Annotated in this window: 45 protein-coding genes, 1 tRNA gene and 1 pseudogene (1 of these 47 running past the window's edge); 21 read left to right on the top strand and 26 right to left on the bottom strand. The window is 66.4% G+C overall.

Going from position 1 to position 57671, the window contains the following annotated elements:
• The 9 genes and pseudogenes from VGD28_RS10970 to VGD28_RS10930 form a co-directional block, all read left to right on the top strand.
• On the top strand, positions 1–297 hold the end of the coding sequence (locus VGD28_RS10970) for a glycoside hydrolase family 28 protein (protein WP_331028382.1). Its footprint begins 852 nt before the window's first position; the window shows 297 of its 1149 coding nt (coding positions 853–1149); its start codon lies beyond the left edge, outside the window; its stop codon occupies positions 295–297.
• A complete protein-coding gene (locus VGD28_RS10965; RefSeq protein ID WP_331028381.1) occupies positions 294–1259 on the top strand; it encodes a pectinesterase family protein in 966 nt (321 codons plus the stop codon). The genes VGD28_RS10970 and VGD28_RS10965 overlap by 4 nt, the downstream gene beginning before the upstream one ends.
• Before the next feature lie 11 nt (positions 1260–1270).
• A pseudogene (locus tag VGD28_RS10960) lies at positions 1271–1955 on the top strand (UdgX family uracil-DNA binding protein); the annotation flags it as partial.
• 408 nt (positions 1956–2363) lie between these two features.
• On the top strand, positions 2364–5216 hold the full coding sequence (locus tag VGD28_RS10955) for a TonB-dependent receptor (protein ID WP_331028380.1): 2853 nt from the start codon (positions 2364–2366) through the stop codon (positions 5214–5216).
• 111 nt (positions 5217–5327) lie between these two features.
• Positions 5328–6674, top strand: a complete 1347-nt coding sequence (locus VGD28_RS10950; RefSeq protein WP_331028379.1) for a glycosyl hydrolase family 28 protein — start codon at positions 5328–5330, stop codon at positions 6672–6674.
• 379 nt (positions 6675–7053) lie between these two features.
• Positions 7054–9969: a TonB-dependent receptor domain-containing protein gene (locus tag VGD28_RS10945; RefSeq protein WP_331028378.1), complete on the top strand. Its 2916-nt coding sequence runs from the start codon at positions 7054–7056 to the stop codon at positions 9967–9969.
• Positions 9970–10044: 75 nt separating this feature from the next.
• Positions 10045–10707, top strand: coding sequence for a putative 2OG-Fe(II) oxygenase (locus VGD28_RS10940; protein WP_331028377.1), 663 nt, complete (start codon positions 10045–10047; stop codon positions 10705–10707).
• Positions 10708–10728: 21 nt separating this feature from the next.
• Positions 10729–12225 (top strand): glycosyl hydrolase family 28 protein, encoded by a 1497-nt coding sequence (locus VGD28_RS10935; protein WP_331028376.1) that lies wholly within the window; start codon positions 10729–10731, stop codon positions 12223–12225.
• Between the two features lie 68 nt (positions 12226–12293).
• Positions 12294–14033 carry a glycoside hydrolase 43 family protein gene (locus VGD28_RS10930; protein ID WP_331028375.1) on the top strand — a complete coding sequence of 580 codons (1740 nt, stop codon included), beginning with the start codon at positions 12294–12296 and terminating at the stop codon, positions 14031–14033.
• A gap of 11 nt (positions 14034–14044) precedes the next feature.
• On the opposite strand, the gene VGD28_RS10925 is transcribed toward VGD28_RS10930, so the two are convergent.
• Positions 14045–14878, bottom strand: coding sequence for a class I mannose-6-phosphate isomerase (locus VGD28_RS10925; protein ID WP_331028374.1), 834 nt, complete (start codon positions 14876–14878; stop codon positions 14045–14047).
• Between the two features lie 207 nt (positions 14879–15085).
• On the opposite strand from VGD28_RS10925, the gene VGD28_RS10920 reads away from it, so the two are divergent.
• On the top strand, positions 15086–17350 hold the full coding sequence (locus VGD28_RS10920) for a heparinase II/III domain-containing protein (RefSeq protein WP_331028373.1): 2265 nt from the start codon (positions 15086–15088) through the stop codon (positions 17348–17350).
• Positions 17351–17375: 25 nt separating this feature from the next.
• On the top strand, positions 17376–17927 hold the full coding sequence (locus tag VGD28_RS10915) for a hypothetical protein (protein ID WP_331028372.1): 552 nt from the start codon (positions 17376–17378) through the stop codon (positions 17925–17927).
• An 83-nt stretch (positions 17928–18010) separates the two neighbouring features.
• On the opposite strand, the gene VGD28_RS10910 is transcribed toward VGD28_RS10915, so the two are convergent.
• The 4 genes from VGD28_RS10910 to VGD28_RS10895 all read right to left on the bottom strand — a co-directional run bounded on the left by VGD28_RS10910 (position 18011) and on the right by VGD28_RS10895 (position 23326).
• Positions 18011–18913 (bottom strand): ROK family protein, encoded by a 903-nt coding sequence (locus VGD28_RS10910; RefSeq protein ID WP_331028371.1) that lies wholly within the window; start codon positions 18911–18913, stop codon positions 18011–18013.
• Positions 18910–20847, bottom strand: coding sequence for a glycoside hydrolase family 97 protein (locus tag VGD28_RS10905; protein ID WP_331028370.1), 1938 nt, complete (start codon positions 20845–20847; stop codon positions 18910–18912). The genes VGD28_RS10910 and VGD28_RS10905 overlap by 4 nt, the downstream gene beginning before the upstream one ends.
• Positions 20829–21959: a glycoside hydrolase family 88 protein gene (locus VGD28_RS10900; protein ID WP_331028369.1), complete on the bottom strand. Its 1131-nt coding sequence runs from the start codon at positions 21957–21959 to the stop codon at positions 20829–20831. The genes VGD28_RS10905 and VGD28_RS10900 overlap by 19 nt, the downstream gene beginning before the upstream one ends.
• A gap of 74 nt (positions 21960–22033) precedes the next feature.
• Positions 22034–23326, bottom strand: a complete 1293-nt coding sequence (locus VGD28_RS10895; RefSeq protein WP_331028368.1) for an oligosaccharide MFS transporter — start codon at positions 23324–23326, stop codon at positions 22034–22036.
• Between the two features lie 190 nt (positions 23327–23516).
• On the opposite strand from VGD28_RS10895, the gene VGD28_RS10890 reads away from it, so the two are divergent.
• Entirely contained in the window at positions 23517–24626 is a 1110-nt protein-coding gene (locus tag VGD28_RS10890) for a LacI family DNA-binding transcriptional regulator (RefSeq protein ID WP_414714495.1), read from the top strand.
• Between the two features lie 47 nt (positions 24627–24673).
• Here VGD28_RS10890 and VGD28_RS10885 read toward each other — a convergent pair whose 3' ends face one another.
• The 12 genes from VGD28_RS10885 to VGD28_RS10830 form a co-directional block, all read right to left on the bottom strand.
• On the bottom strand, positions 24674–27637 hold the full coding sequence (locus VGD28_RS10885) for a TonB-dependent receptor (protein ID WP_331028366.1): 2964 nt from the start codon (positions 27635–27637) through the stop codon (positions 24674–24676).
• Between the two features lie 93 nt (positions 27638–27730).
• The gene (locus tag VGD28_RS10880) at positions 27731–28666 is read right to left on the bottom strand and encodes a FecR family protein (RefSeq protein ID WP_331028365.1); all 936 of its coding nucleotides are present in this window, start codon (positions 28664–28666) and stop codon (positions 27731–27733) included.
• Positions 28660–29133, bottom strand: a complete 474-nt coding sequence (locus VGD28_RS10875; protein ID WP_331028364.1) for a sigma-70 family RNA polymerase sigma factor — start codon at positions 29131–29133, stop codon at positions 28660–28662. The genes VGD28_RS10880 and VGD28_RS10875 overlap by 7 nt, the downstream gene beginning before the upstream one ends.
• Before the next feature lie 68 nt (positions 29134–29201).
• Positions 29202–30182 (bottom strand): amidohydrolase, encoded by a 981-nt coding sequence (locus VGD28_RS10870; protein ID WP_331028363.1) that lies wholly within the window; start codon positions 30180–30182, stop codon positions 29202–29204.
• Positions 30183–30187: 5 nt separating this feature from the next.
• On the bottom strand, positions 30188–32134 hold the full coding sequence (locus VGD28_RS10865) for a prolyl oligopeptidase family serine peptidase (RefSeq protein WP_331028362.1): 1947 nt from the start codon (positions 32132–32134) through the stop codon (positions 30188–30190).
• Positions 32135–32195: 61 nt separating this feature from the next.
• Entirely contained in the window at positions 32196–34796 is a 2601-nt protein-coding gene (locus VGD28_RS10860; RefSeq protein ID WP_331028361.1) for a TonB-dependent receptor domain-containing protein, read from the bottom strand.
• A 589-nt stretch (positions 34797–35385) separates the two neighbouring features.
• Positions 35386–35461: transfer RNA gene (locus VGD28_RS10855), tRNA-Lys, on the bottom strand.
• A gap of 102 nt (positions 35462–35563) precedes the next feature.
• Positions 35564–36685, bottom strand: coding sequence for a rod shape-determining protein RodA (rodA, locus tag VGD28_RS10850; RefSeq protein ID WP_331028360.1), 1122 nt, complete (start codon positions 36683–36685; stop codon positions 35564–35566).
• The gene (gene mrdA / locus VGD28_RS10845) at positions 36682–38700 is read right to left on the bottom strand and encodes a penicillin-binding protein 2 (RefSeq protein ID WP_331028359.1); all 2019 of its coding nucleotides are present in this window, start codon (positions 38698–38700) and stop codon (positions 36682–36684) included. The genes rodA and mrdA overlap by 4 nt, the downstream gene beginning before the upstream one ends.
• A complete protein-coding gene (locus VGD28_RS10840) occupies positions 38697–39209 on the bottom strand; it encodes a rod shape-determining protein MreD (protein ID WP_331028358.1) in 513 nt (170 codons plus the stop codon). Before VGD28_RS10840 ends, mrdA begins: the two co-directional genes overlap by 4 nt.
• Positions 39206–40099: a rod shape-determining protein MreC gene (mreC, locus tag VGD28_RS10835; RefSeq protein ID WP_331028357.1), complete on the bottom strand. Its 894-nt coding sequence runs from the start codon at positions 40097–40099 to the stop codon at positions 39206–39208. Before mreC ends, VGD28_RS10840 begins: the two co-directional genes overlap by 4 nt.
• 15 nt (positions 40100–40114) lie before the next feature.
• Complete coding sequence (locus tag VGD28_RS10830; RefSeq protein WP_331028356.1) at positions 40115–41158, bottom strand: rod shape-determining protein; 1044 nt, start codon at positions 41156–41158, stop codon at positions 40115–40117.
• Positions 41159–41318: 160 nt separating this feature from the next.
• Between VGD28_RS10830 and mutL the strand changes: the two genes are divergently transcribed.
• Positions 41319–43160 carry a DNA mismatch repair endonuclease MutL gene (gene mutL / locus VGD28_RS10825; RefSeq protein WP_331028355.1) on the top strand — a complete coding sequence of 614 codons (1842 nt, stop codon included), beginning with the start codon at positions 41319–41321 and terminating at the stop codon, positions 43158–43160.
• 396 nt (positions 43161–43556) lie between these two features.
• Here the strand turns inward: mutL and rplI are convergent, their stop codons facing one another.
• The 4 genes from rplI to VGD28_RS10805 form a co-directional block, all read right to left on the bottom strand.
• Positions 43557–44156, bottom strand: coding sequence for a 50S ribosomal protein L9 (gene rplI, locus VGD28_RS10820; protein WP_331028354.1), 600 nt, complete (start codon positions 44154–44156; stop codon positions 43557–43559).
• A gap of 12 nt (positions 44157–44168) precedes the next feature.
• Entirely contained in the window at positions 44169–44393 is a 225-nt protein-coding gene (rpsR, locus tag VGD28_RS10815; protein ID WP_066575653.1) for a 30S ribosomal protein S18, read from the bottom strand.
• An 11-nt stretch (positions 44394–44404) separates the two neighbouring features.
• Entirely contained in the window at positions 44405–44803 is a 399-nt protein-coding gene (gene rpsF / locus VGD28_RS10810; RefSeq protein ID WP_331028353.1) for a 30S ribosomal protein S6, read from the bottom strand.
• A 318-nt stretch (positions 44804–45121) separates the two neighbouring features.
• Entirely contained in the window at positions 45122–45487 is a 366-nt protein-coding gene (locus tag VGD28_RS10805; protein ID WP_331028352.1) for an RcnB family protein, read from the bottom strand.
• Between the two features lie 192 nt (positions 45488–45679).
• Between VGD28_RS10805 and fabD the strand changes: the two genes are divergently transcribed.
• From fabD to mltG, 6 genes are all read left to right on the top strand, one after another.
• Positions 45680–46615, top strand: a complete 936-nt coding sequence (gene fabD / locus VGD28_RS10800; RefSeq protein ID WP_331028351.1) for an ACP S-malonyltransferase — start codon at positions 45680–45682, stop codon at positions 46613–46615.
• Positions 46616–46645: 30 nt separating this feature from the next.
• The gene (locus VGD28_RS10795; RefSeq protein ID WP_331028350.1) at positions 46646–47032 is read left to right on the top strand and encodes a GxxExxY protein; all 387 of its coding nucleotides are present in this window, start codon (positions 46646–46648) and stop codon (positions 47030–47032) included.
• Positions 47033–47071: 39 nt separating this feature from the next.
• Positions 47072–47809 carry a 3-oxoacyl-[acyl-carrier-protein] reductase gene (gene fabG, locus VGD28_RS10790; protein ID WP_331028349.1) on the top strand — a complete coding sequence of 246 codons (738 nt, stop codon included), beginning with the start codon at positions 47072–47074 and terminating at the stop codon, positions 47807–47809.
• 232 nt (positions 47810–48041) lie between these two features.
• Entirely contained in the window at positions 48042–48278 is a 237-nt protein-coding gene (locus VGD28_RS10785; RefSeq protein WP_066575645.1) for an acyl carrier protein, read from the top strand.
• Positions 48279–48383: 105 nt separating this feature from the next.
• Entirely contained in the window at positions 48384–49643 is a 1260-nt protein-coding gene (gene fabF, locus VGD28_RS10780; protein WP_331028348.1) for a beta-ketoacyl-ACP synthase II, read from the top strand.
• 109 nt (positions 49644–49752) lie between these two features.
• Positions 49753–50721 (top strand): endolytic transglycosylase MltG, encoded by a 969-nt coding sequence (mltG, locus tag VGD28_RS10775; protein ID WP_331028613.1) that lies wholly within the window; start codon positions 49753–49755, stop codon positions 50719–50721.
• Positions 50722–50754: 33 nt separating this feature from the next.
• On the opposite strand, the gene VGD28_RS10770 is transcribed toward mltG, so the two are convergent.
• Entirely contained in the window at positions 50755–51363 is a 609-nt protein-coding gene (locus VGD28_RS10770) for an NAD(P)-dependent oxidoreductase (protein ID WP_331028347.1), read from the bottom strand.
• A 55-nt stretch (positions 51364–51418) separates the two neighbouring features.
• Between VGD28_RS10770 and VGD28_RS10765 the strand changes: the two genes are divergently transcribed.
• Positions 51419–51829, top strand: coding sequence for a helix-turn-helix domain-containing protein (locus VGD28_RS10765; protein WP_331028346.1), 411 nt, complete (start codon positions 51419–51421; stop codon positions 51827–51829).
• A 77-nt stretch (positions 51830–51906) separates the two neighbouring features.
• Complete coding sequence (locus tag VGD28_RS10760) at positions 51907–52974, top strand: alpha/beta hydrolase family protein (RefSeq protein WP_331028345.1); 1068 nt, start codon at positions 51907–51909, stop codon at positions 52972–52974.
• A 167-nt stretch (positions 52975–53141) separates the two neighbouring features.
• On the opposite strand, the gene eda is transcribed toward VGD28_RS10760, so the two are convergent.
• From eda to pgl, 4 genes are all read right to left on the bottom strand, one after another.
• Positions 53142–53750, bottom strand: a complete 609-nt coding sequence (gene eda, locus VGD28_RS10755) for a bifunctional 4-hydroxy-2-oxoglutarate aldolase/2-dehydro-3-deoxy-phosphogluconate aldolase (RefSeq protein ID WP_331028344.1) — start codon at positions 53748–53750, stop codon at positions 53142–53144.
• The gene (gene glk / locus VGD28_RS10750; protein WP_331028343.1) at positions 53747–54718 is read right to left on the bottom strand and encodes a glucokinase; all 972 of its coding nucleotides are present in this window, start codon (positions 54716–54718) and stop codon (positions 53747–53749) included. Before glk ends, eda begins: the two co-directional genes overlap by 4 nt.
• Before the next feature lie 145 nt (positions 54719–54863).
• Positions 54864–56690 (bottom strand): phosphogluconate dehydratase, encoded by a 1827-nt coding sequence (gene edd, locus VGD28_RS10745; RefSeq protein WP_331028342.1) that lies wholly within the window; start codon positions 56688–56690, stop codon positions 54864–54866.
• Between the two features lie 112 nt (positions 56691–56802).
• Complete coding sequence (pgl, locus tag VGD28_RS10740; RefSeq protein WP_331028341.1) at positions 56803–57513, bottom strand: 6-phosphogluconolactonase; 711 nt, start codon at positions 57511–57513, stop codon at positions 56803–56805.
• Between the last annotated feature and the right edge of the window lie 158 nt (positions 57514–57671).

Below are 57671 nucleotides of genomic sequence, written 5' to 3'. Positions count from 1 at the left end.
GTCGACAGCGTGGGGGAGGGCGTGCTGGAGATCAGCCTACTCTACAGCGAATCCGGCAAGAAGGGCACGCGGGGCAATTTTCTGCCCCGGCGTGTGGGCGGGGTGACGATGCGCAACGTGCGCAGCAAGGGGAGCCTCTATGCTCTCGATATCCAGAGCTATCCCGAACTGCCGGTCGACGCGATCCGGGTCGAGGATTGCCGGTTCGAGAATGTGAAGCAGGGCAACCGGCTGGTGAACGTGCAGGTCACCGCCGCGCGCGTCACGATCAACGGCAAGCCGTGGGTGCCGGCATGAGGTGGTTGCTTGCGCTGCTGCTGATCGGCTGGCCATTGATCGCCTTCTCCGAGACCGTGCGCGTGTCGCCGAGCGGAAAGGCCTATTGCACCGTCGGCGCGGCGATCGCGGCACTGCCGGAGTCGGGTGGAGAAGTGCGGATCGCGCCCGGCACCTATCGCGAGAAGCTGTGGATCGGGAAGGCGAACGTCCATTTGATCGGAACCGGCAAGAGGCCCGAGGAGGTCGTTCTGGTCTATGCCGACAGCTCGATCACCGTGGGCAACACCTACAAGACGCCGAGCGTCCATGTCGCGGGGGACGGCTTCCGCGCCGACAATCTGACGATCGCCAATGACTGGGGCAGTGATCCCTCGCGCAAGAACTCGCAGGCGGTCGCGCTCGCGTTGTCCGGCGACAGCGCGGTGCTTACGCGCGTCCGCATCCTCAGCACGCAGGACACGCTTTATCTGGTCAAGCCCGAGGGCAAGCAGGCCCGCCACCTATTCCGCGACTGCTATGTCGAGGGGCATGTCGACTTCGTGTTCGGCAACGCCAACGCCTATTTCGAGCGCTGCCACCTGCACGGGGTCGAGCGGTCCAACATCTTCTACACCGCGCAGAGCCGCAACAGTCCGAACGAGGAGAGCGCCTTCGTTTTCAGCGACTGCCGGCTGACGTCCTATGCCGCGCCGGACGGTGTATTCCTGGGGCGGGCGTGGCGGCCCTATGCGCGGGTGATCTGGCTGAACACGCAGATGGATGCGCCGATCGCGCCCGCCGGCTGGCGCGAATGGTATCCCGATCGGTCGAAGACGCTGGATACGGCCTATTATGCCGAATATCGATCGCGCGGGCCGGGCGCGTCGCCAGCCACGCGCGACCCCCGCTCGCATCGGTTGAGCGACGCGGAAGCGGCGCAGTGGACGCTGCCCAATTTCTTCAAGGGCGATATCGACTGGATCGATCCACCCGCACGGTAGCGATCCGCGCTCCTCCTACGCGATGGAGAAACATGCCCGAGACCGCGTTGGTGCAAGGCCTGATCGCAGGTGCACAGCGGCGTGAGAGGGATGATCGGCGGCAACTTAACCAACAGCTGGAAAGCGCTGCGCGCAGAGGCGATGCATTGCACCCGCTGCGACCTTCACAAATGCGCCACCCAGACGGTGTTCGGCGAAGGGTCGCTCGCAACGGAGCTTGTCTTCGTCGGAGAGCAGCCTGGAGATCAGGAGGATCTCGCCGGCCGGCCCTTTGTCGGCCCGGCGGGCCAACTCTTCGACCGGGCGCTGGCGGATGCCGGGATCGATCGCGCGCACAGCTACGTGACCAATGCGGTGAAGCATTTCAAGTTCGAGCGGCGCGGCAAACGGCGCATTCATGACAAGCCCAATGGCGGTGAGGTCGCCGCCTGCCGCTGGTGGCTGGAGCGGGAGCTGGCGCTGATCCGTCCGCGGATCACGGTGGCGCTCGGTGCGACGGCGGCCCGATCATTGTTTGGAAAGGTTGTGACGATTTCGGCGTTGCGCGGTGAGGTGCAGCGAATGCCGGACGGCGGCGAGGCGTGGGTTACGGTCCACCCCAGCTATCTCCTGCGCGTCCGCGACCATCGGGATGAGGCGTATGAGAAGTTCGTCGAGGATCTCCGCCAGGTCGGCAAGCGCATCGCACAAGTCTGACAGCCGAGCGCCCGTTATTGCCGTCGCGCAAGAAGTACTCCGTGTTCTTAAATGATCGGCTTCGGCATGGATCCCTATCCGCAACAGGGGGCCGGCGGCCGCTGTGTATGCCGCGGATTCGGAAGAGAAGATCGTGCTTGGGCCGCGTGGTGGCCTCGCGCTCGGAACGGCACCCTTCGGCGGCCCGGCCGCACGTAAGATCCTGCCCTCGCTGGCGCGTGTGGGGAACGATAACCGATACGCTCTCCATAATCGAACTCCCATTGACACCTCGTCCCTTCAGTGTATTTAGGTAACGATAACAGAAAATGTAGCGGACCGGCTCTTTGGGAGCCTGTAGCTAGGGGAGAGGAAATGAGGCGAGTTCAGCTTATTGCCGGTTTGTTGTGTGCCACGGCGTGGCCCGCGTTGGCGCAGACGGCCACGGAGGGGGCGGATACGAGCGCGTCGCGTACCGCCGATGCGCCGCAGGACGCGAGCGGCGAGATCGTGGTCACCGGCATGCGCGAGAGCCTCGCCAGCGCGGTGTCGATCAAGCGCAATGCTGCCGAGATCGTAGAATCGATAACTGCCACCGACATCGGCAAGCTTCCCGACCCCAACGTCGCCGAGACGCTCACCCGGGTTCCCGGCGTGCAGGCCTATCGCTTCGGCGGCGAGGCGGCGTCGCCGGTCGGGCAAGGAAGCGGAATTACGATCCGCGGCCTGAGCGGGCAGACGGCGTCGCGCACCAATGGGCGTGCCTATTTCAGCGCGGGCCAGCGCGAGTTCAACATCGAGGGTACCAGCCCCGCGATGGTGGCCGGTGTCGATGTCTACAAGAACCCGTCTGCCGAGCATATCGAGGGCGGGATCGGGGGACTCGTCAACGTGCGCACCCGGCGACCGCTCGATTTCCGCGGCTTCACGGTGGCTGCATCCGCCGGCGTCAAGTATAATGATTTCGCGGGCGAAGTGACGCCGGATCTGTTTGCTTTGGTCTCGAACCGCTGGAGCGTTGGCGAGGGCGAACTCGGCATCATGCTGGCCGGCAGCTATCTGAGAACGGTCAACCGAGGTGACAATACGCCTGCGCCGGCTGGCCTAAACTTCCGGCGCGCGATTGCCGCAAACAGCGCTGAATATGCCGCCGGGGCGGCCAGCGGTCTCTATAACCCGGCCTATGTCGGGCGCGCCGACATCAATTTCCTGGCGACCGTCGATCCCACGACCGTGCCGCTGGCGGACCGGGCCAATCTGATCTCGGCGGTGGCCGAGCAGCCGACGGTCGGCGACGAGATATATGTCCGCACGCGCAAGGGGCTGAACGGCGTCATCCAGTATCGCCCGCGGCCCGGCCTCGAATTCTATGTCGAGGGCGTGTACAATTATTACCTGTACGACCAGGACTATAAGTTCCTCGCCCCCGTCGACAGCCGCTACGTCCAGAACCTGACCACGGCAGCGTTCAACGCGACCGAAGGGCTCGCCAACCGCAACTTCAACGGCGGCGCCGACGACCTGCTGTCGGGGAAGCGCATCACCGGCGGCACGTTCCTGGGCTCGACCTTCACCTCCACCGGCGGCGACGAGCATCGCGTCTACGAGACAGGCGTGGTCTCGGCCGGCGTCAAATGGGAGGTGACGCCGCAGTTCGACGCCAATTTCGACTTCACCTATGTGAAGGCCTATCAGAAGCAGGACAATCGCAACGTCACGCTGACGCCGCGCGCAGGGCTGACCTGGGACATCGCCCGCGACCTCACCCGCCGGCCCTCCTATTTCACGATCAGCGGGCCCGATCTGAGCGCACCCGGCAACTGGGTGTTCAACCAATATGCCAATGGCACCAACCAGACCTTCAGCGACGACGGCATCGCGGCCGCGCTGGACCTTCAATATCGCTTCGACGGGGACATCCTGAAGCGCATCAAGTTCGGCGCGCGCTATGCGACGCAGAACGATTCGTATCGCAGCTATCAGTTCGCCGGCAAGAACCTCACCACCAACGGCGCGGCGCTCGCGGCGAACCAGGCGAACGCGATTCCCGCGTCGAGCCTGACCAGGCTGGTGACGACGGCGGACGACGATTTCTTCCAGGGCCAGGCGGGTTATGCGGGCGGGTTCCTGATCTACGCGCCGCGCATGCTGCTGGGCGATATCGTGCGCAACAACTTCCCGCTGGCGGGCATCCAGCCCGAGGACGCGCTCAGCGAGAATCTCGTCAACCGGCGCGAGTTCCGCGAAAAGACCTATGCCGGTTATGCCGTCGCCGATTTCGGTTTCCTGGGCGATCGCATCACCGGCAACGCCGGGGTTCGCGTGGTGAAGACCGACACTTTCGTCGAGGCCCAGGTCAGCACGGCGGGCGGTATCGTCCCGCGCAATGCGAGCAATTCATACACCGATGTGCTGCCCACGGTGAACCTCACCGGCAAGCTGACCGAAAACACGCTGCTGCGCTTCGGTTACGGCAAGGGCATCACCCGGCCGGACCCGGCGGCGCTCAATCCGTCGGTGGTGGTCAACCTCACCAGCGGCACCGCGCAGGTCGGCAACGCCGATCTCCAGCCGCAGCGCGCCGACAGCTACGATTTGTCGCTGGAACATTATTTCTCGCGCTCGAACTATGTGTCGGCGGGATTCTTCTACAAGAAGATCGACGGCTTCTTCAGCGCAGTCGGCTCATGCCAGACGGTGGCCGGCTTCACCTATAACGGCGTGACGCCGAACGGGTGCTCGGGCGGTCAGTTCTTCGTCAACCAGACCGTCAATGCCCAGCGCGGAACGGCCAAGGGCGTCGAGCTCGCCGCGCAGACCTTCTTCGATTACGCCTTCCTGCCCGACTTCCTGCACAAGTTCGGCGCCTCGGCATCGTTCACCTATGTCGATACGAAGAACCCGATCCTGCTTTCAAACGGTGTGCTGGTGAACTCGGTCCAGCCGTTCACCTCCAAGTACAATTACTCGATCGCGGGCATGTATGAGGATTCCTTCCTGTCGGCGCGGATCGTCTATACGCACCGGTCGTCTGCGCTGTTCACCTCGATCGCGCTGAACCCGATCGACAGCCGCTATGCGCAGGGCTTCGGGCTGCTCGACGCGTCGCTCAACTTCAACCTGCCCCATAATCTGCAACTGTCGCTCACGGCATCGAACCTGACCAACGCCGCGCCGCACCGTTTCTATGGCGAGCCCGGCTATGCGACGGGGATCGAACGGCAGCACTATCGCAACGGTCGCGTCTTCGGCGCGGCCCTGCGCTACCGCTTCGGGAGCTAGCCATCCCCCTGGGCAGCTCGATCGGCGAGCCGCCCACCCTTTCCAGTCTCGGTGGAGGACCAGGTGATGAATAGGGCAGGGTTCCTCTGTGCCGCTGCGATGATGTCGCCGATGCCGTCCGCCGCACAGGCTCCGGACGCCGGGCTGCACATCCACGCGCCGCCGCAGGGCGGCGCCTTCTATTCGCACCTCAACGACGATTTCACGGTGCGGGTGCGCGTGCCCGGCGGCGCGTGGCGGGACCTCTACGAATATAATGTCCGGATCGACTCCGATCAGAAGCAAAACGCATCGATGGTGTCGTTCGACATCGGCGGGCCGGTCGAGGTTGCCGTCAAGAAGAACAATGGCGACGTGCGCCGGGTGCAGGTGCGGCCCGACTCCGCCGGCGTCCGTGCGCGGCTGGTCGGCAACACCGCTTATTTCAGGCTCGACAGGCCGACCAAGGTCTCCGTCGAATTCGACGGAGACCGGCTGCATAATTTACATCTCTTCGCCAATCCGATTGAGTCCGATCTGCCGACCTCAGGCCCCGACGTGATCTACTTCGGACCCGGCGTCCACAAGCTGCCGGCGGGCCAGGAGAGCTTCCGGATTCCCTCCAACAAGACGGTCGTGATTTCGGGCGACGCCCTGGTGCAGGGAATGATCGAGATTCGCGATGCGGAGAATGTGCGGATCGTCGGACATGGCATCATCGAGGAGAAGGGCCTCCTTATCGTTCGTGCTCGCAACGTCACGATCGATGGACCGATCATCCTCAATCCAAAGCATTATTCAGTACAATGCGGTCAATCGACCGGGTTGACGATCCGCGAACTCAAGGCGTTCAGTGTCGGAAGCTGGACCGACGGCATCGACCTGATGAGCTGTTCGGACGTCGTGGTCGACAAGGTGTTTCTGCGCAATTCGGACGACGCGATCGCGATCTATGGCGGGCGCTGGGACTATCGCGGCGATTCCCGCAATCATCGCATCACCGACTCTATCTTGTGGGCCGATATCGCGCATCCGATCAACATCGGCCTCCACGGCATGCCCGATTCACCGGAGGTGATCGAGAATGTCGTGTTCCGTAACATCGACGTGCTCGGGCATGATGAGGACGACCGCAACTATCAGGGCGTGATGGCGATCTCGAACGGCGACAACATCCGCGTGCGTGACATCACCTTCGAGGACATCCGGGTCGACGATATCCAGGAAGGGATGCTGTTCAACCTGCGTGTCGTGTTCAATGAGAAGTACAGCCACGCACCCGGCGCGGGGATTGAGAACATCCACCTGCGCAACATCCGCTTCAAGGGCGGCGACGTGAACCGGTCCGTCATCGCGGGTTATTCGCAGACGCGTGGGGTTCGCGGTGTGACGCTCGAGAAGGTGAGGATCGCCGGAAAGCGCCTCAAGCGCGCGGATATCGATGTGGGTCCTTTCGTCGAAGGTCTCGTCGTTCGCTAGCCGCGGCGCGTGCCGCTGCTAGGCGGCCGGTATGACGCTCATCACAAAGGAAGCGGGCGATCGCCTCGGGACCTCTCCGAGTCGGGTCGACCGAGATGCTGTGCGGGGCAGGTTTATCGTGGGAACGATACCGTTCTATCAATACATTGATATTCCATAGCAATACTATCTGTAAAGCGCGATATTATGAAATAGGATTGACAATTATCGGATATTATCGGTATCGATACCAGTAAGGATGGGAGAGAGTCGCGGGCATGTCGTGCCCTCGTGGCCAGCTCGCCGCCTTCAATATCCAAGGGATCGGCGCGGGGTGCGCAGGGGAGGAAAAATGGACAGCCACAATCTTGATTGCCGCAGCGGATTCCGTGCTTCCCGCTTGATTCTGGGGCTTGCCGCAGGCGCCAGCGCACTGGCGATCACCGCCGCGCATGCGCAGTCGGCACCGGCGCTCCAGGCTTCGCAGCAGGTGGTCTCAGCCCCGCAAAATGCGCAGGCGCAGTCCACCCCCGCACCCGAGCCGGCCCAGCGCCGGTCTTCCCCGCAGGCGCCGGAGGAGGAAAGCGTCGCGCAGGAGGTAATCGTGACCGGCGTCATGGCGAGCACCAAGGCAAAGGACGCGAATACGTCCTTCTCGGTGCTGACCGAGGACGACATGTCCAAATTCACGCCGATCAGCGCCGACGACATGCTGCGCGACATGCCGGGCGTGGTCGTGGAGAGCAACGACGGCGTGGCGCGCAACGAGGTCTTCACGCGCGGCATGACGATCGGCACCGGGGCGAACACTTCGGGTTATTTCTGGTCGACGATCCTCGAGGACGGCCTGCCGGTCGTGCCGTTCAAGTTCAGCGGCTTCCAGGACGGCTATTTCTATCGCGCCGACATCTCGACGAGCAGGGTGGAATCGGTGCGCGGCGGTTCGTCCGCCACGGGCGTTACCACGTCGGTCGGCGCGACGTTCAACTACATCACCGGCAAGGTGAAGCCGGGCGGCACCATTCAGGCGCGCATCGGCTTTGAGGGCGAGGATCTGCATCTTTCGTGGAAGCAGATCGATGGCGCCTATGGCTGGGTGAACAAGGAAGGGGATCTTGGCGTCGGCGTCAGCGGCTTCTATCGCGTGTCCAACGGACAGGTGAATCCGGGCCGCAATCTGAACGAGGGCGGGCAGTTCAAGGTCAATTTCTACAAGGACTATTCGACCTCGAACGGCTCGGGCTCGTTCAACATCGTCTACAAGCATCTGGACGACACCAACGCCGAGCTGACCACGTTCCAGCAACCGGCCTATGGCTATCAGAGCCCGCAGGAGATTGCGGGTTTCGGCCGCGACGTGAACCTGTTCATGAACGGCGGCGAGCAGACCGTTCCCAACTATTTCCGGCGCGGCACGCATTCGCTCGATCCGTCGGCCGGCTACCGGTATCAGCAGGATGCGCTGTGGCTTCGCTGGAACCACAGCCTCGACAATGGCTGGAGCTTCAACGGCGCGCTCCGTTTGCAGAAGTCGCGGTATCGCGGGCAATCCTACAAGCCCCAGAGCGTCAATTCGCTGGCGTCGGCCGCGGCCACGCGCGAGCGCTTCGGATTGAACATCAACAATCTCGATCGCACGCCGGGCTTTTACGAATTCTATGACGATAGCGGGACCCAGGTTGCGCGCGTGGCGAACAACGTCGCCGGTTCGCAGCTCGGGACGAACTACCGCACGGGCGCGGCCTGTCCGCGCGTGACCCAGACGACCTGGCAGACGAACAGCCTCTGCGTCGTCGCCAACAGCCTGCCCAATCGCAACATCGACATGCGCGGCGGCGTGGTCACGGCGACCATCCCCAATGCCGACGGCTCGTTCAATTCGGGAACGGTGCCGGTCAATTCGGCTTCGCAGGATCTGGTGCTCCTGACCCGATCGGAAGACAATTACCGGTCCTCCACGGACTTCATGGCCAACTTCACGACCAGCTATCAGTCGGAGAAGTTCGGGTTGAACCTGGGGCTGTACTTCTCGCGGGCGCGGCAGGAGAACGACAACTGGGCCAATGGCCTGGGCGTGTCGGCCTGGGCGGACGGCCAGGTGCGCAATCTCAACGTCCGCTACGTCACCGCGACCGGCACCACCTATCAGCTGACCGACGCCGGCGGCTGGGGCAACTATGGCAGCGGCCTGTTCACGACGGTGTCGCAGCGCGCGCGCATTACGGAGATCTCGCCCTATGCCGGGGTGAGGTGGTCGCCGAGCCGGCACTGGGATTTCGACGCCAGCGTCAAATACCAGCATTTCAACGCTCACACCCGCTCGATCACCTGGGACACACGCAATCCCGGCGCGGGGTCGCTGAGCAATGGCGGCCTCGATGGCAACCCGCTGACCGTCTATGACAACGTCTATATGGTCCAGACGCCAGCCAAGACGATCACGGCGGACAAGAATGTCGGGGTGTGGAATTACACCGCCGCGGCGGGTTACAACATCAACGACAACCACAAATTCTATGTCCGCTACACGGACGGCAAGCAGCCTGCCGCAGGCATCGTCAACCGCTACTCGACCGCGGCGACGCTGGTGCGCCCGCTCGGCCCGACTGCCTATGTGAAGGGATACGAGATCGCCTATACCTTCGCCGAGAGGAACCTGACCGGCCAGATCACCTATTTCCGGCAGGATTTCGCCGTGAACGACTATCCGACGGCGATCGACAAGGACAATGTCTCGACCTACCTGCTGCCCGAGAATTTCAACAAATACTTCACCCGCGGCGTCGAGGCTTGGGCGAAGTGGAAGATCACCCGCAACCTCGAATGGAGTCCGTCGGTCACCTATCTGAACGGCAGGACGCTCGAGAGCTATACCTGGCTCAACACCGGCGCCAACGGGCAGGGCGCGGATGACGACGTGCTGCGGGTCGACTCCGGCATCCTGGCGCGGTCGCCGAAATGGACGGTCAGCAACACCGTATCCTGGCGCTGGGACGATTTCCGCTTCAACCTGCGCCATCGCTGGATGGACAAGCGCAAGCTCAACGCCAATGCGCTGGACCAGCGCTACCTGCCGACGCAGGACAATGTGGACTTTTCGATTCAGTATAGCGGCTTGAAGAAGACCCAGATCACGCTGGATGTGCGTAACGTCTTCGATACGCAGTATATCTCGGCCTATGATCCGATGATCAGCACCAATTTGCCGGCCAATGTCCAGATTTACGACGTGGTCGCACAGCTGCCGGACTCGGGCTTCCTTCTGAAGCGCAACGCGCCGCGGTCGCTATGGCTGACCGTTCGCACGAGCTTCTGAGGCAAATGCTGGTGCCAACGGCGAGGGCGGCCGCTTCCTCGCCGTTGATCGTCCTTCCATGATAGTCGCAGGGCAATGACCGAAGATTACGACCTGAGACTTGTCGCGCCGTTCAGCCCGTCGATCATCAAGGCGCGGATGCCGGACGCGCTTGTCGCGCAGTTGAACGCGCGGGCGGACGATATCGTGTCGCGCAAGGATGAGGTGGCTGCGCGTGACTGGTCGAGCCACCTGGCTGGCGCCGTCAGTACCGAAATACGGTTCACGGATGTGATCCGGGAAATGCCCGACTTCTCGGATTTCCTCTACGACGTCGCCCGGACCTACACCTATCGCTGCGAGAATGTCCTCCTTCACTTCAGCGACTATGCGCGGACCGAGGAGCTGAGCGACAAGAAGCTGCGCATCGAGATCAAGGAAGGCTGGGTCAACGACATGGTGCCCGGCGACTACAATCCGGCGCATTTTCATCAGGGCTGCGTGTTCAGCAGTGTCGGGTTCCTGAGGATCCCGAATGGTTACGAGGCGGAGTTCGCGGCGGACAAGGCGCGGCAGAACACCGCCGGATGCCTCCAGTTCATCGACAGCCGCAGCGCCGTGGGCCTGCGCAACCTGTTCACGGTCAAGCCGGCGATCGGCGACTTCTACCTATGGCCGTCCTGGATGCTGCACTGCGTCTACCCGTTCAAGAGCGCGGGCGTGCGGCGCTCGATCGCAATCAACCTGGCTCTGGCCTGAAGAAGCGACGAAGGAGGTGGAATGAGCGGGTGGCGGTACGAGGCGAGCGATCTCATTCGGATCGTCCGGTTGGTTCTTGGGGTGGTGTCGCTCTGCGTGGCACCGGCCGCACTGGCTTCGCCGCAGGGCGAGCTGCGGGTCTATCCCGTTCCGCGCGAGCTGCTCTATTCCGTGCATAATGACGACTTTACGGTGCGCGTCCGCGAGGCCGGGGGCGACTGGCAGGATCTCTACGAATATCGCGTGCAGGTGGACACGGATACGCGGCTGCACGCATCGATGGTTTATTTCGACTTCGAGGGAACTGTCGAGCTCGAGGTCTTCAGGAACAACGGCCGGTTCGACGACGTCTCGGTGGCGCCCCTGTCGAGCGGGGTGAAGGTCGATCGCCGGGGCAATCTGCTGCGGATGACGCTCACGCGGCCGGAGAGCTTCTCGTTGCAGTTCGACGGCGATCGGCTGCGCAATCTGCATATCATCGCGGGGCCTCTGCCGCCGTCGCCGCCAGCGGGCGCGCATGTCCGTCGCTTCGGGCCCGGCCTGCACGTTCCGCCCGCCGGCAGCGACGTCTTCCCGGTCAAATCGGGCGAGCACATCCACCTCGAAGGTGGCGCGGTGCTGCGCGGTTCGTTCATGCTCGACGGGCTCAGCGACGTGAAGATCTCCGGCCGCGGCATGCTGTGGGATCCGGGGCGGGCGATCGATCTCGAAAAGGCGAAAAGCATCGCGATCTCCGATCTGATCCTGGTCAACAGCTACCGCAAGGATGCGGCGCGGGTGATCAACATTCGCAATTCGCGCAATGTCGCGGTCAGCGGAATCACCGGCTTCACCTCGGGCAAATGGTCGGACGGCATCAACATCTCGACGTCGCAGCATATCACGGTCGAGGGCAGCTACCTTCGCGTCTCGGACGACGCCGTAGTCGTCTATGCGGTGGCGGATTGCCCGCTCTGCCGCCAGCGCGCGGCGCAGACCGGCATCCCCGACCTCAATCCGCCGGGCGATACCTTCGACATCACGGTGCGCAACATGCGCATCTGGAACGATGTCGCCCACGCGCTCTATGTCGGCCATTTCGGCGACAATGCCGACCCGCGCACGATCCGCGACGTCACCTTCGACAATATCGACATCGCCAATCTCGACGAGGACGATCCCGACTGGGAAGGCGCCATCGCGATCTTCTCCGGCGACAGCACGCGCATCCGCAACATCACCTTCAGCAATATCCGCGTCGACCGAATCGAAGAGGGTAAGCTGATCAACATCGTCGCGGGCGACAATGCGCGCTACAACAAGGCGCCTGGCCGCGCGATCGAGGGAGTGACGCTGCGCAACATCAGCTTCACCGGCGAAGGCCTGCCGAGCCGCTCGATCATCAGGGGACTCTCCGCGAAGACCGCCGTCCGCAACGTCACGATCGAAAATCTGCGCATCGGCGGCCGCCGGATCGACAGCCCGGCGGCGGGCGATATCGAAGTCGGGCAGTTCGTGGAGGGGCTTCAGATCCGCTGAGCGGAATGCAGACGGAGTGGAAAGGTCGAGGGGGACATGATTTGCTGCCAGGAATGAGGGAAGGAAGCATGGCTGTCCGTCGACGGCGAGCAGCCGGCGCATGTTCGGTCGCGCTGGCGGCGGTCGCGATGCTCGTCTCGGCCGCGCCGCCCGATGCGAATCCATGGCTCCCCGACCAGGGCGACGGCACCTATCGCAACCCGGTGCTGGCCGGTGACTATTCGGATCCGGATGTCGTGCGGGTCGGGGATGACTTCTACCTGACCGCTTCGTCCTTCTCGAACGTTCCGGGGCTGCCGATCCTGCATTCGCGCGATCTTGTGAATTGGCGGCTGATCGGGCATGCGCTGCCGCGGATCGAGCCGGAGGGGCACTTCGCCACGCCGCGCCGCGGCGGCGGAGTATGGGCGCCGGCGATCGTTCATCGCGACGGGCTGTTCCGTATCTACTATCCCGATCCCGATTTCGGCATCTTCGTCGTCACCGCGCGCAACCCCGCGGGCCCGTGGTCGGCGCCGGTGCTGGTGGACAAGACGCGCGGCGCGATCGACCCGGCGCCCTTCTGGGACGACGACGGCACCGCCTGGCTCGCCCATGCCTTCGCCGCCAGCCGCGCCGGTTACCAGAACGTGATCGTGCTCAAGCGGATGAATGCGGAGGGCACGCGCACGCTCGGCGAAGGGCGCCGGATCATCGAGGGCGACAAGCTGCCCGCGGTGCGCACGAGCATCGGGCCGCGGCCGTGGCAGACCACCGAGGGCCCCAAGCTCTACAAGCGCGACGGCTGGTACTGGATCTTCGCGCCCAGCGGCAGCGTCAAGGGCGGCTGGCAGGGCGTGTTCCGCGCCCGCCGCCTCGAAGGGCCGTGGGAAGGGCGCAACGTGCTCGACCAGGGCAGGACGGCGATCAACGGGCCGCATCAGGGGGCCTGGGTACGAACCGTAGCGGGCGAGGACTGGTTCCTGCACTTTCAGGATACCGACAGCTATGGGCGGCGCGTGCACCTGCAGCCGATGCGCTGGCGCGGCGGCTGGCCGGTGATCGGCACGGACGCGGATGGCGACGGCATCGGCGAGCCGGTGCTGCGCCACGCCAAGCCCCGGCTTGCGGCTACGGCGCGGACTCAGCCCGAGACGGACGACCCGTTCGACACGGGCACGCCCTCGCTGGTCTGGCAATGGAATTCCAATCCGGGCGAGGACTGGATCGCGAAGGGCGCGCCGGGCTGGCTGCGTCTCAACTCGGCATCGACGTCCGTCAATCTGTGGGAAGCCGGCAATCTGCTGTCGCGCAAGCTGCCCGCCGAAACCTTCACCGCCACGGCGAAGGCGCGTTTTGCGCCGTTGCGCGACGGCGAGCGTACGGGGCTGTCGCTGTTCGGCGCCAGCTATGCCTGGATCGGCGCCGAGAAGCGCAAGGATGGCATCCGGATCGTAAGGGTTACGCGGACCGACGCAAACCAGCCCGGGAGCCGGGAGACGCTCGTCAACGGTCCGGCGCTCGAATCCGGTCAGCCCCTCTGGCTGCGCGTGTCGGCGGCGCCGATCACTGAACGCAATCCGCTACCCGATTTCACGCCCTATTGGCCCTCGATGCTGCGCTCCACCCATGCGCGGGCGCAGTTCTCGTTCAGCCTTGACGGAAAGCGCTTCGAGCCGCTGGGCGAAGCGTTCGTCAGCCGGGCGGGCCGCTGGGTCGGCGCGCAGCTCGGCATCTTCGCGCAGGCGCCGAGCGGTTCCGCCGCGTTCGCGGCGACCAGCGTCGGCCATGCCGAGTTCGACTCCTTCGAATGGGGCGTCGCGCCTTAGCCGCGGTTCCCTCAATCCAGCGTGATGCGCCGGTCGCCGGCATAGGCGACGAGCAGGTCGCTGCCGGCATCGGAGCGCAGATCGACGGTTCCGGCGAGGCTGAGGCACTGGCCGGGCGCGAAGGCGACGCCATCGACCTGCCCGGTGCCCGCGATCGGGATCAGCCACGCCGTCGCCTCTGCCGGAAGCGCGAAACGGCGGCGCGCATCCGTCCAGCGCTCGAGCATGAAGGTCGGCCCTTCGACGAGCAGGCGCCGGCCCGGCGCGACCTCGCCCGGCGCGTCCGGTGAAGCATAGGGAACGGGATCGGCCACCGCGACCCCGGCGTCGAGATGGAGCTCGCGCGGCCGCCCATAGTCATAGAGGCGATAGGTGGTCTCGCTGTTCTGCTGCACCTCGATCAGGGTGATGCCCGCGCCGATGGCGTGGACGGTGCCGGACGGGACATGGAAGAAGTCGCCCGCCTGCACCGGCTTCCAGTCGAGAAGCAGCTCGATTGAGCCGTCGATCGCCGCTTCGCGCAACGCCGCGCGCTCGACCGGGTGCGTGGTGCCGAGCGCGATCGTCGAATCCGGTGCGGCGTCAAGGATCAGCCAGCATTCGTCCTTGCCGCGCGGCAGCCCGGCGGCTTGCGCCTGCGCGTCGCCCGGATGGACCTGAACTGACAGCCGTTCGCTGGTGAAGATGTATTTGACGAGCAGCTCGGGTGCGAAATTGCCCGGGGTTCCGAACCAGATCTCGCCCACCGGGTCCTGATCCGGCCCGCAATCTGGGAAGCCCGTTCCGAGCTGACGCCGACCCCAAGGTTTCGCGACGCGGTGCGCGGTCAGTACAGTGGCGGTCATGATGCTCCTGAGGACTCGAGAACGATATCAGATTTGGCAGAAAAACGAGCGCTCTGCCTAAGAGATATGTCCTCGATACTCCTCACAGAATACGCAGCTGTTATCGATAGCAGTTCTTCGTTGTCTCGAGGCGTTGATCGCGATATGAGCATCTCAGATCGGCGAACTGCCGGCGAAGGGAGGGGTGGAGGCGTGATTCTGTCGGCAATGGCTCTTGTACTCACGGCCGCATCGCCGTCCGCGGCGATGGCGCCGCCGGAAGCGGAGGGGCCGGTTCTGGCGTTTCGCGACGCGAACATCACGCGGGCACGCAAGCTTTCGGCCGAAGATCCGGTTGCGCAGGCGCGATGGGCGGCATTGCGCGCACGCGCTGACGCCGCCATCGCCAAGCCGCCAACGGGCGAGCGCCAGATCGACGCGGCGCTCGAGGCGCTGGCGCTCAGCTATCGCATGACGCTGGAGACGCGCTACGCCGCGGCGGCGCGCGACCTGTTGCTGGTGCGGGCGGGACGCGCCGACTGGCTGACCGACCGGCCGCTGGCGCGGCGCGACCCGCCATGGCGATCCGACCTGGGCATGGGCTATGCCGCGGCGAGCTACGGCATCGCCTATGATGCGATCCGCGAGACGCTGACGCCCGGCGAACGGCGCAGGATCGTCGACGGGCTGGTGAAGGGGGCGATCGAGCCGATCCTGAACGACTGGATCGACGGGCGGCAACGCATCCATGCGCTCGATACGATGGGCCACAACTGGTGGGCGCATATCGTGTTCGGCGCCGGGGTCGGCGCGCTGGCGATCCTGCGCGACGAGCCGCGCGCCCGGGGCTGGGCGGAACGCATCGATTCCGCCTCGGTCGAATGGTTTCGCTTCGCCGGCTCGCGGATCGAATCCAAGCCGCTGACCTTCGGCAGCGACGGCGGCTATTCCGAAACCGTGGGCTATGCCGAGCTGGGCCTGCACAGCCTGTTGCTGTTCCGCCGCGCATGGGGGGAGGCAATGCCGCATCCCGCCGCGCCGATCCCCGGCCTGAATCGTGCCGCCCATTATTTCCTGGCCACCGCCTATCCGCGGACCGGCGGCTGGGTGTCGCTCAACTTCGGGGACAGCCGGCCGCCGAGCTGCGGTTGCCGCAGCCTGGCCGACCTGTGGGCGCTGGGCGACCGCAACCCCGCCTATCTGCGCTATATCGACGGTTTCGCGGGGACGGCGGACAAGGATGCGTGGGGCGACGCTACCAACCTGCCCTATCTGCCCGATGCGGCCGAGCGCGCTGCGGCGCGCGATCCGGCGCTGCCCACGGCGCTCACCTTCCCCAGCCAGGGACTCGCTACGCTGCGCAGCGGCTGGGAGCCCGACGCGACTTTGTTCGCGATCAAGGCAGGGCATACATGGAACCACAACCACGCCGATGCAGGCAGCTTCATCCTGCATCACCGCGGGCGGGTGCTGCTGTCGGATTCGGGGCATTCGGCTTATTCGTCGCCGGAGTATGACGGCTATTACCGGCAGAGCGTCGCGCACAACGTCGTCACCGTCGACGGCAAGGCGGAGCCGCCCAGCGACCTCTATGACGGCTCGCATTTCCCGGGAAGGATCGATCACCTGATCGATACGCCCGGCTTCCGCTATCTGTGGGCGGACGCGACGGGACCGACCTCGCGCTATTTCCAGCGCAATTTTCGTAATCTGCTGTGGGTCGGGGACACCATATTGGTGCTCGACGACCTGCGGGCATGGACGATCGGCCAATATGAGTGGTTGCTCCACTATCAGGGGAGCGCCAAGCGGGAAGGGCAGGTCGTGCGCGTCGTCGACCAGGATTCCGCGGTCGATGTGCGGCCGCTATTCCCCCAGCCGCTGCCCGATGGCGGGTTGCCCACCGACTATCCCGAGGCGATGCGGATGGTCGAGCATCAGGGACTGAAGGACGCCGATCCCAAGGCGCAAATCCCCTATATCGGCTTTCAGCCGACCGAGCTGCGCGAGCGCGAGAAGATCATGGTCGCGATCCAGCCGCGGACACCGGGCAGGACGCCGGCGCGGATCGAGCGCCTCGAGGGGATCAACTGGATCGGCGTGCGGCTGACCGGCGAGGACCGGACGACCGAGATCTACATGAACCTGCTCGCCGACGGCCGCATCCGCCATCGCAACGCCAATGCGACGCTCGCGGGTTATCAGACCGATGCGTACATCCTCGCGTTGAGCTGGCCCGCGGGGGCGAGGCGGGGGACGGAGCCGGACCAGCTCTTCGTCGCCAATGGCAGCTATCTGCGCCGCGACGGGCGGACGGTCGTCGACAGCCTGTCGAAGATGTTCGCGCATCTCGATCTTCGGGCCGGGGCGCTCGTGCTTTCGGGCCAGCCGGACCTGAACGCGCGCTTTGCGTGCCGGGGGCCGTTGCGGCTGGCCGGCGTCACGACGGCGATCGATTGCCGGGACGGCACGGCGACGCTGGTGCGTCGCTAGACATCTGAGCAGGAGAAGGAAGATCATGGCGCGCAGCACCGTCGTCGCGATGACTCTTGCCCTCGGCGTGAGCCAAGCCCAGGCGCAGACCATCGACCGCATCGATTTCGGCGATGCCCGCGCGGCGGGCGAGCATGCCGTCAGGCTCAGCGCCGCGCAGATGGTGCCGGGCGCGCTGGGGCAGGCGGCGGTGCGGCTCAAGCCGCGATCGAATGGCGACTGGCGCGGCGGCAACGTCGCCTTCCGGCTGAAGGTCGCGCCCGATGTTCCGAATTTCCTGAGCATACGGCTGTGGGGCGGGGATGTCGTGCAGGGCGGCCTGACGCTGATCTGCGGCGGCAAGCAGGTCGGCGATCGCCTGCTCAGCGATTATGACCAGCTCGACTATGGCGTGCTGGCCCCGCAATTTCCCGGCGCCTTCTACCGGACGTTGCGGCTGCCCGATGTCGTCACGCGCGGGCGGACGACCCGAAATAGCGTTCGAGGAGGATGTGGTCCCCTTGTCCAACGACCAGCCCGGCGCCGGGGACGATCCCGTCGCCCACCCAGGCGGCGACAAGCTCGGTCATCGGCGTGAGATCGGGCGGATCGCCCGGCGCCGCGGCACGCGCTGCCGGAACCAGCGCAAGCCCCGGGCCCGAAGCGGTTACGCCGATCGCGCTACGGCGCGTCAGATTCATCGCGCTGACCGGCAAGCCGTTCGGCGAGAAGATAGGCGCCGGTGAGGCCGGGTGCCTCGCCCGACAATGGCATCGAGATCCGTTCCGCCGCAGCTGCCTCCCATTGCGGGCAATAGCCGCCGAGTTGACGCAGTGCCGCCGCGCGCACCAAGTTGAGCAGGCGCGCCTGCTGCATCACGCCGCCGCCGAGAACGATTGTGCCCGGGGAGACCATGAGGATCAGGCTGGCGCACAATTGGCCGATATAGTCCGCTTCGATCGCCCAGGCCGGATGGTCGGCGGGCAATCGGTCGAGCGATGCGCCCCACGCAGCTTTGATTGCCGGGCCGCTCGCCAATCCCTCCAGGCAGTCGCCATGATAGGGGCAGATGCCGGTGAACCCCGAATGGCCTTCATGGCGCCGCACCGGGATATGCCCCGCTTCCGGGTGGCTCGTGCCGAGATGCGGCGTGCCGTTCAGGACCAGCCCGACGCCAATGCCCGTACCCACGGTAGCATAGGCAAGGCTGCTGACGCCGCGCGCATCGGCTTCGGCGAGCGCGGCGGCGTTGACGTCGGTATCGATCGCGACCGGGATGCCATAGCGCGCGCGCAACCACCCCCCGATATCGACGCCGCTCCATCCCGGCTTGGGCGTCGTCGTTATCTGGCCGTAGCGGTCCGCTTTCGGATCGAGCTCGAGCGGGCCGAAACTGCCCAAACCGATCGCGTCCAACGGGCCATGGGCCTCCAGCGCGCGGTCGAAGAAGGCGCCGACTTCGGCGAGCGTCGCGGCGGGATCGGTCGTCGCGATCACCGCTCGCGCGCGCGATCCGGCGCGCGCGCCACCCACGCCGCAGACGAACTTGGTGCCGCCCGCCTCGATTGCGCCGAACAGGGTCATGGCTGTTCGAAGATCACGGCCTGCCCGCCGGCCGGGGCGAGGGCCAGGACGAAGCGATCCGCGGCGGTGACTGTGTCGGTGGACAGCGCGACCGGCGTCTCGAACGGACGTGCGGCGGGGACGCCGTCGGCGAAGCGCCGCGCCCGCCATGTTCCCGCGCCCAGGAAGGTCAGGTCGATCGTCAATGTCCGCGCAGCTTCGTTGGTGATCGCGCCCAGGAACCAGCGCTTCCCCGCGCGCCGCGCGACCACCGCATGCTCGCCGATCGCGCCCGACAGCGCCACCGTCTCGTCCCAGCTGGTCGGGCACTCGTCGAAATAGGCGAGCTCGGGCCAGTCGCGTCCCGCATATTTGGACGGGGCATCGTACCAATAGAGGAAGGTCAGCGGGTTGTAGTAGATCGCAGCCAGCGCGAGCTGATGCGCGTTGGTCGTCCGATTGCGCGGGTTGGCGTAGCAGATCGTATAGTCGATGGGTCCTGACAGCGCACGGGTGAAGGGGAGGGTGCAATTGTGCGTGGCGGTTGGAAACTGCTCGTTGCCGCGCACGCCTTCCAGCGCGACATAGTTGGGCAGGGTCCGCTCGAGGCCCGCGGGCCGCAGATTGTCGTGCAGGTTCACCAGCAGCCGGTGCTCGCCACAGGTCTTCACCAGGTCATAGATGAAATCGACATCGGCCTGGCGGCCTTCCCAGACGAAGCCGAACTTGATGCCCGCGGCGCCCCACCGCTGATAGGTCTTCACGATCGCGTCGAGCTGCCGCATCGCCGGCACCCGATCGACATAGAGGATCATCCCGATTCCCTTGCTTCGCGCATAGCCGATCACGCGCTCGATATCGATGGCGGGGATGGCATAGGTCGCGTCGCTGGGGTCGGTGCCATCGCCATACCAGCGTGCGTCCCACTCGACATAATCGAGCTTGCGCTCGGCGGCGAAATCCACCGTGTCGAGTCCCGCCTGGGTGGTATATTTGGTGATGCGCACCGCGCGTCCGGGCTTGATCCAGCTCACATCGCCGAGCCGGTTGGGGCTGGCGAGGGTGGGGATCAGATCCTGGCGCTCGATCAGTGCCGCGGGGTTCGGCGCCGCCAGCACGACGCGCCACGGCGTCTCGAACGGCACCGGCACGCGGAAGGATTCCTCCGCAGGGGTGTCGCCCGGGCCCGAATAGCCGGTCGCGCGGCCGGGAAAGCGCATCAGATAGGTGACGATCCCCTTGTCCGTGCTGCGCAGCATCACGCGGGGGTAATGAAGCCGGTCGGATTCGCTGAGCAACAGCGTGGTGCCGTCGCTGAGCTGCGCGGTGAGCGGCGTGTCGGCGAGGTCGCCCTGATCGCAGCTCGCGGTCAGGTCCGGATGCGGCGTCGGTGCGATGCGCGTCTGAACGGTGCGCTGATACTCGCCCTCGTCGCGGCTGACATAGAGCTGCGCCTCCGCCGGCAGGCGGAACTCGGTCTCCTCGCCGGTGAGCACCAATTCGTCGCCGGGCGCAGCAAGCAGGCGGAAACGCACCGCGGCGCCATGATCATAAGCGCGGCCGACGATCGCGAAGCGGATGCCGCGCGCCGTATCGTCGAACTCGACCTCGACCTCGCGGCAGCGGCCGTCATAACGCTTGCGGATGCCATAGGGCGGTGACCAGTCGCCGTTGATGGTCTTGCGGCGCATCTGACCCGGCTTTGCGCCGGGGCCCAGCCGCTTGCCGTCCGCCAATACGAGCGCGAGCGTCGACCGCTCGATCGCCGCGCGTCCGTTCACCTTCACCGACCAGGTCGGGCCGGACGGATCGATCGTCAGCTCGACCTTGCCGTTGGGGGAAGAGATGCGGTGAATGGCCTCGGCCGCATGTGCGGCGCCGGTGCCGAAGGGGAGCGTGGCGGCGCCGGCGAGAACCGTGCGCCGTGAGGTCGAGATCACCAATAGGGCCTCCATATACGGCGCATGCGGACCAGCGCCTCGAGGTAGAAATAGTCGCCCCAGATGCAGCACTCGCTGATGCCGATTTGGTTGGGCATGTGATAGACGGCTTCGGCGAGCACGCCGTTGCTGCCTTCAAGGGGGGTGAGATGCGCGGCAAGCGCGCGAGTCATGCCCCAGGCGGCGCGGGCGTAGAGGCCGCGATCGGGATCGCTCAGCGGGAGGTGCCGGACGAGCTCGAGCAGGCCGCACGCGGCGATCGCCGCCGCCGAGGTGTCGCGCGGCGCATCGCCCCCGGTGAAGATCAGATCCCAGCGGCAGACGAGGTCGTCGGGCAGCCGGTTGAGGAAATAGTTGGCGAGCCTGGCGGCCAGCGCGACCAGGTCTTCGCGCCCGCTGTGCAGGTGACCGAGGGCGAAGCCGTAGATCCCCCAGGCCTGCCCGCGCGCCCAGCAGCTGTCGTCGGAATGCCCCTGGTGCGTGGTGCCGTGCGACGGCGCGCCGGTACGCGTATCCATGTGGAAGGTATGGAAGGTCGAAGCGTCGGGGCGCACGAGATAGCGCGAGGCCTGATCGAGATGTCGCTCGGCCGCGGTGCGGAAGCGCGCGTCGCCCGTCTCCTCGGTCGCCCAATAGAGCAGCGGCAGGTTGAGGTTGCAGTCGATGATCATGCGTCCCGCCTGCTCGGGATCGTTGAGGTCGCCCCATGCCTGGATGACCCCCGATACCGGGTCGAACCGGGCCAGCAGCAGCTCCGCCGCCGCAAGCCCTGCACGGCGCGCCTCCGTATCGCCGGTGAGCCGCCACGCCGCGCAGGCCGAGGGGGTGTAGAGGAAGCCGAGATCGTGATGCTCGACATTGACCCGCCGGTCGGCGCGCTCAACGAAACTTTCCACCTGCTGCTCCGCCGCGCTGCGATAGCGCTCGGCACCGGTCAGTTCCCATGCCAGCCACATGAGGCCCGTCCAGAACCCATTGGTCCACTCGACATTGCCGATCGCCGGATAGATGAGCCGCTCGCTCGACGGCGCCGGGAAGCTCCCGGAAAATTGCGGCAGCGCGCGGTCGAGCCGGGCGAGCACCTGGGCGATCGCATCGTCGAGCTCGGCGGCGGTGGGAGGGGCCACGGCCTCGAACCGGACACGGTCATGGATCGGCTCATGGACGACGGGGGACATGGGGAGATGCATGGCAGGGCTTTTCATTGCGTGAGCGGCGTGGCGTTGGCGGTGGACGCCGCTGCGGGCTTTTCCCGATCGCCGGCGTCAATCGGGCGGCCGCGCGCGTCGGTTCGCGGTGTGCTTTCCAGCGCGAACCAGGAGGCGATCCAGAACAGCAGCGCGCCGGCGGCGATCATCAGATAAGTGGCGGGGAAGCCGAACAGATCATAGCCGTGCCCGACGATCGGCGAGAGGATCGCCAGGCCCAGCGAATGGCCGAAGCTGACCCCCACCAGATAGACGGTCGAGGCGAAGCGGCTGTCGAAATGATAGGCGATGTAGCGGAAGATCGAGACGGCCAGGATCGGCAGCTCCAGCGAGTGCAGCATCTTGCAGGCGGAGATGGTGAGCGGGCCGGTGGCGACCGCCGATCCCGCGATGCGGATGATCATGATCGCCGCCGCCAGCATCAGCCCGTTCTTCGCGCCGATGCGCATGACGATCAGCGGCGCGATCAGCAGCATGCCGGCCTCGACGAAGATCTGTGCCGAGTTGAGATAGCCGAACATGACGTTCCCTTCCGCGGGGGTCGGGAACATCGATGCGAAATAGGCTGGGAACTGCTGGTCGTAGACGAGGTAGAGATTGGTGACGCCGAGGATCAGCACCATGAAGCGCCAGAATTGCGGCTGCTTCAGCACCGTCATCGATTCCCGTGGGGTGAGCGTCTGCGCGTGCGACTGCTCCGCCGGGTCGGGAACGATCCGCGTGGCGAGGATCAGCGGGATGAGGAGCACGCCCGCCGCCGAGGCGAGGTAGAAGTTGATCGACGGATCGATATTGTACAGCCGGCCCGAGAACACCGCAGCGCTGGCATAGCCGAGCGAACCCCATAGCCGCGCCCGGCTATATTCGAAGCCGTAGCGGCGCCCGACGCGATCGACGAAAGATTCGAGCGCGAAGCTGCCGGCGACGAACGTCAGACCGAGATAGAGCCCGCCGATCGCGGCGCCGAGCAGGAGGTTGGCCTCGAGCAGCGGGGCGTAGAGCCCGGTGAAGAAGATCCCGCACAACGTCACCATCAGCGCGATGAACAACGGCACATGGCGCTTGAGCCCGGCGCGATCGGAGATGTAGCCGTAGAGCGGCTGGCACAGCATGGCGGCGATGAAATTGGCCGAGAACACGGTTCCCGCCTGAGCGCCATCAAGGCCCATCGGCCCCTTGAGCCAGATCGCCAGGAACGACATTGCACCCGCCTGGGCAAAAAAGAACAGGAACAGAAAGGCGCTCAACAATATGTAGTTGCGCCGCGCGCCCGGCATCGTGTCCATCGCTCGCCTCTCCTTGACCGCGATTGGTCGTGCGGCTAGAGGTATCGTTATCAGTTCATAATTCAGATGGCAATCCACCCTATATAGGAAATTGGTAGATTATTGACTGGTATCGTAAACAGTATGGATGCTATGGCATTGACCACGGCGGCTCCTGACGGTGCCGCAGCTCGCGATGTCGGAAAAGGGAGTGGATCGGGTGAAACGCGGCAACAAGGCCGAGGCTGAAGGCGAGACTTCGGCATCATCGTCACGCCGCTCTGCGGTGACCGTCCACGACGTGGCGCGCGAAGCAGGCGTGTCATCAATGACTGTGTCGCGCGTGGTGAACGGGACCAAGGTTCGCGAGCCGCTGCGCGTGCGCGTCCAAGCCGCGATCGAGCGGCTCAACTATGTGCCCAACGTCGCGGCGCGTGCGGCGCGATCGGGCTCGCTCCGGATCGGCGTGCTGTTCAGCAACCCGCGATCCTCGAACCTGGGCGACTTCCTGATGGGGGCGTTTCAGCAGAGTGGGAGCGATGGAAGCCAGTTGGTTATCGAGCCGGTCGCCACGCATCCCAAGGCGACGGATGCGGTGCGCAAGCTCGTCGCCACGGGCGTCGATGGCATGATCCTGCCGCCGCCCTTGTGCGATTCGCTCGAGGCGCTGGATATCCTCTGGCAGGCGCAGATCCCGGCGTTGAGCTTCGCGACGGCGGACCCGCGGTCGCACTCCTCGGCGGTGCTCATCGATGATTTCGAGGGCGCGCGCGCCATGGTGCGGCACCTGATCGGCCTGGGGCATCGCGACATCGCCTTCATTCGCGGCAATCAGCGGCATTCGCCCGCGCTGCGCCGTGAAGAGGGATTTCGCGCCGCGATCGCCGAAGCCGGCCTGCAGCTCGACCCCGCGCGGCTGGTCGATGGCGATTTCAGCTACCGCTCAGGGCTCGACGCCGGGCGGGCGCTGCTCGACGTGTCGCCGGCGAAGCGCCCGACCGCGATCTTCGCCAGCAACGACGACATGGCGGCGGCCGTGACCGCGGTGGCGCTGGGTCTCGGCGTCAGCATTCCGGGCGAGCTGAGCGTGGCGGGGTTCGACGATACGCCGATCGCGTCGCTACTCTGGCCGCAACTCACGACGATCCGGCAGCCGATCGCGGAGATGGCTGCGACTGCGGTCGAGATCCTGTCCGACTATCTCAAGCAGCGCCGCAATACGCCGACGCCGCCGATCAAGCACCATGTCGCGCCTTTCGAGCTGAAGGAGCGTGGATCCACCGGACCCGTCCGCGTCGAGGTTCTGAACCTGGGCATCTGAGCGCCGCGCAGAGGCGCACACCACCCATTGGCCGGCCGGCGGGATCGCTAGAAGACCAGTCTGGTTCCGGCGGAAAAATAGCGGCCGACCACGTCGTAGAAGGGCGAATAGAGCGATCCGTTGGGGGCCTGCCTGTCCAGCAGGTTGGTCACGCCGCCATGGATCTCGATCTTTCGCGCGCCGGCCGCGATGCGCACGCGCGCGAAGAGGTCGACATAGGTATAGGCCGGGATATGGTTGTTGAGCAGCCGGATCGTGGAATTGTAGTTGCCGGGGGAGATGTAGCGTGCGCGTAGCTGCGCGCCGAAATCCTCGCTATCGTAGCCGATGCTGCCGTTGATCCGCCATTCGGGCACGCCGAGGCTGAACGAATTGCCCTGCGAGCGGACATATTCGATCGTCGTGACGCCGTCATTGGTCTTCAGGCTGTCGACCCAATTGCCGCGCAACCGGAGGACGAGCTTGCCGGGCAGGCCGGCGAAGCGGAGCGGGAGCGTCTGGGAAAGCTCGGCGTCGATCCCGTCGGTCCGGTATTCGGACAGGTTGAGATAGGAGGTGACGGTGCGGGTGATGTTGCCCGCGGCGTCGCGCTCGACATTCGCGCACAGAGCCTGGTTGCCGTTGAAGCAGCGGATCACCAGATCCTGGGCCGAGACGGTGGTGATCACATCGTCGATGCGCACGCGGTAATAGTCGGCCGACAGGCGCAGTCCGGGAATTCCCGGCGGCGCGTAGAGGAATCCCGCCGTGAAGGTGGTCGCGGTTTCGGGGTGCAGGTCCGGATTGCCGCCGCTGTGGTTGAGCACATAGACGCTCGCATTCTTCACCGGATCGGTGAGCGCGTTGTAGCCCACGGTGAGCTGCGTGTAGAGCTCCGCGAGATTGGCTGAGCGGATATCGCGCGAGCGCGTGAACCGCGCGCGGAAGCCGGGAAAGAACTCGTTCGTCGCGCCCAGCTTCCACGACCAGATCGATCCGGTGGTGTCATAGTCGGACAGGCGCACCGCCGCGTTCAGCTCGAGCTTGCGCAGCAGCGGCCGATCGCGCGCCAGCGGGATGAGGATCTCGCCAAAGGCTTCCCGGACGGTGAAGCCGCCGGCGATCGGCGCGAAGTTGAACGACCGGAACGCGCGGGCAAGGTCGAGCTCGCTCACCGTCTGGCGGATCGCCTCGCGCCGCGCCTCGATGCCCGCAGCGATCGAGACGGGGCCGGCCGCGAGCGCGAACGGCTCGCCGCGCAGGCTGATCCCGCCGACATCCAGCGTGGTCGTCGCGCGCTGGCGCGGCGTGCCGGTGACATAGGCGAGCGCCTCGGCCGAGGGCGAACCCTCGCCGAACAGGTTGATCGGCACGCAGGCGCTCGACGGATCGCTGAGCTTGACGCGGCAGACCGGTTGCCCGGTTGCCGGATCGCGCACCGCATCCACCGCCTGGCTGAAATTGGCGCCGATCACGAAGCCGGGCGTGTCGATGTCGTTGCGATATTCGCCATGGCTGTAATAGCCGCTCCAGCGCCAATGCCGGCCGATCGTGCCGTCCAGCGCGATCGTCCCCTGAGTCGTCACCCGCTCGAAATCGATGCGGGGAAAGGGGAAGTCGGAATTGAACCGGCCCATGGTGAAGCCGGCCTCGCCCGCCGTCAGCAGCCGCGCGGCGATGTCGGGCGACAGGAAGGCATTGTCGCGCGCGATGAAGATGTTGCCGCGATTATGGTCGCCGAACCAGATATAGTCGTTCCACATGCGCGAGTGGCGCAGCTCGGCCGAGAGCTTGACCGCGTCGCTCGCCTTGAAGCTGACGCGGCCGAGCGCGCTGTAGCGCCGCTGCGGCGTGACGAGCGCGCTGAGATCGTCGTTCGACGGCCCCTCGCCACCGATCATCTCAGTGCCCACCACGGTGCCGTAGCGGAAGTCGCGGAGCGATCCGTCGGGATTGAAGACCTGGCCGGCGAGCACGCCGCTCAGGATCAGGCCCCCGCGCGCCGCATTGGCGAAGCCGACGTCCGGCACCAGCATGAAGTTGCCGTTTCCGGCCGCCACGCTCCCCCAGCGGCCCACGCTGGGGCGGGATGATTTGGGAATGACGCCGTCATTGTCGAGATATTCGGCGCCGAGGATCAGCTGGCCGCGACCGCCGGCGAATGTCGTGCCAAACGCGCCCTCGAACCGGCGCTCCGCGGCATCGCCGCGTGAGGAGATTCCCGCCTGGGCTCCGAGCCTGATCCCGTCGATGTCCCCGTCGAGCACGATATTCACCACGCCCGCCACCGCGCCCGAGCCCCAGGCGGCGGAGGCGCCGCCGGTCACGATATCGACCGACTTGATCAGCACGGTGGGGACGGTGTTGAGATCATTGTCGCTCGAGAAGCGCCGTCCGTCGAGCAGCACGAGCGTGCGATTGATCCCGAGGCCGCGAAGATCCACCGGCGCCATGCCCGCGCTGGTGTTCGTGCCGCTGGTCTGCGGGGAGATGGTGCCCCGGAATTGCGGCAGGTCGTTCAGCGCGGCGGCGACGTTCGGGCGTCCGCCGATCTCGAGGTCGGCGCGCGTCACGTGCGAGGTCGGGGTCGGCGCCTCGAACCCCAGCGCGTCGATCCGCGAGCCGGTGATGACGACATCCTGCGGTTCCTCCGGCCTTTCCGGGGGAGGAGAGGGACGCGGGGGCGGGGGCCGCGCGGCCACGGGCGGGCGGCGCACGCTCCGTTCGGCCGCACGCCGGGAGATGACATAGGAGCCGCCGGCGGTGACGGTGAAGTCCAGCCCCGATTGCCGGAGCAGGCGGCGCAGCGCTTCGGGCGTGGTGTAGGTGCCGTCGAGCGCCGGCGCGACACGTCCCCTGACGGCGCTGGGCACGAAGACGATGTTGGTGCGGGTGATCGTCGCCACCGCCTCCAGCGACAGCGACAGATCCTGCCGCGGCAGCGCGAAGCGGAACCGGGCAGCGGATTGCGCCTGGGCAGCGGGCGCGGCCATGCACGCGATCGCGGACATCGCCGTCAACGTGCCGCCCATCCTCATCTGCCGCCTCTACTCCGCGCTGCCGGGCCGTTCCGGCGGATCGATCGAGGATAGATCACCGCACGCTGCACGGGCACGAAGACGTGATCAAGGCGTCAAAAGCACTGCTTCGCCCTCGCGCTGCACCCGCAGGCCGTGAAGCTGTGCCACCGCGGCGGCGAACTCCGCCGGGTCGTCGGTCGCGAAGACGCCAGAGATGGGAAGCGCGGCGAGGCGGGCATCGTTCACGATCACGCGCTGCCTGCCATAGCGGTTCACTTCGGCGACGGCTTCGGACAAGGGCGTGTCGCGGAAGCGCAGCTCGCCGCGGCGCCAGGCGGTGATCGATTCGAGCGCAGGGCGATCGAGCACCGGCACCGCATCGGGGGCCGCCGATACGCGCTCGCCCGGCGCGAGGACGGCGAGCAATCGCGGCCGTTCGCCCATGCGCACGACCTCGACCTTGCCGCTGAGCAGCGTGACGCGGACTCGATCGCCCTCCCGCCGCACGACGAAGCTGGTGCCCAGCGCCTTGATCCGCTCGTCGCCGGCCCGGACGACGAACGGCCGGGCGGCATCGTGCGTCACGTCGAACATCGCCTCGCCCCGGTCGAGCGAGACCTGGCGCTCGTCGCGGTCGAACTTCACCGTGAGGCGGCTGTCGGTGTTGAGCGCGATGCGGCTGCCATCGTCGAGCGTCGCCATGCGCTGCTCGCCGGTCCGGGTGTCGAAGGTCAGCGGCTGGTTGAGCAAGGCCGTCATCGCGCCTGCCCCGGCGAGCACGGCCAAAGACGCCGCGATCGCCAGCGGGACGAACCGCCGCGAGACCGGGCGCGGCGGCTCGGCATCGAACGCCGCCGCGCCCGGCAGGATCTCCCACAGCTCGGTGGCGCGCTCGAAAGCCTCCTGGTGCGCAGGATCGGCCTTGAGCCAATCCTGCAGCGCCCCTTCGGCATTGCTGCCCTGCGGACCATGCAGCCGGGCGAGCCAGGCCGATGCTTCCGCGTTGAGACGCGTTCGCTCCTCCTTCGACCGTATCACCATTGTTCCATCCAGTTCATCATCTCCAGGGTCGCTCGGGCGACCTGCTTTTCCACGGCGGGGATCGACATCCCTTCTTCCTTGGCGATTGTCGCGTAATTGGCTCCGTCCAGACGCCGGCGGAGCAGAATGCGGCGGGTGCGCTCGGGCAATCGCGCGAGCCCGGCCGCCGCATGGCTCAGCCGCGCCTGGGATTGCAGTACCTGCTCGGGATCGGGCGCGGCATCGGCGATGCTGAACACGTTCCCGGCCGAGAAGGGTGCACGGCGCTCGCGGCGCTCCTCGTCGATCGAGAGGTTGACGGCCGCCCTGACCAGGAGCGCCTCCTGCGAGCGCACCGAATGCCGCTGCTCGTAGCGCTCCACCTTGAGAAAGGCTTCATGCACCAGATCCTCGGCGTCCTGCTCGGCCACGCCGCGCCGGCGAAGGACGGCCCGGACGTGCCGCAACATCTGGTTCAACTGGCTCATCGCGCTCCCTGGCCGTCTCCTACATGATTCGGTCGCCGAAACTCGACAGGATTCTGGCGCGCCGTGCCTCACGGGCCGGCATTGCGCGCGATCTGCCGCCATTCGGCGCGCGTCAGCGGAAGCGCGGCGAGCTCGGCATAATAGGCGCCAAGGTCGCGAGTGAAGGGCCAGTCCGACGCCGGCAGGAAGTGGCGGAGCCCGATCCTGCGCATCAGGCCGACGAGCGCGGACTTGTCAGCCTCCGACGCTGCGCCGGGCTTGATGGCGGCAAGGTCGAAATAGAGATTGGCGCAGCGCTTGCGATCCTGCTCGCACGCATCGGCGAAGACGTCGAGCGCATCGAGGGTCGCTGCGTCGACGCCGCCCCAGCCTGCGGCATGCGCGACCTGCACCGTTGTGCCGCGCGCAGCCGGCAGTATCTCGTCGAGGAAGATGCGCGCCTCTTCCGCGCCATAGCCGACCGCCCGGTTGCGCATATGGATCATGATGCGCAGACGCGCGGCCGCCGCAGCGCGAAACGCCGACGCAAGCACCTCCACATGCTCGGGCCGGTGATAATCGAAGCGCGAGTTGGCGAGATGGAGCTTGATGCCGGCGACGTGGCGGTCGCCGCGCCAGCGCTCGATCTCCGGTAGCGCGGTCGTGGTGAGCGGATTGACGCCAATATAGGCCTGGAGCCGATCGGGATGGTCGCGCGCCAGGGCGACGGTGAAGTCATTCGCCTTGCGGACGATCTCGGCATGGCCCGGGGCCGGCGGCACCATCATCGGGCTTTCCGCCAGATAGGCGGTCGACATCAGCCGCGCGCGCTTGATGCCCGCTGCGTCCATTGCCTGCAGCAGATCAGTGACGGTCAGCGGGTTGGCAAACTCGGGGTCGCATTTGCCGGTCCTGCCCGGACTCGCGCAATAGCCGGGCAGGAAGGCGAGGATCGCGGGCGAATGGACATGGACGTGATGATCGATCGCCACCGCTGGTGGCTTGCGTTCTGCCGCGCTCGAGGGAGTGACGACGAGGAGCAGCGCCGCGGCGATCGTAAGCACCAGCACCAGGATCACCGCTGTGCGTCGCCGAGCAGCGTCTGCTTCCAGAACAGCGCGCTGGTCCAGAAATAATAGTCCTCATTCTCCTTCTTGCGGAAGACATGGCCGTCATTCTCGGCAAGCAGGTGCCAGACGGTGCCGCCCTTGCCGCGCACCGCCTTGATGATCTGATCGGCCTCGCTCGCCGGCACGCGCGGATCGTTGCCGCCGGTTGCGATCAGCAGCGGCAGGTCGATCTTGTCGACGCTGGTGAGCGGGGAGATCTCGATCAGCTTGGCGAGCTGCCTGGGATCGCGCTCGTCGCCATATTCGACGCGGCGCAGGTCGCGGCGATAGGATTGGGTGTTCTCGAGGAAGGTGACGAAGTTGGAGATCGCGACGTAGCAGTTCGCCCCCTTGAGCCGCGGCGAATAATGGGTGGCGGTGGCATAGCACATATAGCCGCCATAGGAGACGCCGGTGACCGCGAAGCGGGCGGGATCGAGCGCCGGGTCCTTGACCAGCGCGTCGAGGAAGGCGCCGATGTCCTTGACCGAATCCTCGCGCTTGAACGGCCCGTTGTCGAGATTGACGAAGCGCTTGCCGAACCCGCTCGACCCGCGGACGTTGGGGAAGAACAGCGCGATGCCGAGCTCGTTGAGGTAATAGTTGTCGGAGCCCAGGAAGTCGGGCCGGGTCTGCCCCTCCGGGCCGCCATGGATGTTGATGATCAGCGGGCGCTTGCCGGGGAAGCGCGCCGGATCGGGGCGATAGAGGAAGCCGGTCACCGTCTCGCCGTCGAAGCTCTTCACCTCGACGAGCTGCGGCTCGACATTCTTCGCGGGATCGAGCCCGCCGGTCTCGCTCGCGGTCCAGCGCGTCACCGCGAGCGTCTTCGGATCGACCGCAAAGGCATCGCCCGCGACGCGGGCCGAGGACATGCTGAGCCCGATCGTCCCCCAGGGCGCGATCTCGATCGCCGAGCCGATCGAATAGGGGATCACGCCTGCCGGCAGGCCGGTGACGTCGCGGGTGGCGCCCGTCGCGGCGTCGAGCACGTGCAGCCGGCTGACCCCGGCTTCATTGGTCGCATAGGCGAGGAAGCTGCCGTCGGGCGCGAGCGCATAGTCGCTCACGTCCCATTTCGGCTCCTTCGAGACCGGCGTGAACCGGCCGGTGCGCGGATCGAGGCGGCCGAGCCGCACGAAATCGGAATCGATGTCGGACAGCACCCAGATTCCACCATCGGGCGCGTAGCGCGGCGCGATGTACGAAACCTCGCGCTTTACATCGTTGAGGGGGCGCAGCTTGCCGGTCTTGAGATCGAGTTCATAGAGATCGGCGCGGTTGATCGACATGCGGTTGACGACCAGCGCCTTCGCGCCGTCCGCCGAGAAGTCGGCAATGTTCCAGCCGCCGCCCTTGACCGTCGCGACCAGCCGATCGGACTTGGGGTCGCGCGGGTCGATCACATAGAGATCGGCATCGGCGCCGTTGCGCCGGGTCGAGGAATAGCCGAGCAGCTTGCCGTCGGGACTCCAAGCGCCGAACCAGTTGCGGCTCTTCCCGTCGGTGAGCAGTTGCAGCCGCCCGTCGGCGAGCCGGAAGAGCTGATAGAATTCGCCGCCGCCGACGTCCTTCTGCACCACCGTCACGTCGCCGGCGCCGGGCGAGATGGCGGCCATCAGGATCGGCTCGTCCTCGAAGCTCAATTGCGTGCGGTCGGCATTCGGCGCGCGCACCTTGTGCACCTGATCGGTGTTGGCGAAGCGCGTCTTGATCAGCATCGAGCGATCGGCCGGATTCCAGCCGAGGAAGCTCGCCTTGCGCGCTTGAAGATAGGGCTGAGTATCAGCGGCCAGCGCGTCGGGAATGGCCGGGATGCCGTCGGCGACGATCGCGGCGGGTTTTGCGACCTGGGCGATCGCGGTGGCAGGCAGCAGCGCGAGCGCCGCGGCAAAGGCAGGGCGAAGGAACATCAGGCACTCTCCAAAAGGCCTGGGCCCGCCCGGCATCGCTGCCGGACGGGCCCCGATCAGATCAGAAGCGGACGCGGGCGCCGAGGGTGAAATAGCGGCCCAGAACGTCGTAATAGGGCGAGTAGAGCGATCCCGGGGGCGGCGCCTTGTTGAAGAGATTGGAGACGTTGGCGTAGAGCTCCATCTGCCGCCCGTCCGCCACCGGAACCCTCATCTGCGCCTGCAGGTCGAAATAGGTGTAAGCACCGATATGATTGTTGGTGAGCGGCACCTGGTTGTTATACTCGCCCGGCGAGATGTAGCGCGCGCGCACCAGGCCGGAGAAACTCTGGTCCTCATAGCCGATCGAGCCGTTCACCCGCCAAGCCGGCACGCCGAGACCGAACGAATAGCCCTGCGAGCGGACATATTCGAGCTTCACCACGCCATCGTCGGTGGTGAGGCTGTTGACCCAGGTGCCGAGGATGCGGAACTTCATCCGACCTTCGCTCGAGCCGAACAGGCGGTTCAGCGGCAGGACGTAGGAAACCTCGGCATCGATCCCGTCGGTCTTGTAGTTCGCCAGGTTCACGAAGGTGGAGATGGTGCGCGTGATCGTCCCGTTCGCATCCCGCTCGACCCGCGCACACAACGCCGTGTTGCCGTTGTAGCAGCGCGTCACCAGATCCTGGGCGGCGATGGTAGTGATGACATCATCGACGTCGATGTTGAAATAGTCGACCGACATGTTGAGGCCCGAAACCGCAGGTGGCGAATAGGTGAAACCGAACGTCCAGGTATCGGCTTTCTCCGGCTCCAGGTTGGGATTGCCGCCGCCGTTGCTCAGCACATAGACGTTCTGCTGGGTCACCGGGTCGTAGATGGTGTTATAGCCGGTGGTTGTCTGGGTATAGAGCTCGCTCAAGTTGGCCGAGCGGATGTCGCGTGAGCGGGTCGCGCGTCCGCGGAAGCCAGGGAAGAACTCGTTGGTGACGCCCAGCTTCCACGACCAGATCGACCCCGTCGTGCTGTAGTCGCTGACGCGCACCGCGCCGTTGAACTCCAGCTTGCGCAGCAGCGGGGTGTTGTGGATCAGCGGCACCAGCACCTCGCCAAACGCCTCCTTCACGGTGAAGCTGCCCGACATGGCCGAGAAGCTGAAGGTGCGGAACGCCTTGGCGGCGTCCAGCGCGCCGATGGTCTGGGTGATGCTTTCCTTGCGCGCCTCGACGCCAACTGCGAACGACACATCACCGGCGGGGAGCGCGAACGGCTCGCCGCGCAGGCTGACACCGCCGACATCCAGCTTGGTCGTGCCGCGCTGGCTCGGCGTGCCGGTGACATAGTCGATCGCCGCCTGCGAAGGCGCGCCCAAACCGAACAGGTTGATCGGCACGCAGTTGGTAGAGGGATCGGTCAGCGCGATCCGGCAGATCGGCGTGCCACCCGGTCCGGCCACCGCATCCACCGCGTTGGCGAACTCGCGTGTCAGTAGGAAACCGGGCGTGTCGATGTTGTTCTGATATTCGCCATGGCTGTAATAGGCGCTCCAGCGCAGGTTCGACCCGATCCTGCCGTCGAGCGCCAGCGTGCCCTGCGTCACCTTCCGCTCGAAATCGATCGTCGGAAAGGACAGGTCGCTGTTGAAGCGGCCCATGTAGAAGCCGTCTTGGCCGGCATTGGCGAGGGCGGTGCGTACCTCGTTCGAGAGGAAGGCGTTATCCGAGCGGATGCGGATCCCGGACGTCGCCGTGCCCTGCACATGATCGCCGAACCAGATATAGTTGTTGTACATGCGCGAGTGGCGCAGCTCGGCGGTCACCTTGATCGACGGGGTGACGTCGAAGGTCAGGCGGCCGAGGGCGCTGTAGCGGCGCTGCGGCGTCATCAGCGGGCTCAGATCGTCGTTCGACGGGCCCTCGCCGCCGGTCATGTAACCGCCGACCACTCGGCCAAAGTTGAAGTCGCGCAGTGAGCCGTCGGGATTGAACGCCTTGCCTGCCAGCACGCCCGAGGTGATCAGGCCGCCATAGGCGGAGGTGGAGAAGCCGACATCCGGCGTCATCGCGCCGCCGAACGACGCCCAGCGCCCGATCTGCTCACGCGCGACCTTCGGCACGATCCCGTCGCTGTTGAAATACTCGCCGCCGAGCACGAAGTGGCCGCGGCCCTCGGCGAAGCCGAACCCGGCCTTGCCCTCGAAGCGGTGCTGGGCGGCATCGCCATAGGTCGAGAGGCCCGCTTGCGCGCCGAGCTGGAGGCCGCTGAACTTCTCGTCGATGCCGATGTTGACGACGCCCGCCACCGCGCCCGAGCCCCAGGCGGCGGAAGCGCCGCCGGTCACCACCTGGGCACTGCGGATCATCACGTTGGGAATGGTGTTGAGATCGTTGTCGCTGACGATGCGGCGGCCATCGACCAGCACTAGCGTGCGGTTGATGCCCAGCCCGCGCAGATCGACCGGCGCGTTGCCGGCGCCGGTATTTGTGCCGGTGGTCTGCGCCGAAGTGGTCGCACGAAACTGCGGCAGATCGTTCAGCGCCGCTGCGACGTTGGGACGAGCGCCGACCGACAGATCCTCGGACGTGACGGTGAGGGTGGGGGTGGGGGTGTCGAAATTGCGGTCGATGCGCGATCCGGTGACGACGATCTCGCCGCTATCGTCGGCTGACGGTGCTTCCACCGGAGCGGTCTGATCCGGCGCTGTGGTTTGCGCCCAGGAGGTTGCGGGGACCAGGATTGCTGCGCACGCGCCAACTACACTGCCAAATCGCGTCATATGACCCTCTGATTCAGCCGGCGGTCCATCGCCGCGGGCTTTCAGAAGGGAAGACGAGCGGATTTCACAAAACCGACATATTTCTGAAAATTTATGTCGGGCGGGAACAAGTGGGACGCTCGACTGCCATTTCGTTGGCCGCAGGGTGAAATCGGAAAGACCCCTGCCTTCATCATCCCTGTCGCGTCCGATTAACACGGCTCCCAAAGCTGCTCCGGCATGCGGAGCCTTGCCCGGGAGCCATGCCGATGGAGGGCGCTCCGATCGTCTGCGGCGGCACGGCGTCGTGGATTAATGCCTCGAGCAATGCGTTTCTTTCCTGACACGGCGCGTCCGACAGGATATGCTTGCGGCTTGCAGGATGGCGATGGCATTGACCTGGCCGTGTTATCGGAACGCAACCGACAGTCCAAATTGGACGTGGGCCTGACATGGGGTCTGGTGCCCCGGGGGTCGGCGGCGGCACACTTTCACATCTAAGTCATTGAAAAAATGGTGGACGCACTAGGGCTCGAACCTAGGACCCGCTGATTAAGAGTCAGCTGCTCTACCAACTGAGCTATGCGTCCATCCGGGCGATCAGGAGCGCTGTTGGAAAGCGCTGCCTCGGTCGGGAGCGGGGCCACTAGCATCGGGTTTTTTCGATTGCAACACCCTTGCGCCCGAAAAAATCACTGCCAGCTGCGGGTATTGCGACTCTGGCGGTTCTCGCGGTCCAGCGACATCAGGATGCCGACGCAGATCAGCGTGGTCATCTGTGCCGATCCGCCGAAGCTGATCAGCGGAAGCGGGATGCCCACGACCGGCGCGAGGCCGATCACCATCGCCATGTTGATGAAAACGTAAAAGAAAATGGTGGTCGAAATGCCGGCCGCGGTGAGCTTGGCGAAACGGGTCTGGCTGCGCACGCCGACCATGATCCCCCAGCGGATCAGCAGGCCGAACGCGATGATCACGAACAGGCCGCCCATCAGGCCCCATTCCTCCATCATCGTCGCGAGGGCGAAATCGGTATGCCCCTCGGGCAGGTAGTCGAGATGGCTCTGCGTGCCGTTCAGGAACCCCTTGCCGAACCAGCCACCCGATCCGATCGCGATCTTGGACTGGCTGATGTGATAGCCCGTGCCGAGCGGGTCGTTCTCGGGGTTCAGGAAGGTCAGCACGCGATTGCGCTGATAGTCGTGCAGTACATAGTTGACGATGATCGGCACCGATACGGCAAGTGCGAGCGTGCCCCCGATGAACAGGCGCAGCGGCACTCCCGCAAGGAACATGACCGTAAGGCCGCCCGCCGTGATCATCAGTGCGGTGCCGAGATCGGGCTGGAGCATCACCAGCGCGGCGGGAAGGCCGATCATCGCCGCTGTCGGCCAGATCGCCCCGAAGCGGCGAATCTCGCTCGGCGGGAGCATGTCGTAGAATTTGGCGCAGGCGAGGACGATCGCGACTTTCATCATCTCCGAGGGTTGGATGCGGATGAAGCCGAGGTCGAGCCAGCGCTGGCTGCCGCCCGCGACCGCGCCGAGCAATTCGACCCCGATCAGCATGACCAGGAAGATGGCGTAGAGCGGGAAGGCAAGCGTCGACCAATGGCTCACGCGCACCCGCGAGAGCACGAGCGCCATGGCGAGGAATACGCCGAAGCGGATGCCCTGGGGCATCGCCCATTTGGGCTCGCCACCGGCGGCAGAGAACAGCACGAGGACACCAAATCCGCCGATCGCGCAGACGAGCAGGATCACCAGCCAGGGAAGCTGCGCCAGAGGGGCAGGGACAAAACCGGGTCGGTTCATTCGCCGGGAACCTGTGGTGGGGCGGTTGGGGAAGCCGTGGGCATCGGGGTCGCACGCGGGGCCGGCGAGACGCCGGGCGACGGGGCCGGAGAGGGACCCGCACCCGGCGTCGGCGCTGCGGCGGGCAGGCCCTGTGCCGCGCGATAGGCTCTGTCCTTGGCTGCCATGCGGGCGCGGATGTCGCCGCCCCATTCGGTCTCGAACCGGGCAAGCGTGTCGAGCGCCTGCTGCCGGTCGAACAGATAGGTGAGCACGTCCTTCGCCACGGGGGCTGCGGCACGCGCCCCGCCCATGCCGTGCTCGATCACCACCGATGCGGCGTAGCGCGGGTTCTCGACGGGGGCGAAGCAGACGAACAGGCCGTGGTCGCGATATTTCCATTCGCCACCCTGGCCGCGGTTGCGGTCCATGATGCGGCGGACCTGCGCGGTGCCGGTCTTGCCGCCCATGCGGATGCCATCGAGCCGCAGCTTTGACGCACCCGCGGTGCCGTGACCGTTCACCACCTCGTCCATCCCCGCGCGGACGATGGCGAGATGCTCGTCAGGAAAGTCGAGATGGCGCGGAGCGCTGCGCCTGGCGGCGAGGAGCGAAGGAATCAACTCGCGCCCGGACGCGACGCGTGCCGCGGAGAGCGCGAGCTGGAAGGGGCTGACCAGCACATAGCCCTGACCGATCGCCGCGTTGAGCGTGTCGGCCTGGGTCCATTCCTGCTTGTAGCGGCGCAGTTTCCATGCGCTGTCGGGGATGGTGCCATAGCGCTGCGAAGGCAGGGGCAGGTCGAACTCGGCGCCGAAGCCGAGCTTGCGCGCGGCCGCGGCGATGGCTTCGATGCCGATCTCGCGGCCTAAAGTGTAGAAATAGGTGTTGCAGCTGCGCGCGATGGCGGTGTGCATCGTCATTGGCCCGTGACGGCCGAGGCAGCCGAAACGGCGGTTGCCGAGCTGATAGCCGCCATTGCAATAGACCACGCGTTTGGGATCGATCCCGGCACCGAGAATGGCGAGCGCGGTAGCTGGCTTGAAGGTCGATCCGGGCGGATACAGACCTTGCAGCGTCTTGTTCATCAGGGGGAGATGGTCGTCCTCCGACAACATCTTCCATTCGGTGCGGCTGATCCCGTCGGAGAAGGCGTTGGGATCATAGGCCGGCATCGACACCATCGCGAGGATGTCGCCATTGGTGACGTCGAACACCGTGACCGAGCCGGATTCATTGCCCAGGCGCCGCGCGGTATATTCCTGAAGCCCGGCATCGATGGTGAGGTGAATATTCCGGCCGGGCACGTCGGCCCGGGTAGCAAGCTCGCGCACCAGCTTGCCGCGCGCGGTGACCTCGACGCGCTTGGCGCCGGCCTTGCCGCGAAGCTCGCCCTCCAGCATCTTTTCCAGCCCGTCCTTGCCGAGCTTGAAGCCGGGGGTGACGAGCAGCGGGTCCTTGGTCTCCTTGAACTGCTCCGCGGTCGCAGCGCCGACATAGCCGACCAGATGGGCGACCGCAGCGCCGGCGGGATAGTTGCGCGCGAAGCCGCGGGTGGGGGCGACGCCGGGCAGCTCGGGCAGGCGCACGCTGACCGCCGCGAAGCGTTCCCAGTCGAGATTCTCAGCGACCTGCACGGGCTGGAAACCGGCCGCGCCCTTCAGATCCTCTTCGATCCGCGCGAGGTCCTCGGCGGTCAATGCGAGCAGGTCGCGAAGCTGCCCAAGCACGCGGTCGCGGCTGTCCTTCTCCATCCGGTCGGGAATGATATCGACGCGGAAATCGGTGCGATTATCAGCGATCGGCACGCCGGTGCGATCGACGATCCATCCGCGGCGCGGCGGGATCAGCGTCAGGTTGACGCGGTTGCTCTCCGCCAGCAGCTTGTACTTGTCGTTCTCATAGACCGAGAGCCAGGTCATCCGTCCGGCGAGGATCAGCGCGCCGGTGATCTGAGCGGCGCCCAGAAACAATGCGCGCCGCGAGAAGCTATAAGTCTGCTGCGCCTCGCTGATCAGACGGACGGGGCCGTTCACAGATTTCTCCGCTTGCCGTCAAGCCGTGCGACGAGGCGCGAGAAGACCGGGAAGAATGCGATCGCGATCAGGATCTGGATCAGCAGGACGGTATCGACATGCGCGCCGAGCGGTGCCGCGACCAATCGCCCGCCGATCAGGCAGAAGCCGATCGCGCCTGCGGCCAGCAGCCAATCCTGAAGAAAATCCCGCCACACGATCCGCGTGTCTAGCACATCGATTGCGATCAACGACACCGTCCAGAACAGCATCGAGCTGCCCATGGGCTGCCCGCTGACAAGGTCATCGACGAAGCCGAGCAGCACCGGCGCCCAAGGCTTGAGCAGATCGGGGCGGTGCAGCCGCCATGCAAGCAGCATCATCAGCCCGAGCGGCGGCAGGATGGGAAAGCTCGCCTTGAACGGCACCAGCACCGTCAGCGATCCTAGGACGATCGTGAGCGGGGCGAGCCAGCGGGCGCGGGTCGAGGTGTCGGCCTTGCCCAGGCCGGCATAGGGCGATCCGCTCACCGCGGCGCGGCCCCTGGTTCATCGGCGCGCGCACGCACGGCGCCAGCTTCGGGGAAATAGCTTTGCTGCACGATCGCATAGTCGAGCGTGTCGGGGCTGGCGAAGACCACGCCCTCGGCGGTGTCGCGCGCGCGGGCGCGTACCCGTGCAACCGCGATGTTGGGCGGAAAGATGCCGCCGGTGCCGGAGGTCACGAAGCCGTCGCCCGGCTCGAACAGCACCTGCGCTGCGCCGGCGGAGCGGATCTCGATCAACCCGTCGCCGCGCCCGGCGGCGATGGCGGGCAGGCCGTCGCGCACTCGACGGACGGGGACGACGCTCTCGGGGTCGAGGATCAGCAGCACGCGCGCGGTGTTGGGGCTGACCTCGACCACGCGGCCGATCAGCCCGTCGGCGCTGCGCACCGGCTGGCCGGCGCGCACGCCCTGCCACGACCCGGCATTGAGCGTCGCGAAGCGCCGCGTGCTCGAGCCGGTGGAATAGACGAGGCGTGCGGTGACGACCGGCTCGGCGATGCGGTCGCGCAGCTTGAGCATGGCCCGCAGCCGCTTGTTGTCATAGGCGGTCGCGCGCGCTTCCTCGACCAGCTTGCGGTTCGCTTCCGCTTCGGCGCGGAGCGCGGCATTCTCGCCGCGCACGCCGAAATAGCTGCCGATGCCCGCGGGAATCCCGGAAATGCCGCGCCGCGTCCAGTCGAGGCCGGAGGCGACCGGCGTCACCAGCTCGGAGAAGGTGCCCCGCACCGCGGCGAAGGCGGGCGGGTGGAAGGTGGAGAGCAGCAGCAACACCACGCCGACCAGCGCACCGCCGCCCGCGAGGACATAGCTGATGAAGAGGCCGTATTGCGCCCGCCGCGAAAATCCGGGGCGCCGGTTGCGTGGCGGCGCCATCTCCTCTCGCCCTTATCAGACCGCGAGGAGCACGCCGCGGAACACCGGATCCTCCAGCGCGCGCCCGGTGCCGAGCGCGACGCAGGTGAGCGGGTCTTCCGCCACGGTGACCGGCAGGCCGGTCTCGTCGCGCAGCACCTCGTCGATCCCCTCGAGCAATGCGCCGCCGCCGGTGAGGACGATGCCCTGGTCGACGATGTCCGCCGCCAGCTCGGGTGCGGTGTTCTCGAGCGCGATGCGCACGCCTTCGACGATCGTGCCGACCGGCTCGCTCAGCGCTTCGGCGATCTGGCCCTGGTTGATCTGGATTTCCTTGGGCACGCCGTTGACGAGATCGCGGCCCTTGATGTGGATCGTCTTGCCGATGCCGTCCGCCGGCGGCTTGGCGACGCCGACTTCCTGCTTGATGCGCTCGGCGGTGCTCTCGCCGATCAGCAGATTGTGGTTGCGGCGGACATAGGAGACGATCGCCTCGTCCATCTTGTCGCCGCCGACGCGGACCGAAGTCGAATAGGCTAGGCCGCGCAGCGACAGCACGGCGACTTCGGTGGTGCCGCCGCCGATATCGACGACCATCGAGCCGATCGGCTCGGTCACCGGCATGTCAGCGCCGATCGCGGCGGCCATCGGCTCCTCGATCAGCATCACCTGGCTCGCGCCCGCGTTCGATGCGGCGTCGCGGATCGCGCGGCGCTCGACGCTGGTCGAGCCGGACGGCACGCAGATCACGATCTGAGGCCAGCGCATGAAGCGCCGCTGCCCGCCATGCACCTTGCGGATGAAGTGCTTGATCATCTCTTCGACGACGTCGATGTCGGCGATCACGCCGTCGCGCAGCGGACGAATCGCCTCGATGCTGCCCGGCGTCTTGCCCATCATCAGCTTGGCGTCGTCGCCGACGGCCTTCACCTTCTTGATGCCGTTGAGCGTCTCGACCGCCACAACCGACGGCTCGTTCAGGACGACCCCGCGCCCGCGCAGGTACACGACCGTATTCGCGGTTCCCAGATCGATCGCCAGATCGTGGGACATGAACTTGAAAAGGCGGGAAAATACCATCTGATCGCACCGTCCTGTTGCGGCTTGGCCCGGGCCGCATATTCGCACTGAGACTATAATCCGTACCGGTCCGGGCGGATCGACTCCGGCCCAATCAGGCGGACTCAAATCTGGCGGATGCGGGTCGCGGAATGGCGCCGCTTGGGCTACACCGGCGTCCATGTCAATACGCCGTCTCCCAGAGCATCTTGTCAACCGAATTGCCGCAGGTGAAGTGGTGGAGCGCCCGGCCAGCGCGCTCAAGGAACTTGTGGAAAACGCCATCGATTCAGGGGCGTCGCGGATCGCGGTTCGCCTCGCGGGGGGCGGCATCGACCTGATCGAAGTGACCGACGACGGGTGCGGAATGGACCGCGCCGAAATGGCGCTCGCATTGGAGCGGCACGCGACCTCCAAATTGCCGGATGACGCGATCGAGGCCGTCACGACGTTGGGTTTTCGCGGCGAGGCGTTGCCTTCCATCGCCAGCGTCGCGCGGCTGACGATCGAGAGCCGGGTGCGGGGCGCTGAAGGCTGGGCGCGGACGGTGGATAACGGCGCGCTGACGGGGGAGGACCCCGCCGCGCTGCCGCCGGGCACGCGGGTGCGCGTCGAAGGGCTGTTCGAGAAGGTGCCGGCGCGGCGCAAGTTCCTGCGATCGACCCGCGCCGAATATGCCGCGTGCCTTGATGTCGTGAAGCGGCTGGCGATGGCGCGGCCCGATCTCGGTTTCTCGGTCGAGCATGACGGGCGGCGCGTGCTGAGCGTGCAGGAGGGGATGACCCGGCCCGAGCGCGTCGCGGCGCTGACCGACCGCGAGCTGGCGGCGAACAGCGTCGGCGTCGATTTCGAGCGCGAGGGGCATGTGCTGGGCGGGGTGGCGAGCCTGCCGACCTTCAACCGCGGGGTGGCGGACCACCAGTATCTGTTCGTCAACGGGCGGCCGGTGAAGGACCGGCTGCTGAGCGGTGCGGTGCGGGGCGCCTATGCCGAGATGCTGGCGCGCGACCGGCATCCGGTGGTGGCGCTGTTCCTCGACGTGCCGGCGGATCAGGTGGACGTGAACGTGCATCCGGCGAAGACCGAGGTGCGCTTCCGCGATCCGCAGCTGGCGCGCGGGCTGATCGTCAGCGGGCTGCGGCGTGCGCTGGACGAGGCGGGGCATCGCAGCGTGCAGCGTGCGGATGCGGCGGTGATGGGGCTTTGGACGAGCGATGTTCCCGCCGCCGCTCCCCCGGACCTTTCGCGTCACCCCAGCGAAAGCTGGGGTCTCCCGTGGGGAAGCGATTCGGTGCATTACGGGGAGGCCCCTGCTTTCGCAGGGGCGACGGGTGAGGCCAGGGTGACGGGAGGAATGGTGTCGGATCGCCGCCCCACCTTCTTCGCCCCGCCGCCCCAGGCCCGCGCCGAACCCGCCGCCGAGCCGGTGCCGGGCGTCACCAGCTTCCCGCTGGGCGTGGCGCGGGGACAGGTGGCGCGCACCTATATCGTCGCCGAGGCCGAGGACGGGCTGGTGCTGGTCGATCAGCATGCGGCGCACGAGCGGCTGGTGCTCGAGCGGATGCGCCGGGCGATGAGCAATGGCGGGGTCGCGGCGCAGGCATTGCTGCTGCCCGAAGTGATCGAGCTCGACGAGCCGGCCTGCGACCGGCTCGAGGCGCGGCTGGCCGAGCTCGCCGAATTCGGGCTGGAGCTCGAGCGCTTCGGCCCGCGCGCAATGCTGGTGCGCGCAACCCCGGCGATGCTGGGCGGGGGCGATGTGAGCGCGCTGGTCACCGATATCGCCGACGAGCTGGCGGCGTTCGACGAAGCGCTGAGCCTCAAGGAGCGGCTCGACCATGTCGCCGCGACGATGGCGTGCCACGGATCGGTGCGCGCGGGCCGCGTGCTGTCGGTCGCCGAGATGAATGCGCTGCTCCGCGAGATGGAGGTGACGCCGCATTCGGGCCAGTGCAACCACGGCCGCCCGACCTGGGTGAAATTGGCCCATGGCGACATCGAGAAGCTGTTCGGGCGGAAGTAGGCCGAAAGGCGTCGAGCCAGGATTGGATGAATCGGTATCGGCTTTCAAATCCTCCCCCGCCAGGGGGAGGTGGCATCGCGCAGCGATGACGGAGGGGGCGGATGCCGGAATGAGCGCTGAGGAGTCCTCCCCCTCCGTCGCCTTCGGCGCCACCTCCCCCTGGCGGGGGAGGATTCAGTCGGGTTGGCAATCACTGAACGTTGAAGCGCTCTGATTGAATGCTGGTCCAACGCTGCGCCACCGCGGATGGCTGCTGAGCAATGTCAAAGAGCGGTGGCGTCAGCCACAACACCAGTTGAGCAAGCGAAATCCAACATTGCAAGCGCCGCTCCAACTGAAAGGGCCGCCCGGTTTCCCGAGCGGCCCTCTCTGTTTCTAGCCGGAACGGCGAGAGCCTTAGCCCTCGGCCTGCTCTTCGGCGGCCGGGGCCTCGTCCGCGGCGATCTCGCCCGGCTCGAGGTTGGGGTCGCGGGCTTCGACGAAGCCGGTCTCGTCCTTCTCGAACATCGCGGCCATGACGTCGACGCCCTGCGCCTGCATCTCGGCCTCTTCGGGCGAACGGGCGACGTTGACCTTGACGGTCACGGCGACCTCGGCGTGGAGCGCAACGCGCACCTCGAACATGCCGATCGACTTGATCGGCTTGTCGAGGACGACCTGCGACTTGGTGACCTTGTGGCCGTCGGCGACCAGCGCCTCGACGATGTCGCGCACCGCGACCGAGCCGTAGAGCTGGCCGGTGTTCGACGCCTGGCGGATCAGGGTGACCGAAACGCCCTCGAGGCCCTTCGATTCCTTCTCGGCCTCGGTGCGCTTCGCGGCGTTCTCGGCCACGATGCGCTCACGATTGGCTTCAAAGACCTTGCGATTGGCTTCGTTGGCGCGGAGCGCCTTCTTGTTCGGGAGAAGGAAGTTGCGGGCGAACCCGTCCTTCACCTTCACCACGTCGCCGATGTGGCCGAGCTTCTCGACGCGCTCAAGCAGGATGACTTCCATGAGCTGCGCTCCTTACTTCACGATGAAGGGCAGAAGGCCCAGATGACGCGCGCGCTTGATGGCGATGGCCAGCTCGCGCTGCTTCTTCGCGCTCACCGAGGTGATGCGCGAGGGGACGATCTTGCCGCGCTCGGACACGAAGCCCTGCAGCAGACGAACGTCCTTATAGTCGATCCGGGGGGCGTCCTTCGCGGAGAAGGGGCAGCTCTTGCGGCGGCGGAAAAAGGGTCGTGCCATGATCTTTCTCCTTACTCGCCCGCGTTGCCGAAGCCGGTGTTGCCACCTTCTTCACGGTCACGACGGCCGCGGCCGCGCTCGCGCTCCTGGCCCTTGCGCATCATCACCGACGGCCCCTGCTCCAGCTCGTCCACGCGGACGGTCATGTAGCGGATCACGTCCTCGTTGATCTGGGTCTGGCGCTCGAGCTCGGCGACGACGCCCGCGGGGGCATCGATCTCGAGCATCACGTAATGCGCCTTGCGGTTCTTCGCGATCTTGTAGGCGAGCGAACGAAGACCCCAGGTCTCGGTCTTGACGACCTTGCCGTTGTTGTCCTCGACGATCTTGGTGGCGGTTTCCGCCAGTGCGTCCACCTGCGCCTGTGCCAGATCCTGGCGCGCAAGGAACACATGCTCGTACAGAGCCATGCGTCTTCTCACTGTTGGCCGATCGCTGACGCCGCCCCGTGCGGACGCCCCTCCGGCTGTCGTTCCAAATACGAAAAGCGGCCAGCCGAGGCTGCCGCTCAACGCCGCGCCTCTACGCCGGGGCGGGGCAAAAGGCAAGGGGCGGAAGTTTACACTAGCTTGACACTATCGGCGCGTCCCGAGGCATGGATCATCGATTCGGCAACCAGAACCCAAGCCAAGCATCTGAATTCCAACATTGAAAGCGAAAAATCGCCCACAGGCGAAGGCGGCGGGGTGATTGACACCCCGCCGCCCTGAGGAAGCCTCTGTTCGGGCTTAGCGGATGATGTTCGCGATCACCGCCGCGACGATGCCGCTGGTGATGCCGACCAGCACCGCGTCATTGCCCGACTGGACATAGCGGTAGCCGCGCGGCGGCGCCTTGAGGCCGCGATAGTGGCGATAGTCGATCTGGCGATAGTTGCGGGCGTAGCGATAGTCGAACCGCTGGCCGCGCTTCCAGTTGCGATACTGGACGGGCGCCGGCTTCACGACCTTTCGCTTCACCACCACCTTGCCGTTGGGCTTGTGCTTGACGACCGTGGTGGCGTGGCGCTGGGGCGCGGCGGCGGCCGGGGCAGCCATCAGCACCGGGCTGGCGATCATCGACGCGGCGACGGCGGCGAGAATGAACTTTTTCATCTTCTGCACTCCTCTGCGAAACTGAGTCCCCTGATCGGGTGACAGGAGCAATCTGGGCCGGGGGTGTCGCGGAAGTTTCGCCGGCAACCCGGAAAATGGTCACCGATTGTCGCAAATCGCCCGCGTTCGTTCATCTTGCGGGATCGGCCCCGCGGGCATAGGGCGGCGGCTTGAATTCAGGGGAGCCATAACATGCGTGCGTTCATCTTTCCGGGGCAGGGGAGCCAGTCGGTCGGCATGGGCCTCGCGCTCGCCCAGGCGAGCGCCGCGGCGCGCGAGGTGTTCCAGGAAGTCGATGAAGCACTCGGCCAGCATCTGTTCAAGCTCATGACCGAGGGACCGGAAGGCGATCTGTTGCTGACCGAGAACGCCCAGCCGGCGATCATGGCACACGCCATCGCGGTGCTGCGCGTGCTGGAGAAGGAAGGCGGCGTGCGGCTGGCCGACAAGGCCGATTTCGTCGCCGGCCATTCGCTGGGCGAATATACCGCGCTGTGCGCGGCGGGCGCGCTGGACCTTGGCGTCACCGCGAAGCTGCTCAAGCTGCGCGGGCAGGCGATGCAGGCGGCCGTGCCAGTGGGCGAGGGGGCGATGGCCGCTTTGCTCGGCGCCGATCTGGTGAAGGCGCAGGCGATCGCCGATGCGGCGGCCGAGGGCGAGGTGTGTGCCGTCGCCAACGACAATGATCCCTCGCAGGTGGTGATTTCGGGCGCCAAGGGCGCGATCGATCGGGCGGTGGGACTCGCCAAGGATCATGGCGCCAAGCGCGCGGTGCTGCTGCCCGTCTCCGCGCCGTTCCACTGCCCGATGATGCAGCCGGCGGCGGACGCGATGGAGAAGGCGCTGGCCGATGTCGCGATCCGCGCGCCTTTGGTGCCGGTCTATGCCAACGTCACTGCGGCGCCGGTGCACGATCCCGACACGATCCGCACGCTGCTGGTCGAGCAGGTCACCGGCATGGTCCGCTGGCGCGAATCGGTGGCGGCGATGTTCGACGCGGGGGTCGGCGAGTTCGTCGAATTGGGCGGCAAGGTGCTGGGCGCGATGGTCAAGCGCATCGCCCCGGATGCGGGCGTGACCAGCGTGGTGACGATGGACGACATCGAGGCGCTGGAGAAGGCGCTTTGATTTTTCACGCTAAGACGCGAAGACGCTAAGATGCATGACATCGAGGTAACCGTCGCGGACATCATTGATGTGGCATTCAAGCTGCACAAGGATTTGGGGCCGGGACTGTTTGAAAGCGTGTATGAGGCGATCTTGGCCGTCAAGTTGGTGGAGCGGGGTCACGCCGTAATTCAGCAATGCCCGATCGATATCGTGTACGACGGGCTTCGCCTCGAATCTGCCTTCAGAGCCGATCTGATCGTGAATAACCGCATCGTCGTCGAGGTGAAATCGATCGAGCGGCTAGCGCCGGTTCATGGCAAGCAGGTCCTGACCTATCTTCGATTACTTAAGCAGCCCGTAGGGCTGCTGATAAACTTCGGGGGTGCGACGCTAAAGGAAGGGCTGCGCCGGATCGTCAACAGCTACATCCCTTAGCGCCTTCGCGTCTTTGCGTGATAAATAAAGGAAAAGAGTATGTTCGACCTTACAGGCATGACCGCGCTGGTGACCGGCGCTTCGGGCGGGCTGGGGACCGCGATCGCGAAGGGGCTGGCGGCGCAGGGGGCGCGGCTGGCGGTTTCGGGGTCCAATGCCGGGAAGCTGGAGGCCTTCCGCGCCGAGCTCGGCGGGGATCATGTGGCGCTCCAGTGCGACCTGTCGGACGGCGCGGCGGTGGATGCGCTGGTGCCCTCCGCGGTCGAGGCGCTGGGCAAGCTCGACATCCTCGTCAACAATGCCGGCGTCACCCGCGACAACCTGGCGATGCGGATGAAGGACGAGGAGTGGGATCAGGTGATCCGCGTCAACCTCGAGGCCGCGTTCCGCCTGATCCGCGCCGCCGCCAAGCCGATGATGAAGGCGCGCTATGGTCGCATCGTCTCGATCACCTCGGTGGTCGGCGCGACCGGCAATCCGGGCCAGGCCAACTATGCCGCGTCCAAGGCGGGGCTGGTCGGCATGTCCAAGGCGCTGGCGCAGGAACTGGCGAGCCGCAACATCACGGTGAACTGCGTCGCGCCCGGCTTCATGCGCTCGGCGATGACCGATGTGCTGCCCGAGGCGCAGAAGACCGCGCTGCTCAGCCGTATCCCGGCGGGCGGTCTTGGCACCGGCGAGGATGTCGCGGCCGCGGTGGTGTATCTCGCCAGCAAGGAGGCGGGCTACGTCACCGGCCAGACGTTGCATGTGAACGGCGGCATGGCGATGATTTGAGGGATATCCTCCCCGGTACGGGGAGGTGGCAGCGCGCAGCGCTGACGGAGGGGGCTCTCCTCGTCGGATTCCCTTGCCTTGCGCCCCCTCCACCACGCCGCTTCGCGTCGCGGTCCCCCTCCCCGCGCCGGGGAGGATATGAGACTGAACACCCCTTGCGCACGCCCCATCGGCGTTCTACGTGCGTTCAGGAATTAGAAATCCAACGGCCCAATTTAAGAAGGAACAGGGTATGAGCGAGACCGCCGATCGCGTGAAGAAGATCGTCGTCGAGCACCTCGGCGTCGAAGCCGAGAAGGTGACCGAGGACGCGAGCTTCATCGACGACCTGGGCGCGGACAGCCTCGACATCGTCGAGCTGGTGATGGCGTTTGAGGAGGAATTCGGCGTCGAGATCCCCGATGATGCCGCCGAGAAGATCACGACCGTCAAGGACGCGATCACCTATATCGACGAGAATCAGGGCTAAGCGGACTTCCGCATGGCCGCCCGCACGGGCAGGAATTGACGAACGGCTCCCGGTCCCGGAAAGGGGCGGGGAGCCGTTTCGCTTATGGACTAACGGAGAGATATTATGCGCCGCGTCGTCGTGACTGGCCTTGGCCTCGTGACCCCGCTGGGTGCGGACGTCGAGACCGCGTGGAAGAACATCATCGCGTCGAAATCCGGCGCGGGAACGATCACCCGGTTCGACGCCACCGAATTCCACAGCAACTATGCCTGCGAAGTGAAGCCGGCGGACCATGAGTACGGCTTCGACCCGGGCAAGCGCGTCGATCACAAGGTGCAGCGCCAGGTCGATCCGTTCATCGTCTATGGCATCGACGCCGCCGGTCAGGCGCTGGAGGACGCGGGCCTGACCGAGATGAGCGAAGCCGAGCGGCTGCGCGCCGGCTGCTCGATCGGATCGGGCATCGGCGGCCTGCCGGGCATCGAGAGCGAATCGCTGGTGCTGGCCGAGAAGGGGCCGAAGCGCGTTTCGCCGCACTTCGTGCACGGGCGGCTGATCAACCTGATCACCGGGCAGGTGCAGATCAAATACGGGCTGATGGGGCCGAACCACGCCGTGGTCACCGCCTGCTCGACTGGCGCGCACGCGATCGGCGACGCCGCACGGATGATCGCGATGGACGATGCCGACGTGATGCTCGCGGGCGGCGCCGAGGGCGCGATCTGCCCGATCGGCATCGCCGGCTTCGGCCAGGCGCGCGCGCTTTCGACCGGCTTCCGCGACGAGCCGTGGCGCGCCAGCCGCCCGTGGGACGAGGGCCGCGACGGCTTCGTCATGGGCGAGGGCGCGGGCGTGGTGGTGCTCGAGGAGTATGAGCGGGCCAAGGCACGCGGCGCCAAGATCTACGCAGAGGTCGTCGGCTATGGCCTGTCGGGCGACGCCTATCACGTGACGGCGCCGCATCCCGAGGGTTCGGGCGCGTTCCGGTCGATGGAGATGGCGATGAAGAAATCGGGCCTCGCGCTCTCCGACATCGATTACATCAATGCGCACGGGACCTCGACCCCGCTGGGCGACGAACTGGAGCTGGGCGCGGTCCGGAAACTGTTCGGCAATGCGATCGGGGACCTGTCGATGAGCTCGACCAAATCGGCGATCGGGCACCTGCTGGGCGGCGCGGGCGCGGTGGAGAGCATCTTCTGCATCCTGGCGCTGCGCGACCAGATCGTCCCGCCGACGCTCAACCTCGACAATCCGAGCGAGAATTGCGCGGGCGTGGACCTGGTCCCGCACATTGCCAAGGAGCGCAAGGTCAAGGCGGTGCTGAACAATTCGTTCGGCTTTGGCGGCACCAACGCATCGCTGGTGATGAAGGCGGTCTGAAGAACCCGCGGCCTCTCCGCCGTTCGCTTCGAGCGTAGTCGAGAAGCGGAGAGGTCGCGCCAAGCCATCGTGTCTTGACTTCGCTCGACACGAACGGAGTGTGAAGATGCTGCGCAAGCTTGGGTGTTTGGGCGTCATCGCCGTCCTGCTCGTGGGAGCCGCGGCCTTCTGGGCGGCGAACCAGTGGGGCGGGCCGGGGCCGGCCAAGGCCAATGTGACGGTCGAGGTGCCCGCCGGGGCGACGATGCGATCGGCGGCCGAGGCGCTGGAGAAGGCGGGCGCGATCCGCGACGCGGGCACCTTCCTGTGGATGGCGCGCATCTTCGGTGATGGCGGGCCGATCCAGGCGGGCGAGTATCGCGTGCCCGCGGGGATCAGCCAGGCCGATATCCTCAAGATGCTGCAGGGCGGGCGCACGCTCCAGCGCTTCGTGATGGTGCCCGAGGGGATGCCCTCGATCCTGGTTCACGAAAGGCTGATGGCGGCGCCGCAGCTGGGCGGCAAGGTGGCGGTGCCCGAGGAGGGCAGCGTGCTCCCCGACAGCTATGCCTATAACCGCGGCGACAGCCGGCAGGCGGTGCTCGACCGGATGCAGGCGGCGATGAAGAAGTATCTTGCGGCGGCCTGGGCGAAGCGCAAGCCCGGGATCGCGGTCAGCACGCCGGAGCAGGCGATCATCCTCGCCTCGATCGTCGAGAAGGAGACCGGCAAGCCCGAGGAGCGGCGGATGGTGGCGGGGGTCTATTCCAACCGCCTCAAGCGCGGCATGCCGCTGCAGGCCGATCCGACGGTGATCTATCCCGTCACCAAGGGCAAGCCGCTGGGCCGCCGCATCCTGCGCTCCGAGCTGCAGGACAAGAACGGCTACAACACCTATGCCAGCGCCGGGCTGCCGATCGGGCCGATCGCCAATCCCGGCCGCGCGAGCATCGACGCGGTGCTCAATCCGGCGGAGACCAACGCGCTCTATTTCGTCGCGGACGGGAGCGGCGGGCACGTGTTCGCCGACACGCTCGAGCAGCACAATGCGAACGTGCAGAAATGGTATGCGCTGCGGCGGGCGCGGGGCGAGATGTAGGGCACGCCGCCGGAACGGCGCGCCCTCAACCGATCAATAGGCGGCGGTGAACCGCGCGCGGCTGTGGCGGTGCTGCTCGAGCTCGTCGACCATGGCGATGGCATAGTCGGCGAAGCTGATCTTGCTCTCGCCGTCGCTGCCGGTGAGGAGCTGATCGGTGCCGGTGCGATAGGTGCCGCGGCGGGGGCCTTCAAACAGCAGGGCGGCGGGGGAGAAATAGGTCCAGTCGATCTCCGTCTCCCCGCGCAGCGCGTCGAGGAACGCGATGCCGCCGAGCGCGGCGCCCTTCCATTCCTCCGGAAAGTCGGGCGTGTCGATGACGCGGACTCCTGGCGCGGCCTCGAGGCTCGCCGCGCCGCCCGTGACGAGCAGGCGGGGCACACCGGCTTGTCTGAGGGCCGATAGCAGCGTTTCGGCGGGCACGTCGAAATGCAGCGCGCTGATCACCGCGTCGGCGGGGCGGATCAGATCGGCCAACGCGGCGGGATCGGAGGCGTCGCCGGCCCTGGCGATGACGCCGGGCAGCTGGGGGATCGCATCGGGCTTGCGGGCGATCGCCAGCACCTGATGGCCGCGGGCCGAGAGCTCCTTCGTGATTTCCGATCCTGCGCGCCCGCTCGCGCCCAGCACTGCAACCTTCATGTCCGTCGTCCTATATGGTTTCCAATGGATACCAAGTCGGGTATGTATACCCATTATGCAAGAAGGCACTTTGACGAGCGATAGTCACCCGGAGGAAACCGCGTTCCCGCGCGGCGACGTCTATGCCGCCGACTGCCCGACGCGGAAGCTGCTCGACCGGATCGCCGACAAATGGAGCGTGCTGATCCTGCTGCTGCTGGGGCGGGAGGCGATGCGCTTCAACGCGCTCAAGCGCCGGGTCGAGGGGGTGTCGCAGAAGATGCTGAGCCAGACGCTGCGGTCGCTGGAGCGCGACGGGCTGGTGAGCCGGACGGTGGTGGCGACGGTGCCGGTCACCGTGACCTATGCGATCACGCCGCTCGGCCGGGGGCTGGTCGGATCGCTGCAATCGATGATCGACTGGGCCGAGACGCATATGCCGGAGGTGGCGGCGGCGCAGCAAAGCTATGACGGGGTTTCGGCCTGAAGTCGTTCGCCGATACGCCGGTTGACGCGGGGGCCAGGCTCGGCGAACCAGTCATTCCCTCCTGCGGAAGATCGTCGATGCGCTCCACTGCCCTCTGCGCGCTTGCGCTGACCTTGGCGTCCATCCGGCCGGCGGTCGCGCAGGAGACGCCGGCGAGCCTGCCCTGGAGCGCGCCTGCGACCGTCGAGACCGTCACCGAGGCGCGCCGGTTCACCAGCGGCGGCGTCGAGCTTGGCGGGACGCTCCATCTGCCGCGCAGCCGCAAGCCGGTGGCAGCGGTGGTGGTGACTCACAGCGCATCCTCGCCGCTGCGCGATGCCTCGCTCTACGAGCATCTGAAGGTGATGCTGCCCGCGATCGGGATCGCGGTGCTCACCTATGACCGGCGCGGTTCGGGCCAGTCGGGCACGAAGACCGCCGGGGGCGACTATACCCTGCTCGCCGACGACGCGATCGCGGCGGTGCGGAGCCTGAAGGCCGATCCGCGCATCGATCCGCGGCGCATCGGGACCTGGGGGTTGAGCCAGGGTGGATGGATCGCGCCGCTGGCCGCGTCGCGCAGCCCGGAGATCGCCTTCGTGATCGCCGTGTCGGCGCCGGTGGTCACTGCTGACGTGCAGATGCTGTTCTCGTCGACCAACCATCTGCGTGCGAACGGGCATTCACAGGCCGAGATCGACGAGATGACCGCCACCCGCAAGGCGGTCGACGCCTATATGCGCGGCACCGGGACGCGGGAGGCGGCGCAGCAGCTGATCGACCGGGCCAAGACCCGGCCCTGGTTCAAATATACCTATATGGGCGAGACCGTGCGCGACCGGGCGGTTTCGGGATGGCGCAAGGAGATCGAGAACGATCCGCTGCGCAACCTTATGGCGGTGAAGGTGCCGATGCTGGTGCTGTTCGGGGCGGACGACGCGGTCGTGCCGGTGACGACCTCGACCGAACGGCTGCAGGCGATCGCACCGCGAATGCCGAAGATGAAAGTGCATGTCGTCGCGGGTGCCGACCATTCGATGCATATGGCCGCGGACCGGAAGACCACGCTCGATCCCAAATATGACGGGATGGAAACGGCGGATTCTGCCGAGTATTTCGCCGTGCTGTCGAGCTGGCTGGCGGCGCGGGGGCTGACCGGGTTCTAGCCTGAACTCAATCACCCAGGATCGTCATCTCCATATTTCGTCGTCATCCCCGCGCAGGCGAGGATCTATTGGCATTGCCGTTGCGGCCCGATCCGTGAAACGAGCCAGAATGGGTCCCCGCCTGCGCGGGGATGACGGCAGCAGGCCGCGCCGGTCGAGTTCCGGCCTTAGCGCGCCAACCCCGCCGCATCGCGCGCGAGCGCCTCGACTTCCTCATAGCTCGCGCCCTTGGGCGTGACCCAGCTGCCGCCGACGCACAGCACCGGATCGAAGCCCAGCCAGTCGGGCGCGGTCGCGGGGGTGATGCCGCCGGTGGGGCAGAACTTCGCCTCGTAGAAGGGGGCTGCGAGCGCCTTGAGTGCCTTGAGGCCGCCTGAGGTTTCTGCAGGGAAGAATTTGAAGTGGCGCAGGCCGAGATCATAGCCGCGCATGATGTCGCCGGCATTGGCGACGCCGGGGAGGAAGGGGACGCCGCTCTCGACGATCACCTGGCCGAGCCGCTCGGTCAGGCCCGGCGAGACGATGAACTCGGCGCCTGCGTCCATCACCTGCGCGAACTGGTCGGTGTTGACGACCGTGCCCGCCCCGACGATCGCGCCCTCGACCTTCTTCATCTCGCGGATCGCGTCGAGCGCCGCGGCGGTGCGCATCGTCACCTCGAGCACCTTGAGGCCACCCTTGACCAGCGCCTCGGCCAGCGGGCGTGCGGTGGCAGCGTCCTCGATCACCAGCACGGGGATGACCGCGCTGGTGCGCATGATGGTTTCGATGCTCACTGGGTATGCTCCTGCGCATAGGCTGCCGCGGCGCCGTAAAGGCCGGGCTGGGGGTGGGTGATGAGCTTGACCGGGATCGACGACATCAGCGCCTGGAACCGCCCCTTGGCGATGAAGCGCTGGCCGAAGCCCGAATTGACGAGATGGTCCTTGAGCTTGAGGCCGAGACCGCCCGCGATGACCACGCCGGTCGGGCCATGGGCGAGCGCGAGGTCGCCCGCGACCGCGCCGAGGCTCAAACAGAAACGGTCGAGCGCGGCGACGGCGAGGCTGTCCTTCCCCTCGAAGGCGAGGGTCCAGATGTCCTTGTCGTTGAGGCGATGCGTCCGCTTGCCCTCGATCTCGGCAAGCGTCTCGTAGATCGGGACGATGCCGGGGCCGGCGCAGATACGCTCGGCCGAGACGCGGGTATAGGTCGAGCGCAGCCGCTTGACGATCGCGTCCTCGATCCCGTCGAGCGGGGCGAAGTCCATATGCCCCCCCTCGGTCGAGATGACGTGATAGCTGAGCGCGCCGGTGCGGAAGACCTGCGCGACGCCAAGGCCCGTGCCTGGGCCGCATACGGTGATCGCGCCCCTTTCCGCGAAGGGAGCGTCGGGGCCGCAGATGTGCAGGAAATGCTCCGACGGGAGCTGTGCGACCGCATGGCCGACCGCGCCGAAATCGTTGATTAGCGAATAGCTGTCGACCTCGAGCCGTTCCTTGATCAGCGGCGGGCGGATGATCCACGGATTGTTGGTGAGCTTGATCAGCTCGTCATTGATCGGCGAGGCGATGGCGATCGCCGCGGCGCGGGGCATCTCGCGCCCGAACGCCTTGGCGGAGGCCTGCCAGGCGAGCTGGAAACTGCCATGCTCGGCGGTCTTCTGCGTGACCGGCTCGCCGATCGAGACAACCCGGCCCCCTTCGACCTCGGCGATGGCGAAGCGGGCATGCGTTCCGCCGATATCGACCGCGACGACTTCCACTTCTATTCCCCTCCCTTGTCGCCGTCATTCCCGCGAAGGCGGGAATCCATTGCCGTTGTCGGTGCGGCTCTTTCGAGAAGCCAGCCAGAATGGATCCCCGCCTTCGCGGGGATGACGGTGTTTGGTGTTATGGCGACCAGGCGCATCAAAGCTCGGCCGCGGCGAGCATCGCCGAGCCGCCGGCCTCGGCCTCGCTCGCCCCCGCGCGCATCATTGCGAACAGCTCGCGCCCGGTGCCGAGGTCAGGCGGCGGGGCCGCTGCCAGCTCACGCGCGTCCCATTCGGCGGGTTCGACCAGCGCCTGGAGGATGCCTTCCTCGGCGCAGAGGCGGATGACGTCGCCGTCGCGCAGCTTGCCGATCGGGCCGCCACCGATCGCCTCGGGCGAGAGGTGGATCGCCGCGGGCACCTTGCCCGACGCGCCCGACATGCGGCCGTCGGTGATCAAAGCGACGCGATGGCCCTTGTTCTGCAGCACACCGAGCGGCGGGGTGAGCTTGTGCAGCTCGGGCATGCCGTTGGCGCGGGGTCCCTGGAAGCGGACCACCACGACGACATCGCGGTCGAGCTCGCCCGCCTTGAACGCGTCCTGCACCTGCTGCTGGTCGCTGAACACGCGGCACGGCGCCTCGATCGTCCAGCGGTCGCGCTCGACGGCGCTAACCTTGATGCAGGCGCGGCCGAGATTGCCCGAAAGGATGCGGAAGCCGCCCTCGGGCGAGAAGGGCGCGTCGATCGTGCGCAGGATCGTGTCGTCGCCGCTTTTCTCGCCATGCTCCTTCCAGACGAGCGTCTCGTCCTCGAGCACCGGGTGCCTGACATAGTCGGCGAGGCTGTCGCCCGCGACGGTTAGCGTGTCGCCATGCAGGATCCCGCCCTTGATCAGCTCACGGATCACGAAGGTGGGGCCACCGGCATCCTCGAACCCGTTCACGTCCGCCGATCCGTTGGGATAGACGCGCGCGAGCAGCGGCACGACGCGTGACAGGCGATCGAAATCGTCCCAGTCGATCAGCACGCCGGCGCACCGCGCGATGGCGGGCAAGTGGATGAGGTGATTGGTCGAGCCTCCGGTGGCGAGCAGCACCACCGCGGCGTTGACGATCGCGCGCTCATCGACGATCTCGCCGATCGGGCGATAGTCGTTGCCGTCCCAGCCGATCTCGGGAAGCCGCTGGACGGCGGCCTTGGTCAGCGCCTGGCGCAACTTGGTGCCGGGGTTGATGAAGGCAGCGCCTGGCATGTGCAGGCCCATCGCCTCGACCATCATCTGGTTGGAGTTGGCGGTGCCGTAGAAGGTGCAGGTGCCCTTGCCGTGATAGGCAGCGATCTCGGAGTCGAGCAGCTCCTCGCGGCTCGCCTTGCCCTCGGCATAAAGCTCGCGGACGCGGGCCTTTTCCTTGTTGGCGATCCCGGTGCGCATTGCGCCGCCCGGGATCAGCACCATAGGCAAGTGGCCGAAGCGCAGCGCGCCCATCAGCAGGCCCGGCACGATCTTGTCGCAGATGCCGAGCAGCGCCGCGCCCTCGAAGGTGTTGTGGCTCAATGCGACCGCAGTCGAGAGGGCGATCGTGTCGCGGCTGAACAGCGACAGCTCCATCCCGGCATAGCCCTGGGTCACGCCGTCGCACATCGCGGGCACGCCGCCCGCGACCTGCGCGGTTGCACCGGCCTCGAGCGCCCAGATCTTCATCTGCTCGGGGTAGCGGTAATAGGGCGCGTGCGCCGAGAGCATGTCGTTGTACGCGGTGACGATGCCGATGTTCATCCGGTTGGCCGGCTTCATCAGGTCGCGCTGCTCGTCAGTGCCGGCATAGGCATGGGCGAGGTTGGCGCAGCCCAGCCGCCCGCGGCTGCTGCTGCCCGCCTCGCGCTGGGCAAGCATCAGCGCGCGATAGGCATCGCGGCGCTTTCTGGAGCGGTCGATGATGCGGTCGGTGACGGCGGCGATCTCGGGGAGGAGGTTGGTCATGGTTTCTGCCTTCAACCGTTCGCCCTGAGCCTGTCGAAGGGCTGTCTTTCTCTCGTAAAGGAGAAGGACAGGGCTTCGACAGGCTCAGCCCGAACGGGGGAAATGGTGGGCATCAGTTCTCAAGCCAGTGGACGTCGACCGGCAGCTCGGTCTCGGCGAGCACGCGGCCGATCGGGTAGGGCGAGGAGGCGCCCTGCTTGATCGCGTCTTCCAGCACCTTGCGCTTCTCGGCGCCGGTGATCGCGACCATCAGCGACTTGGCGTTGGCGATCGCGGCGCCGGAGAGGGTGACGCGGGCGACCGGGGCCTCGGGCGGCAGCGGATCGGGCATCACGCCGAGCGCGCGGCGCTCCTTGGGGCCGTTCAGCGCCTCGTCGAGATCGGGGCCGGGGAAGATCGAGGCGGTGTGCCCGTCTGCGCCCATGCCGAGCAGGACGAGGTCGAGCGGCCAGTGGAAATCGGCGAGGCGGGCGTCCGCAGCGCGGCCTGCGGCCTTGTAGTCGTCGGCCTTCTCGCTGACGAGCGGGATGACTCGCGCGCCCTTGGGGATGAACGCCTTGCCGAGGCCGGTGACGTTCGACATCGGGTCGCCGAGCGGGACGATGCGGTCGTCGGTCGGGACGATCGTGACGCGCTTCCAGTCGATCTTGGCGGCGGCGAGCTTCTCATAGACCGGGGCGGGGGTGCGTCCGCCGGCCAGCGCGATCACCGCGCCGCCGCGCGCGTCGATCGCGCTTTCGATGATGAAGCCGATGTCGCCGGCGAGGGCGCCGACCCACTCATCCGCGTCCTCATATTCCCACCATTCGATTTCTTCGGCCATTTCAACAACTCCAGTGGGAACTTCAGTCTAGATCTGCAATTCCTCCCCCAACGGGGGAGGGGGACCAGCCGCAGGCTGGTGGGGGGGCGGCCGCACAGACGGCCGGCACCAGCTCGGCAAAATTCCGCCGTCTGCGCGGCGGCCCCTCCGTCACCGCT

The organism is Sphingomonas sp., from assembly GCF_036402235.1.
Classification (GTDB): domain Bacteria; phylum Pseudomonadota; class Alphaproteobacteria; order Sphingomonadales; family Sphingomonadaceae; genus Sphingomonas.
Note: the sequence above shows the minus strand (reverse complement) of the source record. Positions and strands in the feature narration are given on the sequence as shown.

Coding starts and splice junctions, on each gene's coding strand:
- VGD28_RS10965 (WP_331028381.1), top strand. CDS start 294: ATGAGGTGGTTGCTTGCGCTGCTGCTGATCGGCTGGCCATTGATCGCC.
- VGD28_RS10950 (WP_331028379.1), top strand. CDS start 5,328: ATGCCGTCCGCCGCACAGGCTCCGGACGCCGGGCTGCACATCCACGCG.
- VGD28_RS10940 (WP_331028377.1), top strand. CDS start 10,045: ATGACCGAAGATTACGACCTGAGACTTGTCGCGCCGTTCAGCCCGTCG.
- VGD28_RS10935 (WP_331028376.1), top strand. CDS start 10,729: ATGAGCGGGTGGCGGTACGAGGCGAGCGATCTCATTCGGATCGTCCGG.
- VGD28_RS10930 (WP_331028375.1), top strand. CDS start 12,294: ATGGCTGTCCGTCGACGGCGAGCAGCCGGCGCATGTTCGGTCGCGCTG.
- VGD28_RS10925 (WP_331028374.1), bottom strand. CDS start 14,878: ATGACCGCCACTGTACTGACCGCGCACCGCGTCGCGAAACCTTGGGGT.
- VGD28_RS10920 (WP_331028373.1), top strand. CDS start 15,086: ATGGCTCTTGTACTCACGGCCGCATCGCCGTCCGCGGCGATGGCGCCG.
- VGD28_RS10915 (WP_331028372.1), top strand. CDS start 17,376: ATGGCGCGCAGCACCGTCGTCGCGATGACTCTTGCCCTCGGCGTGAGC.
- VGD28_RS10910 (WP_331028371.1), bottom strand. CDS start 18,913: ATGACCCTGTTCGGCGCAATCGAGGCGGGCGGCACCAAGTTCGTCTGC.
- VGD28_RS10905 (WP_331028370.1), bottom strand. CDS start 20,847: ATGGAGGCCCTATTGGTGATCTCGACCTCACGGCGCACGGTTCTCGCC.
- VGD28_RS10895 (WP_331028368.1), bottom strand. CDS start 23,326: ATGGACACGATGCCGGGCGCGCGGCGCAACTACATATTGTTGAGCGCC.
- VGD28_RS10885 (WP_331028366.1), bottom strand. CDS start 27,637: ATGGGCGGCACGTTGACGGCGATGTCCGCGATCGCGTGCATGGCCGCG.
- VGD28_RS10880 (WP_331028365.1), bottom strand. CDS start 28,666: ATGGTGATACGGTCGAAGGAGGAGCGAACGCGTCTCAACGCGGAAGCA.
- VGD28_RS10875 (WP_331028364.1), bottom strand. CDS start 29,133: ATGAGCCAGTTGAACCAGATGTTGCGGCACGTCCGGGCCGTCCTTCGC.
- VGD28_RS10865 (WP_331028362.1), bottom strand. CDS start 32,134: ATGTTCCTTCGCCCTGCCTTTGCCGCGGCGCTCGCGCTGCTGCCTGCC.
- rodA (WP_331028360.1), bottom strand. CDS start 36,685: ATGAACCGACCCGGTTTTGTCCCTGCCCCTCTGGCGCAGCTTCCCTGG.
- mreC (WP_331028357.1), bottom strand. CDS start 40,099: ATGGCGCCGCCACGCAACCGGCGCCCCGGATTTTCGCGGCGGGCGCAA.
- VGD28_RS10830 (WP_331028356.1), bottom strand. CDS start 41,158: ATGGTATTTTCCCGCCTTTTCAAGTTCATGTCCCACGATCTGGCGATC.
- mutL (WP_331028355.1), top strand. CDS start 41,319: ATGTCAATACGCCGTCTCCCAGAGCATCTTGTCAACCGAATTGCCGCA.
- rplI (WP_331028354.1), bottom strand. CDS start 44,156: ATGGAAGTCATCCTGCTTGAGCGCGTCGAGAAGCTCGGCCACATCGGC.
- rpsR (WP_066575653.1), bottom strand. CDS start 44,393: ATGGCACGACCCTTTTTCCGCCGCCGCAAGAGCTGCCCCTTCTCCGCG.
- rpsF (WP_331028353.1), bottom strand. CDS start 44,803: ATGGCTCTGTACGAGCATGTGTTCCTTGCGCGCCAGGATCTGGCACAG.
- VGD28_RS10805 (WP_331028352.1), bottom strand. CDS start 45,487: ATGAAAAAGTTCATTCTCGCCGCCGTCGCCGCGTCGATGATCGCCAGC.
- fabD (WP_331028351.1), top strand. CDS start 45,680: ATGCGTGCGTTCATCTTTCCGGGGCAGGGGAGCCAGTCGGTCGGCATG.
- VGD28_RS10795 (WP_331028350.1), top strand. CDS start 46,646: ATGCATGACATCGAGGTAACCGTCGCGGACATCATTGATGTGGCATTC.
- fabG (WP_331028349.1), top strand. CDS start 47,072: ATGTTCGACCTTACAGGCATGACCGCGCTGGTGACCGGCGCTTCGGGC.
- VGD28_RS10785 (WP_066575645.1), top strand. CDS start 48,042: ATGAGCGAGACCGCCGATCGCGTGAAGAAGATCGTCGTCGAGCACCTC.
- fabF (WP_331028348.1), top strand. CDS start 48,384: ATGCGCCGCGTCGTCGTGACTGGCCTTGGCCTCGTGACCCCGCTGGGT.
- VGD28_RS10770 (WP_331028347.1), bottom strand. CDS start 51,363: ATGAAGGTTGCAGTGCTGGGCGCGAGCGGGCGCGCAGGATCGGAAATC.
- VGD28_RS10765 (WP_331028346.1), top strand. CDS start 51,419: ATGCAAGAAGGCACTTTGACGAGCGATAGTCACCCGGAGGAAACCGCG.
- VGD28_RS10760 (WP_331028345.1), top strand. CDS start 51,907: ATGCGCTCCACTGCCCTCTGCGCGCTTGCGCTGACCTTGGCGTCCATC.
- edd (WP_331028342.1), bottom strand. CDS start 56,690: ATGACCAACCTCCTCCCCGAGATCGCCGCCGTCACCGACCGCATCATC.
- pgl (WP_331028341.1), bottom strand. CDS start 57,513: ATGGCCGAAGAAATCGAATGGTGGGAATATGAGGACGCGGATGAGTGG.